Consider the following 57,671-nt stretch of genomic DNA (forward strand, 5'->3'; position numbering starts at 1 on the left):
TAGTGAAAGTTAGTGATCTAACTTCGTAACGTTTTTGGATTAAAGCCACAGCCTTCTGAAAAAACTCTGGTTTTACGTTCGAAAACGGAAAAATACTTTCGATATATTCTTTTTCAATTTTAAAGCCAAGTTGTTCAAAATGTGTTACATAATAAGGATGATTGTACCACGTAATCATGGTTCCAACTTGGTCGTAGCCTTCAGTCAATACTCCAACTTTATCTAAATTAGAAAATCCCATCGGGCCTTCTGCATGCTCTAGATTGTGTTTTCGGCCTAATTCGTAGACTTTTTCAAGCAATGCTTTGGTTACCTCAATATCATCAATTACATCAAACCAGCCAAAACGCACTTTTCTTTTATGCTGATTATTAACTTCGGCCCAATTGATAATAGCAGTAATACGGCCAACAGCTTTATTGTCTTTGTAAGCGATATAAAAATAAGCTTCGGCATTATCAAAAGCAGGATTTTTTGTCTTGTCAAAAGATTCCAATTCGTCAGCAATAATGGGAGGAACCCAGTACGGACTGTCCTTATAAAGTGAAAAAGGGAATTTTATATATTCAGTTAATTCTTTTTTAGTTTTGGCTTCTTTAATTGTAATCATTAAGTTGGAGTATAAGTTTCTCTTTTTTTGAAGAGACTTAGTTATAAAATTTATTCGTATTTAGATTTTCGTTTTCTTTCTTTTTCTTGATAATCAACCTCTTTCTTGTTATCAGAGTTTTTATCGGCCTTTTCTTTGTTTTTAACTTCGGTCAGTTTTTCTTTGTACCAGCCGTCATAACGCCAAGAAACACCAATGCCTCCGTATAATATTGAAGGTGTATTCTTGAAGTTCGTACTTATAGAAGCATCAACCTGCATATTTGTTGAAAGCAGATAAGCAGCACCACCACGAACAATTGCATCGCTATAAAAATCACTTTTGTAGCCTTGGTTTTCTATAAATCCAGACCATTTTTCGTTAAATCCGTGGGTCAAAGTTAAAACATATCCATAACTCGGATAATCTGTTCCGATATAATCTGCAATAATATTAGTAACAAAAACCCATTTTCCGCCTCCAAATAAATTTTGGGTAACCAAAGCTACTTTTGGAGAAATAGCACTTTCTGGAGAAAAATAATACGGATTGTCTGCGCCAACAAAATTTGCTCCTGCAAATATAGAAACTGCTGGGATTAATTCATGCCAGTTAAACGCGTGATTTGCTTTGTAACTATAAATATTGTTTTCTCGTTTGTAGTTTTTATAAGGATCGTAAATTAAATATTTAGCTCCTAAAACGGTTTGTCTGAAATTGTTTTTTTTGTAGCTAGTGTATGGAGTATCAAAATTTTCCATTTGATATTGTACATCAAGTACAAATTCCAATTGTTCCAGAAAAGCACCGTATCTAAGTGTAAAATCGGTTCCGAAACCGCTGGCATCATAATCTAACAAATCGTGTTTTTCTTTGATTCCGTAAATACCAAGTTCAGCCTGAATAACAGTTTTTCCAACTGCGTAAGCAGACATAGTTTCACCAGGACGATTTGAATTGATTACATCGGTATATTGTCCGAAAAAGAAGTGAGGCACAAAAAAAAGAGCTGTGATAAATAATTTTTTAACTTTTAACATAAATGTATTTTTGGATTAAAAAGTTATAACGCATTTCAAATGTACTATATTTTATTATTTATTTAAGATTGATATTTTAATTTTAAACAGCGGATTTACTAATTTTGGCAAAAATTATATAGTTATGCAAGAAGCATCTTTTACAAACTTGTTTAAAACGATAATGTGGATCATTGCGTTTTATTATATTTTTAAATTTTTAGCTCGAATCTTTTTACCAGTATTGGTAAAGAAAGCGGTTGAAAAAGCAGGTGAAAATTTTCAAAGACAACAGCAATACGGCCAGGATAATTCTTGGCAGAAAACTCAAAACAATAATAATGACGAAATAATCATTAACACTGCCAATGCTAAAAACCCGCGCGAAACCAAAAAAGTGGGTGATTATGTTGATTACGAAGAAATAGATTAAGTTTGTATCCTGATAAAATAGGATTCATCATTTAACCAAACCAGCCAAAATTGAAAATAGTAAATAAGTTCATTCCGCACGCCCTTGTAGTATTGGGTTTTATTCTCGTTTCATTAATTTATTTTTATCCGGTTCTGCAAGGAAAACAAATTTTCCAATCAGATATTGCACAGTATACCGGAATGGCTAAGGAGCAAAATGACTTCAGAGCTGCCGAGCATACTGAACCATACTGGACTAATTCTGCTTTTGGCGGAATGCCGACTTATCAGTTGGGTGCGAATTATCCAAATGATTTTGTTGGGAAAATTGATGATGTTTTACGTTTTTTACCAAGACCGGCTGATTACTTATTTCTATATTTCTTAGGTTTTTATGGATTGTTGCTAGTTTTAAAAACAGATCCGTTAAAAGCTTTCATTGGCGCAATCGCGTTTGGATTTTCTACCTATTTAATTATTATTCTTGGCGTTGGACACAATGCAAAAGCGCATGCCATTGCATATATGCCTCTTGTTATTGCCGGATTCATACTTGTTTTTCAGAAAAAATATGTCTGGGGAGGTTTGCTCACCATGTTTGCAGTTGCATTAGAAGTTAATGCCAACCACTTTCAAATGACCTATTATCTTTTGATTTTCCTATTGATTCTTTCAGGTTATTTTGCCTTCAATTTTATAAAAGATAAAGAATATAAACCGCTTTTAATTTCGATTGGAACTTTGACAGTAGCAGGAATTTTTGCTATTGGTGCCAATGCCGGAAATTTATTAGCAACAAGCGAATATGCAAAATACAGTATTCGTGATAAAAGCGAGTTGACTTTTAATCCTGACGGAACCAAAAATGAGACAACCGCAGCAATGACTACAGATTATATTACTGAATATAGTTATGGAATTGCAGAAAGTTTAAATTTAATTGCACCAAGAATTTTTGGAGGTTCAAGTCATGAAAATGTAGGTACAGACAGCCGTATGTATGCGTTTATGATGGAGCAAGGAGTTCCTTCTGATCAGGCTCAAGACTTTGTTTCTGGAATGCCGACGTATTGGGGAGACCAGCCAATTGTTTCTGCGCCAGCATATATTGGAGTAGTCGTTTTCTTTTTAGCTGTTTTAGCATTGTTTATTGATGAAAGAAAAATAAAATACGTCTTCCTTTCAGGAGCGTTATTTACTTTGGTGCTTTCTTGGGGAAAGAATTTCTCATTACTGACAGACTTTTTTATTGAATATGTTCCAATGTACGATAAGTTCAGAGCTGTTTCATCAATTCAGGTAATTCTGGAGTTATGTTTCCCTGTTCTAGCAGTTATGGGACTTCAGTCATTTTTTAAAGCTAAAGATGAACCTAAATTACAGCAAAAAGCATTAGTTCAAACAGGGGTTTTTGGGCTTGGTATTTTATTGATATTAGTGTGTGCAAAAAGTTTCTTCCATTTTACAGGAATGAACGATAAAAGTTATTTAGAAAGTTACGGTCCAGCTTTTGTTGATGCTTTAAAAGAAGATAGAATGTCACTTTATTCAGCTGATTTATTGCGTTCTGGATTCTTTATAGTGATAACTTTTGGAATTTTATGGTTGTTTATTAAAAACAAATTTTCGCAGACAACTACATTAATCATTGTTGGAATTTTAATGATTTTCGATTTGTTTTTTGTAGACAAAAAATATGTTTCAGCTAAAGATTTTGTGAGTCCGGTTCAAATTGCAGCTCCATTTCAAGAAACGCCAGCCGATACTAAAATTTTAGAGGATAAATCAATTTACCGTGTATTTGACTTACAAGGACAATTGCAAGGAAGATCGTCTTATTTCCATAAAACTATTGGTGGTTATAGTGCTGTTCGACCAAGAAGAATGCAGCAATTATACGATTACCAAATTGCAAAAAATAATCTAGAAATACTTAATATGCTAAATGTTAAGTATGTAATTCAGGTTGATAAAGAAGGAAATCAGATTCCGACTATAAATCCTGAAGCTAATGGAAATGCTTGGTTTGTAAGTGATTTAAAACTGGTAAATAGGCCAGATGATGTCATGAAAGCTTTAGATCATATTGATACTAAAAAAGTAGCTGTTTTTAACGTTCATGAGCACGAAGCGAAGTTTAAAAACGCTCGCATGAAAAAGCAATGGGACACAACTGGAACTATTAAAGTTGTAGAATACAAGCCAAATTATATTAAATATCAATCTGATAACAAAAATGATGGTTTAGCTGTTTTCTCTGAAATGTATTATAAAAATGGATGGAATGCATACGTTGACGGCAAGTTGACAGATCATTTTCCTGTTGATTATGTTTTAAGAGCAATGGAAATTCCAGGCGGAAAACATACAATTGAGTTTAAGTTTGAACCCCAGGTTATCAAAACTGGAGGAACAATTACTTTGATAAGTTCAATAGGAATGTTATTGCTGTTGGCAGGTGGTATTTATTTTGAGAACAGAAAACTTAATAGAAACAAAACTGAAGTTTAAACTTCTGAATGCGATTTTCTACGATTCTAAAAATAGTTCTCTTTACCATTATTGATTTATTCGTTTTTGTTTTTTGCGGAATTTACATGATGGGATATGATGACTTTTATAATGAAAGTCAAGGAGAATACTTTAGTTTTTCAAGTATGAAGACTGAGTATAAAATTGTCTGGGGATTTTATAATTTTTGGATAGTTTTAAATTGCTTGCTTTTATTTTATATCATTTATCGAGTATATAGAAAAATGACTCTAAGATAATTTTACCATAAACAATAAACGATTTTCATTGGAACAAAAAAAGCTCTTAATTATTACGTATTACTTTCCACCAGCAGGGGGACCGGGAGTACAGCGATGGTTGAAATTTGTAAAATATCTGCCAGATTTTGATGTTCAGCCGATTGTTTATGTTCCAGAAAATCCAACTTATCCAATTGTTGACGAAGGTTTAGTAAGCGAAATTTCAGATAAAGTTATTGTTCTTAAAAATAAAATTTGGGAACCATATCAGCTGGCTTCTGTGTTTTCTAAAAATAAAACCAAGAAAATCAGTTCTGGTATTTTTCCACATAAAAAAAAGCAGACATTTTTAGATAAAACTTTTCTTTGGATTCGAGGTAATCTTTTTATTCCAGATGCGCGTGTTTTCTGGGTAAAACCTTCAGTTGCTTATCTTGAAAAATATATCAAAGAAAATAATATAGATACCATTGTGACTTCGGGTCCGCCACACAGCTTGCATTTAATTGGTTTAGAATTAAAAGAAAAATTAAATGTAAAATGGTTTGCTGATTTCCGTGATCCTTGGACAACTATTGGTTATCATAAAGCATTGCGCTTATCATCTTATGCTGAAAAAAAACATAAAAGTTTAGAGCATAAAGTACTTAATACTGCAGATACTATCATTGTAACGAGTAAAACTACAAAAACCGAATTTCAGGCTATTACTAACAAGCCAATTTCTGTTATTACAAATGGTTACGATATTGAAAAGGTTGAAAAACAGCCTTTGGATACCAAATTTACGCTGGCACATATTGGTTCCTTTTTATCAGATAGAAATCCTAGATTTTTATGGGAATGTTTAGTTGAGCTTCTTAATGAAATTCCAGATTTTAAATCGCATTTAGAAATTAAGTTAATTGGCGCAGTCAGCCAAGAAGTTTTAGATGCTATTGAAGAATTTAAGTTGAATGATTATTTGAATCTTTTGGGATATGTATCGCACAATGAGGCAATTGCTCATCAAAAAAAATCACAGGTTTTACTTTTAATCGAAATTAATTCTGAAGACACTAAAAGTATTATTCCTGGGAAATTGTTTGAATATATGGTCTCAAACCGCCCAATTATAGCGATTGGACCTCAAGGTTCTGATTTTGCCGATATTATCATAGAAACCAATACAGGAGTATTTTTTGATTATTCTGAAAAAGCGAAGTTAAAAAGCGTAATTTTGGACTTTTATAATCAATTTTTAGAAGGAAAATTACAGTCTAATGGTGTTGGTTTACAGCAATATTCCCGAAAAAACTTGACAAAACAATTAGCACAATTGATTAGTGAATAGTCTAATTTTGCAAAAAATCTAAAATCTAAATTCAGAAATCCAAAAATGGGTATTGTCTTAAATCAATCTTTCAAAAATACTATTATTACCTATATAGGTTTCGCAATTGGAGCCATCAATACACTTTATTTGTATCCTGTTTTTCTTGGTGCAACTTACTATGCTTTAACGAATTACATTACTTCGGCAGCAAATGTTATTATGCCTTTGTTTGCTATCGGGATGCAGAATACTTTGGTAAAATTCTATTCACAATATAAAACAGAAGAGGAACGAGAGCAGTTTTTATCCTTCACGGCACTTTTTCCTATTTTAATGTGTATTCCGTTAGGGATAATCGGGCTTTTCTTTTTTGATGATATCACCGCTTTTGTTTCAAAAGAAAATCCAGTTGTAAAAGAGTTTATGCTCTTGATTCCGTTTATCGGAATTTGTATGGCTTATTTTGAGATTTTCTATGCGTGGGCTAGAGTGCATATGCATTCGGTTTTTGGAAATTTTATTAAAGAAGTTGGTTTGCGATTGCTTTCGACAGTTGCTTTGATTGGTTTGTACTTTAAATGGATTTCATTAGTTGAATTTGTATATGTAACTGCGGCGATTTATTTTTTGGCTTTTATGGTAACAATGTTTTATGCGTTTTACATCAAAAGGCCAAATTTCCAAATTACAATTCCAGAGAATGTGAAGGCAGTAATGGAATATACATTTTACATTATCCTATCAGGAAGTGTAGCTAATTTGCTTTTAGATGGCGATAAATTGATGCTGAATCAATATATGAAAATCGAAAACATTGCGTATTACTCAGTTGCGACATATATAGCTTTGGTAATCTCGGTTCCGAGCCGTGCAATGCATCAAATTGTGTATCCAATTACAGCAAAATTAATGCATGAAAACAAACACGATGAATTGAATTCACTTTACAAAAAGACCTCGATCAATTTGCAAATGGTGGGTGGATTTGTAATGCTTTGTATTTTTGTAAATATCAGTCAGCTTTATGAATTGGTTCCAAAGGAATACAGTGGTGGTATTGCTGTTGTATTTATGATTGGATTGTCGAAATATTTTGATTTGATATTAGGAAACAATAACGCAATCATTTTTAATACTAAATACTACCGAATGGTTTTATATTTAGGACTTATGCTGGTTGTTTTGACTATTGTTCTGAATATGATTTTTATCCCGATTTTCGGAATTTTTGGATCTGCATTTGCGACACTTCTTTCTATAACTTTATATAGTTTGGCAAAACTTCTTTTTGTGGTTAAAAAGCTTCATTTATATCCCTTTACAAAAGAAACTATTTACTCTGCATTGCTGACATTTGCATTGTTTTTAGTCTTTTATTTCTGGGAATTTCCATTTTTCCAATTAATCAGTATTGCTTTAAAATCTATTTTGGTGACTATTTTATATGTGTATCTGAATTATAAATTTAAAATCTCTCCAGATATTAATAAGGTAATTGATAGCTTATTGGGGAAAATAGGGATTAAAATTTAGTAAACATCTCTGACTTTTTTTTAATAATCATAAAAAAAATAGTGTTTCTTAAAAACACAAATATCTTATAGAGCTGTAGAGTTCTGTAAGGGTAATGCTAGACTAGATTTACTTAATGTTTAGAGTCAAGAATAAGGGTTAAGGTATTGATACTAAGTTGTTAACTTTGAAATTTTAACACTTTTTTTCTTTGCAGTTAATTTTATTAAAACTAACTTTAGCTAAGGATTAAGCAACGTTTTGCTGGCAATGATAAAAAATATCATTCATAAAGCAATAAAAGTTGAAATTCTAATGTTTTATTGAGATTGAAAATACTTTTCGGGAAGAGAAAAGTGTTAAGTAGTTGTAGTAGTATTTAGATTAATCTTTTAAATTAATTAATGATTATGAAAGGCAATCCACTTAGTCAAGAACAAAGCTTGCAAGTGTTTTCAAATATGATCTCAAACAAAGTTCATAATGGGTTTACACTAGAAGAAAGAAATGATGAATTACTTTTTGCCGTACTTTCAAAAGGCGGAAAAGTAGTAAATCATGGTTTGAATTTTATTATTTTTTGCTTGACGTTAGGATTGTGGTCGTTTGCATGGCTTTATCTTACTTTAGAGGCCTCAAAGCAGAAAAAAATATTAGTTGCCATCGATGAAGATGGTGTTCCTTTTGAAGAGAAATGTTTAGTCGCTTAAAAGGCTTTAAGCTCTACGCTTTAGGCTATAAGCAGAATCAAACCTAAAAACAAACAAAAAAACAGCCATTTTAATGGCTGTTTTTTTTAATATTCCTAAAAGCAAAAGCCTAAAGCGTATTGCCTAAGGCTTAAAGCACATTTAAAGTTTGTCTTTCAAATAAATCCCCGTAACAGATTCTTTTACTTTTACAATATCTTCTGGAGTTCCTGTGGCTAATAAATGCCCACCGTTTTCACCGCCTTCAGGACCAAGATCAAGAATCCAATCGGCACATTTGATTAAATCAAGATTGTGTTCAATTACAATTATTGAATGACCTTTTTCGATTAAAGCATCAAACGAAGCCAATAATTTCTTGATATCGTGAAAATGCAATCCAGTTGTAGGTTCGTCAAATACAAACAAAGCTTTGTCTTTTGTTGCACCTTTTACTAAAAACGAAGCCAATTTAATACGTTGTGCCTCACCGCCAGAAAGGGTAGATGAGGATTGTCCTAATTGAACATATCCTAAACCGACATCTTGCAGTGGCTGTAATTTTTGAGTGATCTTTGATTGTTTGTTTTTTTCGAAAAAAGCAATTGCATCATCAATAGTCATAGTCAGAATATCATTGATGTTTTTATCGTCAAAATTGATTTCTAGAATTTCTTTTTTAAATCGTTTTCCGCCACAAGTTTCACACGGCAGAGAAACATCGGCCATGAAAACCATTTCAATGTTTATTGAGCCTTCTCCTTTGCAGGTTTCGCAACGACCGCCATCAACGTTAAAAGAAAAATGTTTTGCTTGATAACCTCTTATTTTCGAAAGTTTTTCTTTGGCATATAAATCTCTAATATCATCATACGCTTTAATATAAGTCACCGGATTTGATCTCGAACTTCTTCCAATCGGATTTTGATCGACATATTCAATATGTTTAATCTGCGAAAAAGAACCTTTTATTTCACTAAACTGACCTGCTTTTTCGGCCGCATTTTCCAGTTTTTTCTGCATCGCAGGAAATAAGATCTTTTTTATCAAAGTACTTTTTCCGCTTCCAGAAACTCCTGTAACAACCGTTAACACATCAAGCGGAAATGTAACGTCAATATTTTTTAAATTGTTTTCTCTTGCGCCAATAATATCAATGTGATTTTTGAATTTTCGTCTTTTCTTCGGAACAGAAATTTCTAAATCGCCATTCAGGTATTTTGCCGTAAGCGAATCTGATTTTAAGATTTCTTCATAAGTTCCTTGAGCTACTAAATTTCCGCCAAAAGTTCCTGCTTCTGGACCAATATCAATAATCATATCGGCCGCTTTCATGATATCTTCGTCGTGTTCAACCACAATTACCGTGTTTCCTAAATCACGTAGAGAAAGCAAAACTTTTATAAGACGTTCCGAATCTTTTGGATGAAGACCAATACTTGGTTCATCTAAGATATACATCGAACCAACCAAACTACTTCCTAGCGAAGTCGCAAGATTAATACGCTGTGATTCTCCTCCAGAAAGGGTTGATGAATTTCTGTTTAATGTTAGGTAATCTAAACCAACTTCGGTCAAAAATGACAAGCGATTATTGATTTCAACCATCAAACGTTTAGCTATTTGGGCTTCATAAACATTTAAATCAATATTTTTGAAAAAAGTAACCAAATGTCTAATCGGCAAATCAACTAATTCTGAAACCGTTTTTCCATTGATTTTTACGTATGAAGCTTCTTCGCGCAATCGTTTTCCGCGACAGGCGTGGCATTTTGTTTTGCCTCGGTAACGCGATAACATTACTCGGTTTTGTATTTTATAATTTTTCTCTTCTAATTCTTTGAAAAAATCATTCAAGCCTTGAAAATACTGATTTCCTTTCCAAAGCAAATCTTTTTGTTCTTCGGATAACTGAAAATAAGGTTTATGAATAGGGAAATCAAATTTGTAAGCATGTTTTACTAATTCATCTTTATACCAGCTCATGCTTTCGCCTCGCCATGGATAAATTGCACTTTCAAAAACAGATAAAGAAGTATTTGGAACCACTAAATCGGCGTCAATACCAATAATATTTCCGTAGCCTTCACAAACTGGGCAAGCACCATAAGGATTATTGAAAGAGAACAAATGCACATTTGGTTCTAAAAACGTAATGCCGTCCAATTCAAAATTATTAGAATAAGAAAAACGTTTTTCTGTACCTAATTCCTGAAGAAAACAAATTCCTTTTCCTTCAAAAAAAGCAGTTTGCACAGCATCTGCCAAACGGTTGTAGAATTCTTCTTCCTCTTTAACAACAATACGGTCAATGATTAATAAAATATCTTTATTATCTAAAGTATGTAAATCGGAAGCTGTAAAATCATCTAGGCGCACCATTTCATTATCTACTAAAATACGAGCAAAACCTTGCTGTAAAAGCACTTTTAGTTTGTCTTCTAGCTGTCGTCCTTCTTCTAAATGAATTGGAGCCAAGAGAAGCCATTTACTATCAATTCCCAACGTTTTTACATCAGAAATAACATCGGTTACAGTATTTTTTTTGACTTCCTGTCCTGAAACGGGAGAAAAAGTACGGCCAATTCTGGCATATAAAAGTTTGATGTAGTCGTAAATTTCAGTCGAAGTACCAACAGTCGAACGGGCATTTGTCGTATTAACTTTCTGCTCAATTGCAATTGCTGGGGCAATACCTTTTATATATTCCACTTTTGGTTTGTCCAAGCGACCCAAAAACTGACGCGCATAAGATGATAAACTTTCTACATAACGGCGCTGTCCTTCGGCATATAAAGTATCAAATGCCAAACTGGATTTTCCTGATCCCGAAAGCCCTGTAATCACAACAAGTTTGTTTCGCGGAATTGCAACACTTACATCTTTTAAATTATGTACTTGTGCTCCTTTAATGATGATATTTTGCTTTGGGTCGAGTGTAGAAAGATCAATTTGCATAAAAAAAGTCAATTTTTACAAAAGTAATCAATTTTGAGTAGAGTTCTGTTAAGGATATTGTTCCAAATCTTAACAGAATTACCATGTTAGATCTTGGAAATTAGATATCGAAATAATGGTCTAAATTGATCATAATTTGTTTCCCGTGGTTGAAACCACGGGCTATATTTGAATATATTTGAGAAATGCTTTGAAAACATAGCCTGCGGTTTCAACTGCAGGAACGTAATAGATGATCGTAATTTTTAAAAAAGCATTGTTTCAAGAGTAAAATATCCTATTTTAGAACTGTTTTTATAATAAATTAATACCCCGATAGATTTGAAAACAAAACTTTCTGCCCTTTTTCTTTTGATGAGTCTTTTCTTGTTCTCACAGGAATTTCCGCCAATTATTAAATATTCCTCTGCTGTATATGGCGCTGGAAATCAAAGCTGGATGATTTCGCAAGACGATCAGAATTATTTGTATTTTGCTAATAATGACGGACTTTTAGAATATAACGGAACAAATTGGCAGTTATATCGCGCGCCAAATGAGACAATTCTGCGCTCTGTAAAAGTAATCGGAAATAAAATCTATACAGGAACTTACATGAATTTTGGCTACTGGACCAGAAAATCAGACGGCAGACTAAAATATACTTCACTTAGCAATACAATCAAAAGCAAAATTTTAGATGACGAGCAATTTTGGAACATACTAAAATATGATCAATGGGTTTTGTTTCAATCGCTGAATCGAATTTATATTTACGACACTAAGACAGGACAGTTTAAAATTATTGCACCAAAAAATGGCGTTATAAAATCATTTGCGCCTAAAAATGCGATCTATTTTCAAACGATGAAAGAAGGACTTTTTGAAATTGAAAGCGGAAAAGCAAAGTTGGTTTCGGATAATCCCATTTTGAAAAAATTTACAATTGCCAATATTTTTACAACTGATGAAGGTTTATTGATTCAGACACAGCTTGATGGAATGTATAAATTGGTCAAAAATACGCTGACTCGTTTTGTTACCGATGTAGATTCCGAATTAAAATCGAGTTTTGTTTACAGCAGTCAGCGTCTTCAAAATGGAAATTTTGCTTTAGGAACAGTTTCAAACGGAATTTTTGTTTTAACCGAAAACGGAAAATTGAAATACCATCTTTCGCAGAGCAAAGGATTAAGCAATAATACTGCTTTGTCGCTTTTTGAAGATAAAGATCAGAATTTATGGGCTGGACTTGATAACGGAATTAACTGTATCAATATGCAGTCGCCAGTGCACAGTTTTACTGATGATTCTGGAGTTTTAGGAACGGTTTATGCTTCAGCGGTTTATAAGGGACTCTTATACATTGGAACAAATCAAGGACTTTTTTGCAGACCGCTTGAAAGCAACAGCGATTTTAAATTTATAAATGGAACAAAAGGTCAGGTTTGGTCGCTTTTTGTTTATGATGATACACTTTTTTGCGGACATGATTCGGGAACTTTTGTGGTTACAAGTGATACTGCCAGAAGTATTTTTTCAGCATCGGGAACTTGGAAATTTGAGCCTGTCCCTCATGATAAAAAGCTGCTGCTTCAAGGAAATTACTACGGAATTTCTGTTTTAGAAAAAGTGAACAATCAATGGGTATTTCGAAATAAAATAAAAGGATTTGATTATTCGTCCCGATATTTCGAAATCTCAAATCATTTTGATGTTTATGTGAGCCATGAATATAAAGGGATTTTTAGATTAAAACTAGATAATTCGTTATCTAAAACAGCTGATTTTTATACGTATAAATCGCCTCAAAAAGGAATCCGCGCGAGTTTAACAAAGTTCAATAATTCGATTTATTATGCTTACAAAGGCGGAATTTTTAAATTAAATGCCACAACAAAACAATTTGAAAAAGACACTGTTTTAAGTTCGATTTTTGAAAATGATGAATATACATCAGGAAAATTGATTGTTGATAATTCGAATAAAATATGGCTTTTTTCTAAAAACTATATTCATTATTTCTCAGCAAGCAAGCTAAGTAATCAGTTGAAGGAAAATGTAATTCCGATTCCGGCATCTTTGACCAATTCAATGCTTGGATATGAAAACATCACCCAAATTTCTAAGTCAAATTATTTAATTGGCACAACAGATGGGTATTATACCTTAAATATTGATGATTTAAGTTTTAAAAACTACACCGTTTTTATAACAGATATCACAATGAACAAGCAAAATGAAACGCTGAAAAATGTTGCCATTCAAAACGAAGGCAGTTTTACTTCAACTGAAAATAATATCACACTAAACTATACAGTTCCAGAGTACAATAAATACATCAATACAGAATATCAATATCTGTTAGAAGGTTTTCAAAATGATTGGAGCGAATGGAGCACAAAAGCAACGGTGAATTTCAAAAATCTTTCGCCTGGAAAATACACGTTTAAAGTACGTGCAAAATATGCTAATACAATTCTTGAAAATACCGCTGTTTATACCTTTATCATTTCAAAACCTTGGTATTTGACTAATCTCGCGGTTTTCATTTATTTTCTGTTAATGTTGGCTATGGCTTATTTTATCAATAAAGCGTACCGAAATTATTATCAGAAACAAAAAGAGAAATTGATTGAAGAGAATAATCTTTTACTTGAAATAAAAGAGTTAGAAAATGAACAGCAATTAATGAAATTGAGAAACGAACAGCTTTCTCAAGATGTAGATACAAAAAGCAGAGAATTAGCTGTTTCGACAATGAGTTTAAACAGCAAAAACGAATTGTTGGCTTTTATTAAAGAAGATTTACAGAAAACAACTCCCGGTGAAAACAAAAACATTAAATCGGTTATTAGTACAATCAATAAAAATATTACTGAGGAAGATTCCTGGAATGTTTTTAAAGAAGCTTTCGATAATGCCGATAAAGATTTCTTGAAACGAATTAAACAGCTTCATCCTTTATTGACTCCAAATGATCTTCGTTTGTGTGCTTATCTTCGTTTGAATCTTTCTTCAAAAGAAATCGCACCGTTGTTCAATATTTCTGTTCGAAGTGTTGAGATTAAAAGATATCGTTTACGTAAAAAAATGGATTTACAGCACGAAATCGGTTTAGTTGAATATATTCTCGATGTATAGTAGCGAGAATAATTGGCCAAAAAAACTATACATTACCACAACATTATGACTTTGTTAGGCTTTTGTAATGAAAATGTTAAAGAAATTAACATTCGTAAATATTAGTTGTTTCAGGATTTTTTTTGCGAAATCTTAAAATTAGTAACATTTTTTTTGAGATGTATGTTTTTTGTTGAGGTTAAATTTAGCGGATTCCTAATTGGAACGAATAAATTTATCTTTCAATAAAAACTAACTAATTATGAAATCGAAATTGTTACTAATTGTACTATCGTTGTGTACATCATTTGCCTTTGCGCAATCCTATGATGTAAGCGGAACGGTAGTAGATGGGTCAGGATTATCACTGCCTGGCGTAAATGTAAAAGTTAAAAGTTCGTCTCAGAGTACAACCACAGACTTTGACGGATCTTTTAAGTTAACCGGAGTTCCAAAAGGAGCTTCAATTGTCTTTAGTTATATTGGTTACAGAACGCAAGAAATTGCAGTTTCTGGAACTAAAATGACTGTAAAAATGGCCGACGACGCAAAATCACTCGAAGAAGTCGTTGTTATTGGTTACGGAACTCAAAAGAAAAGAGAAATTACCGGAGCCGTTTCTGTTGTAGACAGTAAAACACTGGACATCTTGAAACCAACAAGAATTGAACAGGCTTTACAAGGAACCGTATCGGGTGTGAATGTAACCACGCAGTCTGGTGCGCCGGGAGCGGGATTGGATATTCGTATTCGTGGTATTGCCACAAACGGACAAAATTCACCAACTGCTATTATCGACGGTTATGTTGGAGATTTTAGTTTATTGAATCCAAATGATATCGAAACTATTACCGTTTTAAAAGATGCTCAGGCGGCTATTTATGGAACAATTGGTGCAAACGGAATCATTTTGGTAACAACCAAAATGGGTAAAAAGAACTCTAAAACTAAAGTTTCTTTTAATAGTTATGCCGGATTCCAGGAAACATCTCGAAAACTTCCAACTTTAAATGCAACAGAATATGCACTTTTATTAAATGAAAGTTATGCAAATGGAGGAAAACCGATTCCGTATCCAAATGTAAGCGGATTAGGAAAAGGTACAAACTGGCAAGATGAAGTTTTCCAGAAAGGTGCTCCTATTATTAATAATGATTTGACAATTTCTGGAGGATCAGATAATATTACCTATTCTATTAGTGGATCGCATTTAGATCAAGAAGGAATTGTTGGAGGTGACAAATCAGGTTATTTAAGAAATACGGCAAGAATTGGTTTAGGCGCTGATTTAAGCAGTAAAATTAAATTGAGAACAAATGTTATCTATACATATTTTACCAGAAGAACATTAAATGAAAATGGTCTAGGATCAGTATTATTCAACGCATTAAACGTTCCGGCAACTTTAAATCCATACAATGCAGATGGAAGTTTTACGCTAGTGCCAAACACTACGGGATTAGGAAATGAAATCATTAATCCACTAGCGCAAATTGCAAATACTTATAACGATTATAATTATAAAAAACTGAACGGAAACTTTGGATTAGATTATAAAATTTTCAAAGGATTTACCTTAGCAAGTGCTATCGGTTTTAATACTTCAAATAGTGAAGGAAAAGATTTTGCACAACAAATTAGCTACGGCGGAAAAGTTTTTGACGTGCAAAGAAGTTCAGTAACGCAAAGAGCTGTAAATGATAATAATTATTCATTTGACCTTTATGGAACTTATACAACCAAAATTGCAGAAGCTCATAATATTACGGGAACTGTTGGTACAACAATCTTTAAAGAATGGGGTAACGGACTTACAGCAACTGGTTTTGATGTTCCAAATAATTCTTGGCAATTTGCTGATATTTCATTGACTAAAGGAATTTCAGAAACACTTACAAATAGTTCTTATAATTATGACCAAAGAAGATTGTCATATTATGCAAGACTTCAGTACGATTATAAAGAGAAGTATTTACTGTCTGGAATGACGCGCCGTGATGCTTCGACTAAATTTGGGACAGGAAATAAAATTGGGTATTTTTCATCTGTTACGGGTGGTTGGATAATTTCTAAAGAAGAATTTTTTGGAGAGCCTAAGTTTATAAACTTCTTAAAGTTAAGAGCTAGTTACGGAACGTTAGGAAATGACCAAATTCCAAATTATGGTTATTTAGGACTTTTGAACGGTGAAGCAACTTACGTTTTTGACGGTGTAATTGTAAACGGAAGTTCTACAGGTCAGGTTCCAAATCCAAATTTAAAATGGGAAGAAGCTGAGAAATTTGACGTTGGTTTGGATATGAAAATCTTAAACGACAAAGTTTACATCGTTGCCGATTATTTCAGCGATATCAGAAAAGATTTATTAGTGCCAAATATTCCGGTTTCTGGAATTAATGGGACAGGAGCTCCGGGCGCAAGTGCTCCAACTTTAAACGCGGGATCGGTTAAAAATTCAGGATTTGAATTTGCAATTGATTATAAAGATAAATTCTCAGATAATTTTAATTTCAGCGTAGGCTATAATGTTACTTTCCTTAAAAATGTTGTACAAGAAGTAAATAATGGTACAGGATTTATTGAAGGAGGCGCTTTTGGTGTTGGACAGCCTGCACCTTCGCGCATGGAAATAGGAAAACCAATGGGTTATTTCTACGGATATAAAACCGATGGAGTTTTCCAAAATCAAGCAGAAATCGACGCTCATCCATCACAAATTGCTTTAGGCGCAAATGCTGCTCCTGGTGATCTTCGTTATGTGGATGTAAATGGCGATGGAAAAATCGATACAAATGATAAAACCAATATTGGTGATCCAATTGCCGATGCAACAATGGGTTTCAACATACAAATGAATTATAAAAATGTAGATTTTGCAATGTTCACATTTGCATCTGTAGGAAATGATATGGTTCGCAATTATGAAAGAACACTTTCTGACGCTAATCGTTTAAATTATGTTTTAGACAGATGGACAGGCGAGGGCTCAACAAATTCAACTCCAAGAGTTACAACGGGAGCAACGGCAAATAATGTTTTTTCTAATTATTTTGTTGAAGATGCTTCTTATTTCAGAATCCAAAATATTCAATTAGGATATTCTCTTAGTCCAAATGTGGCTCAAAAAGCTGGACTTACAAAATTAAGACTTTACGTAGGAGTAAATAATTTATACACATTTACTAAGTATAAAGGTTTTGATCCAGGCGCTTCATTTGGTCCTCAAAATCGTGACAATGTTTCTCAGTCGCCTATTGGTGCTGGAATCGATTACGGTTTTTATCCAATTCCGAGAACCTATTTAATGGGACTTAACCTTAATTTTTAATTTCAATTAAAATGAAAAAATATTTATATACAACCGTTATAACACTTACTCTATTTTCGACTTTATGTATTTCTTGTTCGGATGAGTACGTTGATCCTACACCAGAATATTCTATCGATTCTGAAAACTATTTTAACTCAAAAGCAGATTATGATCAAGCATTAATTGCCGCTTACGATTTGCTTCAGGCTTCTTATGTAAATGTTTTATTGGGCGAAATTGCCTCAGATAATACATTATGTGGAGGAGAAAGTCCGACTGACGTTATTGGTTTTCAACAGATAGACGACATGATTCATACGCCAGTAAACAGCAATTTAAGAGATGTCTGGAACTGGATGTTTGCAGGTGTACAAAGAGCCAATTATATTCTTGAATTTCAAGATAAGACAGATTTTCAAGGAAAAAATCAAATTATAGCCGAAGCACGTTTTCTTAGAGCATACTATCAGTTTGAGTTAGTAAAATGGTTTGGTGGTATACCAATGAAAGGAGATGCTAGGTTTAAAATTGGAGATGAAAAAACAGTACCGCGTTCTAGTAAAGAAGAAGTTTACGCTTCTATTGAAGCCGATTTGACTTTTGCGGCGGCTAATTTATCTCCAATTGCTTCTCAAAAAGGGCGTGCTACAAAAGGTGCAGCTTTGGCACTTTTAGGAAAAGCGTATTTATATGAAGGTAAATTTGCTCAAGCTGCATCTGCTCTTGATGGCGTAATAACGTCAGGGAAATATTCTTTGGTAGCAGACTATAATTCCATTTTTGAAATGGACGGAGAAAATGGCGCTGAATCTGTTTTTGAAGTGCAGTACACAGATGTTGAAGGAGCAGGTTTTGGATGTCTACAATGTAGTGAGGGTAACGTAGCGGTTGGTTTCAGCGGTGTCAGAAATTTTTCAGGTCCACTTTTTTCTTCAGGATTCAGTTTTAATGTTCCAACGAAAGAAGGTGCCGATTCGTTTGAAGCTGGCGACAAACGAAAAGATGTTGCGATTTTAGATATCGCTGCTTTTGCTGCTGCAAATTCTAATTATGATGGCGGAAAAGGCGTGAGCTACGGAAAAGGAAATGAAGACACTGGATATTTCAACAGAAAATATCTTCCAAGAAAAAGAAGTTCAGCAGCAGCTGGAGATTTGAATTTAACAAATCCAAACAACTACAGAGCGATTCGTTATGCAGATGTTTTATTGATGGCTGCCGAAGCGTATAGTCGTGCAGGAAACAATGATGCAAAAGCAAGAGACTATTTAAATCAGGTAAGAAGACGCGCTTTTGGAGACAATAATCACGATATCACAGCTTCAGGACAAGCTTTGACTGATTTTATTTATGCCGAAAGAAGAGTAGAACTTTTTGGTGAAGGACACCGTTTCTTTGATTTGGTAAGAACTGGAAAAGCTGTTGGGAAAATTCCTGGTTTTACAGCTAATAAGAACGAATTATTTCCACTTCCAATTGAAGAAATTCAATTCGCAAATGGAAACTGGCAACAAAATCCTGGATACTAAAAAATACAATTATGAAAAAGATATATTTAATACTAAATCTATTCGTTTTAGCAACGCTGATTGCTTGCGCAAACGATGATGCTCTTGATGTTGATTTAGACAGTGCCGCTGCACCTTCTAATATTTCGGCATTGACAACTGTTACTCAGGATAATACTGGAAAAGTTACTTTTATACCTACGGGAGAAGGAGCAACGCAGTACAAAATTAATTTTGGAGATGGAACTCCAGAGTCAGCTTATATTCCTTCTGGCGGTACTTTAACCCATACTTATAAGGAAGGAACTTATAAGTCGAAAATTACTGCAATGAATGTGAATGGAAAAACGACTGAAGTGACAAAGGATGTTGTCGTTTCATTTAGAGCTCCAGAAAAATTGGTTGTTGAAATCACAAATGATTTATCAGTATCCAAAAAAATAACCGTAAAAGCAACTGCAGATTTTGCTTTGTTTTATGATGTTTATTTTGGAGAGGCAGGAAAACCAGATCCAATTTCGGCAAATAATGGCGAATCAGTTTCTTATACGTATAAAGAAGCTGGAGTTTATACCGTTCGTGTAGTTTCTAAAAGCGCGGCAATCAAAACAACAGAATATACGGCACAAGTTACTGCAAAATTGGTTGTGGCGCCTTCAGCATCGGCACCAACGCCACCAAATAGACAGCCGGCAGATGTTATTTCGATTTACGGTACAAAATATACCAATGTTGCAGGAACAAATTATTTCCCAGATTGGGGTCAGGCAGGACAAGGAAGCAGCTGGGCAGAGTTTGATTTGAACGGAGATAAAATGCTGAATTATATTAAATTAAGTTACCAAGGAATCGCATTGGCAGACAATGTTACGATAGATGTTTCGAAAATGGAATATTTACACATGGATGTTTGGACAGCAGATGCACAAAAAATTGAAACTTCATTGATTCAGACTGGACCTTCAGAAAAACCTGTAGTAAAAGATCTTATAGCTAATCAATGGACAAGTATTGATATTCCAATTTCGGCATGGACAAGCCAAGGATTAACAGTAGATAAAATTTTCCAATTGAAACTTGTTGGGACGCCTTGGGCTGGAGGAACTGTATTTATAGATAATATTTATTTCTACAAAGCACCAGCAGAATCAATCGCATTGCCTATTGATTTTGAATCTACAAACTTAACTTATGCTTGGGGAGGTTTTGGAAATGTTATTGCTTCAATGACAACAAATCCAGATAAAACTGGAGCAAATGTATCTGACAAAGTAGTGAAATTGGAGAAAAAGCCAGGCGCAGAAACTTGGGCAGGAGCAAGCTTAAATCTTGATGCTTCACCAGATTTTTCAAAAGGAACTAAAGTAAAAGTGGCGGTTTGGTCTCCAAAAGTAGGCGCTGATATTTTATACAAAATGGAGCTTTCGACTTCTCCAAAAGATGGAAACGGAAATCCAAGCGTTAATTTTGAGGTGCATGCATCAACAACTGTTGCAAATGCTTGGCAAATATTAACTTTTGATTTGACAAGCGCAGCAAGCTTTGATGCTACTGTAAAATACGACAGAGTAATTTTATTTCCAGATTTTGGACAAACAGGAACTGGAGCGACTTATTATTTTGACGACATAAAACAATCCAATTAAAACAAGAAATCATGAGCAAAAATATAATTATAAAGATAGTATCCATATTTACGATTCTCTTGATGACGGGTTGTCAAAAAGATGATTTTACTTTTGGATCAATAGATTCACCAACAAATCTTAAAGTTACTTCCGAGGTTATTGGTAAAACTGCTACAGCTCCAAACGGAGATGGATCAGGAACTGTAAAATTTACAGCTAAGGCTGACGGCGCAATCTCATACAAATACGTCTACAGTGACGGAACATCAGACAATGCACCTAACGGAGTAGTAACAAAACGTTTTACAAAAACCGGCGTTAATACCTATACGGTAACAGTAATTGCTTCTGGAAAAGGAGGCGTTAGCAGCACAACTACAACTGATGTTACAGTTAAAAGTGACTTTAGTGATCCTGAAGCGGTACAGTTTTTAACAGGTGGTACTTCTAAAAAATGGTATTGGTCGGCTTCAGAAGCTGGGCATTTAGGTGTTGGTCAAAATGACGGCGATGCAACTAAAAATTATTTTGGAAACTATTATCAGGCTGGAGCTTGGGAAAAAGCAGGTTCGCCAACAAGCAGCTGTTTATACGGAAACGAGTTGACATTCTCTCTTGAAGGTGATCAGCTTAAATTTCAATTAAACAATGGTGGCGCAACTTTCTTTAATGCAGCTTTTGAAAGTGTAGGAGGAGGAAGCTCAGGTTCTGATGCTTGTTTGCCGTATGATACTTCAGGGAAAAAATCGGTGTCATTAAGTCCTTCAGAATCTGTTGTAATGCAAAATCCAAATCATGCAACGCAAACCAGAGGAACTATGATGAATTTCTCTGATAACGGATTTATGGGTTATTATATAGGTCAGAGTTCTTATGAGATTTTATCGATCACAGCAAATAGAATGGTGGTTAGAGCCGTTATGGGCGGAAATGCATCATTGGCTTGGTATCATATTTTTACGACTACAAAACCAACTCAGAATCCAACAACTCCAGATAAAGATTATACTAATTTAGTATGGTCTGATGAGTTTAATACCGATGGAGCACCAGATGCTTCAAAATGGGTTTATGATTTAGGACGCGGCGATAATGGATGGGGAAATAATGAAAAACAGAATTATACGAATTCGTCAACAAACGTAATTGTTCAAGGAGGTAATTTAAAAATTACGGCTAAAAAAGAAGCTTCTGGCGGTGCTGATTATTCTTCAGCCAGATTGAAATCTGAAGGGAAATATAAATTTACGTATGGAAAAGTTGAGGTTCGTGCGAAACTTCCAATCGGTGGCGGAACCTGGCCAGCAATCTGGATGCTCGGAGCAAATTATGCAACAAATGCATGGCCAGCTTGTGGAGAATTAGACATTATGGAACACGTAGGAAACAGCCAAAATGTAATTCATGGCACGCTTCATTATCCTGGACATTTCGGCGGAACTGCTAATACAGGTTCTAAAACAATCGCAAATGTGTCAACAGAATTCCATATTTATAAAACAATCTGGAGTCCTGAGGCTGTAAAAATATATGTAGATAATGAGTTAATTCATTCAGTTGCTAATGATGCGAGTTTGCCTTTCAACAAAGACTTTTTCTTAATTTTGAATGTTGCAATGGGAGGTAATTTTGGTGGTAATATTGATGCAGCTTTCACGCAGTCTTCAATGGAGATTGATTACGTAAGAGTATATCAATAGATTAAATTAATTAGTAAGAATGAAGGAGAAGGTCAGTTTCGGCTGGCCTTCTCAATTTTTATAATTTTAAAATAAAACTATGAAAAAGGTGTTTTTGCTGCTGCTAGTCAGTAGTGCTTGCTTTGCTCAGGAAGTAAAAAGAAAGCTTGTCTGGGAAGAGAATTTCAATAAAAAAGAGTTAAATGAAAAAGAATGGAATTTCGAACTTGGCGACGGTTGTCCTAATCTGTGCGGATTTGGAAACAATGAAAGACAGATTTATACCAAAACAAATCACTCATTTGAAGATGGAAATCTAGTTATTGAAGCCAGAAAAGAAGGTTCTAAATACACTTCGACTAAAATTACTACCAAAGGGAAAAAGGATTTTAAATACGGTCGTATTGAAGCAAGAGCAAAACTGCCTGTTGGTCAAGGAATTTGGCCAGCATTCTGGATGTTAGGAGCTAATATTGATCAAATTCATTGGCCAAAAGCAGGCGAAATTGATATTTTAGAATACATTGGGCGCGATCCTGGAATGGTCTACACCACTTTACACACACAAGACAGCCACGGAAATACAATCAATACCAAAAGAACGCCATATCCTAATATTGAAGAAGGGTATCATGTGTTTGCAATTGAATGGACTAAAGATAAAATGGACTTTTTTGTAGACAAAACATTGGTTTATACTTTTAATCCTACGGTAAAAAATGAAGATACTTGGCCTTTTGACAAACCTTTCTATATAATTGTCAATGTAGCTGTTGGAGGAAATTTTGGTGGACCAGAAGTTGATGATAAAATTTTTCCTCAAAAGTACTATGTAGACTATATACGTGTGTACCAATAAAATAATCTAAAAAGAAGATGTGAATAGCTTGTAAATATTTAATTGTAAGTTATTTACGTCTTTTTTTAACGGTTTTTTCCATGCATAAAATTTAATGTTTTAACGGACTTTCCTAATAAAATTTAACTTATGTGTATGTTTTTTAAGTTTTTATTGTTAATTATTCTGTGTTTTATTTGCTTTTTAAAATAATAATTTGTTAAATTTGATCACTTAATTAACACAACTAAAAAAAGAGACGCCTATACAATAAAATTACTTTTTAGAAAATTACTCCAAATTAAAAAAACTAAAAAAGTAGTATTATGGCTCATCTGCATATTCCAGACGCTCTGTTAGTGAAAAATTATATCGATGGCAATGAAGTTGCACTGTCGACATTAATTAAAAGGCACGAATCTAAAATATATGGTTTCATATATTCTAAGATTGCTGATAGAGATATTTCAAACGATATTTTTCAAGACACTTTTATTAAGGTAATCAAAACCTTAAAAAGCAATTCCTATAACGAAGAAGGTAAATTTTTGCCTTGGGTAATGCGCATATCTCACAATTTAATTGTAGATCACTTTCGTAAAACCAAAAAAATGCCAATGTACAGAGAAACCGAAGAATTTTCAATTTTCTCTGTAATGTCTGATGATTCGCTGACAATTGAAGGCAAAATGATCCTTGACCAAGTCGAAATTGACTTAAAAAAACTAATCGAAGAACTTCCGGACGATCAAAAAGAAGTATTGGTAATGCGCATGTATCAAGACATGAGTTTCAAGGAAATCTCTGAATTGACAGACGTTAGCATCAATACAGCATTAGGAAGAATGCGTTATGCATTAATGAATTTGAGAAAAATAATTGACAAACATCAAATTATTTTAACCAACTAATACTATTTTGAGTATTAACCCGTTATACTGTATATAAACATTTTTATAGTATGGCAAAAATTTACTCTAAGAAAGCATTAGCTTCTAAAAATTTAAAACCTAAAAAAGAAGTTGTTTCTTTTTTATTAAGTTATTCACAAGCATTAACAGTTGTGAAAATCGAAGATAAAACTTTTGATATTATAGCAAATTAAGCAATCGGTAATTTATGCCGAAAGTTTATTGTTAACGAAAAAACCAAATGGTCGTTTTGGTTTAAAGCTCACTTTTAGTATGTAAAATACTGACAGTGAGTTTTTTTTGCTTTTTATTAAAAATTCAAAAAATATTATAAATTAGCCGTTTTAAGAAAATGTTGTGATTTAGATAAAAAAATATTAACATTTTATTGTGTATTCGTTTTTTAATTCTATTTTAGATAAAAATATGTAATGTTTATATAAAATATCTCTAAACAATGATATTTATAGTGTAAATATTGTTAAAAAATGAATTATTATAAATAATAGCCAAATACGTTTAATCTTTTAAAAATACCAAATATGATAAAAAACTACTCTAGCTAACTTTTAAGTTTGATTACTTTTGAATCCTTTTCCGGAGATCAAAAGTGCAATTTTGCCTCTATTTGAGGATCAACCAACAAAATTGTTGAGAGAAGAACCCAATCTATTTTAACTATCAAACTTGATCTACAATGAAAATGAAACTAATTATTTTATCAACACTATTGATAAATGTTGGGATGTATGCCCAAAAATCACAAATAAAAGATGCACAGGCAATTTTTGATAAAGGTAATTCGCAAGAAGCAATTGCGATTTTAAATAAAACAGAATATCTTATCATAAATGCGCCAGATGAAGACAAATCTGATTTTTATTTTTTAAAAGGAAATGTTCTAAAAGATTTAGCGAGCAAAAATATTGATGCAGCAAACAACTTCAGCCTTGCGTCTCAAGCTTATCAGGATGTATTTTTATTCGAAAATGAATCTGGAAAATTCAAATATACTGTAAAAGCAGGTATGGCTTTAAAAGACATGAAGTCTGACTTGGTGAATGGCGCTATGGCCGATTTTAAAGCGGGAAAATTCAAAGAAAGTGCCGACAAAAGCTACAAAGTATATTTGTTTGACAAAAAAGATACACTTAATTTATTCAACGCGGCCTCGTCATCTATTAATGGTAAAGACTACACTTCGGCAATTAAATATTATGAAGAGTTAAAGAAAAAGAATTACTCTGGAAGCGGTGTTATTTATTATGCTACAAATAAAAAAACGAAAGAGGAAGACGCATTTATTTCGCCAAAAGCAAGACAATCAGGAATCGATCAAGGTCTTTATGAGAAACCAAGAACAGAGTCGGTTCCTTCAAAAAGATTAGACGTAATTAATAATTTAGCTTATTCTTACATGGAAAGTAAAGATTACGCTAAGGCAGAAGCGACTTATAATTACCTTTTAGAGGTAAATCCAAATTATATTGATGCTTATATTAATCTCGCCTATTTGAAATTAGAGCAAAAAAAGGCTTTGGCTGATGAAATTGCTAATTTAGGAACTACTCCAAAAGAAATGCAGCAGTATGATAAGTTAAACGCCAAAAAAGATGATATCGCAAGAAGCGCAATTCCGTTTCTTAAAAAGGCACTAACTATAGAACCTAAAAATCCAGATGTGACAAAAACCCTTTTGGGAGTTTACAGATCTCTGGATATGACAACTGAATATAATGCTTTAAAAGCGGGAATGTAGTTTTTTAAGTTTCAAAGTAACAAAGATACAGAGGCACAAAGGTTTAAACTTTGTGCCTTATTTTTTTGAAGTTGCAAGAGTCTTTTCCATCTCTTCAATAATCGATTTTTTTCCGACAGTTCTCGTGATAATATCTTTTTCAAGGCTCCAGCCTCTTGCAGGCGAATATTCGCGGCCGTACCAAATAATCTGAAGATGTAGATCATTCCAGATTTCTCTCGGAAATAACCTTTTGGCGTCTTTTTCAGTTTGCGCCACATTCTTTCCATTCGAAAGATTCCATCTGTACATCAATCTATGGATATGTGTATCAACCGGAAAAGCTGGAACGCCAAAAGCCTGAGACATTACCACACTTGCCGTTTTATGCCCAACCGCTGGCAATTCTTCAAGTGCTTCAAAACTTTGAGGTACTTGGCCATTATGTTTTTCAATTAAAATTTCAGATAAACCATGAATTCCTTTTGATTTCATTGGCGATAACCCACATGGACGAATAATTTCCTTAATTTCTTCAACCGACATTTTAACCATATCATATGGATTATCAGCTTTCGCAAACAATAAAGGCGTAATCTGGTTCACACGCACATCTGTACATTGTGCCGACAATAAAACCGCAATCAATAAGGTATAAGGATCTTTGTGATCAAGTGGGACAGGTATAGTAGGGTAGAGTTCTTTTAACGTATCGATGACAAATTGTACGCGAGCTTCTTTATTCATTTCCGTATTTTTAGAGTCGTAAAAATAGTGTATTTTTGATGATGTGCCTAATCCAGCTTTCCGTTTCAACTCCTCATTGAGTCAGTAACATTTTTAAGTATTTAAAAGAGCTTCCTTCGGTCGCTTTTTAAATACAAAAAATGTAAACTGCCACAATTCCGGGGTTTTCACTTCAATCTGGGGCATGAAAAAAAAACATCAATTGTTAATTATTAATAAAATATAATAGTAAAACTGATAATCTAAGTTAGTCTAAGAAGTCTAATAATCTAAAATTCTAAAAATAAATCACAGATAAATGGTAAGATTTTTAAAACAATATTTTATGGAAATATTGCTTATTGTACTTATAATTTTTGTTATCTACATTCAAAGAGATTGGCTTTGTAAGGAATATAATCGTGAGGTAGATTTAAATGTTATGCGCTTGATGAAAGACAAAAATGCAACATCTAATATTAAACTATTTGCTGAAGATTCAAAGGAGCAATTTGCATATCAATTAGATCGTTTGATAGCTTTTACTTTTGGAGGATTTAGTTTAATAATAATTAGACGGCTTAATCCAAAGAATAAAATAAAGACGAATTAGATTTATAATATCAGTTTTTTTTTAATAAAACAAAAGATTTAAAATCTAAGAAGTCTAACAACCTAATAATCTAAAAAAAAAATGACAACATTAAAAGCAGGCGATAAAGCGCCAAATTTTTCTGGAACAGATCAAGAAGGAAAAACACACAAACTAGCTGATTACGCTGGAAAAAAATTAGTGGTTTTCTTTTATCCAAAAGCAAGTACTCCAGGCTGTACTGCCGAAGCTTGTGATTTAAGAGATAATTTTCATCGTTTTCAGGCAAATAACTACGAGCTTCTTGGTGTAAGTGCTGACAATCAGAAAGCACAAACCAAATTTAAAGAAAAATACGAATTGCCATTTCCTTTACTCGCCGATGAAGATAAATCGGTTATCAATGCTTTTGGAGTTTGGGGACCAAAGAAATTCATGGGAAGAGAATACGACGGAATTCACAGAACAACTTTCGTAATCAACGAAAAAGGAATTATCGATGAGGTAATCGAAAAAGTAAAAACAAAAGAACACGCAGAGCAGATTTTGAAATAGTTTTCAGTCATAGTTTTCAGTTGTCACCCTGAGCGAAGTCGAAGGGCGCTCCAATTGGAACGTAAGCTTCGACTTCGCTCAGCCTGACAAAACGCGACTGAAAACTTAAAAAAAAAGTCCCAATAAAGGGACTTTTTTTTATTAAGTATTTTGTTCTAACTCTTTCTGCGGATGATACCCAAAAAGATGGTGTTCTTTTATAATTTCTGCAACTCCAGAAGGAAGCATTGGTTCCCAGCCTGTTTTTCCTTGGCCAATCATTTTCAATACTTCTCGAGAGAATACATTTAAAATATCTGGATTGTAATCTTTAATATCAACCACTTTTCCGTTGAATTTAAAGAATTTGTATAATTCTTTCATTCTTGGATGAACTTTCAAATTATCAGAAGTAATAATTTCGCCATTATCGCCTAACATTGGATACAAGAAAACTTTCATATCGCGGTAGAATAATTTACCGAAAGCTTCCAAAATTCCTCCACTTAAATGACGGTAATATTTCTCATCAAAAATATCAACTAAGTTGTTTACACCCATTGCCAATCCCATTCTGGCTTTAGTATAATTAGAGAAATATTCCACAACTTTATAGTATTCTTGGAAATTCGAAATCATTACGGTTTGACCAAGAGAGCAAAGTAATTCCGCTCTATCCATGAAATCACGTTCGTCAATTTCACCATCAGAACGTAAATTCGAAAGCGTAATTTCAAAAACTACTAAAGTATTGTCTTTGTCAACTTTGTTTTCATGTAGAAACATCTTTAATGATTTTTCATACATATCAAGATTTACATTCGTTACAGGACGGAAACTTCCTCTAAAAGCAAGAAGGTTCTTTTTGTATAAAACTGCTGCTGGCAAAACGTTTTTTCCTTCAGGATTAAACATTACGGCATCCGTCATTCCGTTTTTAACTAACTGCAAACTCATTAAACGATTATCAACATCAGCAAAACGAGGTCCTGAGAAGTTAATAGTATCAATTTCAAGCTGATCTTTGTCTAAGTGATCGTATAAATAACGCAATAAACGTTTCGGGTCGTTATATTTATAGAAAGCACCGTAAATTAGGTTTACACCTAAAACTCCAAGAGTTTCCTGTTGTAATCTGGCATCAGTTTCTTTAAAACGAATGTGAAGTATAATTTCGTTGTAAGCTTCGTCTGGTTCAATTTGGTATCTGATTCCTACCCAGCCGTGGCCTTTAAATTGTTTGGCAAAATCTATCGTTGCTACCGTATTTGCGTAGCTGAAGAAAAGTTTGTTTGGGTGTTTTTCACGACTTAGACGTTCTTCGATCAATTCACCTTCAAACGTAAGCATTTTTTTAAGTCGGTTTTCAGTCACATAACGGCCGTCACCTTCAATACCGTAAACGGCGTCACTAAAATCTTTGTCATAGGCAGACATCGCTTTTGCAATTGTTCCCGATGAACCTCCGGATCTGAAAAAGTGCCTAACGGTCTCTTGTCCAGCACCAATTTCGGCAAATGTTCCGTAAATATTCTCGTTTAAATTAATGCGTAACGCTTTGTCTTTTATAGAAGGAATCTGTTCGATGACCTTGTCACCTTTGAGTTTTATTTCTGTACCCATTTTATTTTAAATAGATTTGTTACAAAGTTAGTAAATTAGGCTTCTAATGAAAGAGAAATAATCCTATTTTTGTAAAAAAATTAAGTTCAATTGAAGGTCTATTTTTTAGGTACTGGTACTTCTCAAGGTATCCCGATTATTGGGGTTGATCATCCCGTTTGCAAAAGCACTGATGCTAAGGATAAAAGGCTTCGCGTATCCATATGGATTTCGTGGGACGAGCATTCGTATGTAATCGACTGCGGTCCTGATTTCAGACAGCAGATGCTTTCCTGCGGATGCCGAAAACTCGATGCTATCTTGTTCACGCACGAGCATGCAGATCATACTGCAGGTTTGGACGACATACGTCCGTTTAATTTCAGACAGGGAGAAATTCCGGTTTATGCGCATGAGCGTGTAATTACTAATTTGGAACGCCGATTTGAATATATTTTTGAAACCGTAAACAAATATCCCGGTGCACCAAGCATTAAAACAATTGAAGTTTTAAATAATAAACCATTTGCTGTTGGTGATAAAATGGCTATTCCGGTAAATGTTATGCACGGTGATCTGCAGGTTTTTGGTTATCGTATTGACGACTTTGCTTATTTAACCGATGTAAAAACGATTGAACCGGCCGAAATCGAAAAATTAAAAAACTTAAAAGTTTTAGTTGTAAATGCATTGCGTGTTGAACCGCACGATACACATTTTAACTTGCAGGAAGCACTTGATTTTATTGAACTTGTTAAGCCTGAAAAAGCTTATTTAACCCATATCAGCCATGTTTTAGGTTTTCACGAAGAAGTACAAAAAACGCTTCCGGAAAACGTTTTTCTGGCTTATGATAATTTAGAAATTACAATTTAATTATATTATACAATGAAAAAATCCTTAATGCTTTATCTTTTTATCCTCGCGATATTAATGAACCTTTTTACTTATTCGTTTTACAGTGGCGAATTAAAGTTTCAGCAGGAAAGATATGATAAAACAACTAAGAAACTTAGAGATAGCATAAATTTAGTGTCAGCTAAATTGGCGGATGCGGATTATTTTTCTTTAGAACACAATGAAAATGCGCAAAACTACTTTGATAACAGTGCATCTGGAGGAAAAGTAATTTTATACGAAAAATTGATTCCGGTTGTAACGGAGAAATTATTAGATTTCAACACTAATCCAAAAGGAAATCCATATACAGGTCAAGATAGTATTGGCGGAAAGAAATTTATCATCAATAAAATCAAAATTTTAAACCACAGATGGATTATTGCAGATTATAGCAATGGCGAATTATGGGGAGAAGTCTTGTTAAAATATTTTGTTGATAACGATGATAATATTACCTTTGAAGTAAATCAGACTTGGTTATATCAAAAATAGGATTTTTTAATCCTATTTTTTTTTGTCTAATTCTAAAAATAGGAACTATGAAAAAAGCTATTTTATTTTCGATTATTATAGTTCTTTCTTTCTCTTGCGCTAAAAAAGTTTCAGAAGAAAAGAAAGAAGTAAAACCTGAAACAACAAAACCTGAGCCAAAACCAGCTGTTGTAGTTGGCGGCGATTCAGATGCGCACGGTTGTAAAGCCTCAGCTGGATATACTTGGTCAACATTAAAAAAAGAATGTATCCGAATTTTCGAGGGAACAAAATTGTCTCACTATGATGACGGAAAAACCTATACAACAGCTTCGTATGTAATTTTCGACGGAGACAAAGCAGAACTTTTCCTTGATACTCAAAAAGAATCTATCATTCTAGAAAGAAAGTCGGAAGGTGATTCTTGGAAAAAAGATGATTTAGAATTAATTCCCTGGAAAGGTTATGTTTTGAAAAAAGCTGGGAAGATTCTTTATACGGGGGAATAGTTTTAGTAATCAGTGTTCAGTTTTTTAGTTTTCAGCCGCGGTTTACAGTTTAGAACTTTGTCAAAGTTTTAAACTTTGACAAAGTTTTTTGATCAATTTACTGTTCAAAACTGAATACTAAAAAAGTGAACACTGAACACTAGCTAACAAGCCAATCCTTAAAATCAAAGAAATTCTGTGGTGCAACACCATGGCCAACAGGATATTCTTTGTAAGTAATTGGAATATTTAATTTCTCTAAAATTGCAGGCGTTTTTCTAGCCCATTCAATCGGAATGACTTGATCTACAGTTCCATGTGAAGCGAATATTTTTAAGTTTTTAAAGTCATTATTTTCGAAGCCTTCTTTTATGATTTCGTCATTAAAATAACCACTCATCGCCACAACTCTCTGGATTTTTTCAGGATACGAAAGTGCAGTAGCATAACTTAAAATCGAACCTTGACTGAATCCAATTAATGTTACATTATTGGCGTCAATTGGATAATTGGCAACTAATTCATCAATGAAATTTGCAATTGCATCGCGAGAAGTTTTAGCTTGCTCATTGTCTGAAAATTTATTCTGATCAGCATCAAAATTGATTGCGTACCAAGCATAAGCTCCATATTGCAAATCATAAGGCGCTCTTGCTGAAATGATGTAATAATTATCTGGAAGTTCAGAAGCAAATGAGAATAAATCGGCTTCGTTACTGCCGTATCCGTGCAATAAAAGCAATAACGGATTTTTATCTAAAATTACTTTTGGCTCTTTTATTTTATATTCTAAAGATAGATTCATTTTTTAATTGTCAATTGTAAATGGTGAATTGTGAATTTTTCACTTTGTCAAAGTTTCAAACTTTGACAAAGTTCTAGGAATTTGGAATTTATTTTTTGGATTTGATTATCCTATCGATTTAAACCATTTTTGAAACAATTCGCCAACTAAGGGAATTGGTTTCATTTGGCCCTGAATAGCAGTAAAGATTCCGTATGTCCAAAGAATTGAAATACAAATCCACATTGGAAAAGTGATGAAAAAGCTGTCAAAATTGCTGATGATTGCTCCGAAAGAAATAAAAGTCAGCGATAAACCTAAAGCCTGACGGATATGAAAAGAAGCAAAACTATTTTTGTTTTCAGAATTCATGCTCATAGCTATCAAAACACCAATAATTAAAATATAACTGGTAATAGCGATTGATTTTCCTTCTTCGATTGTATTGTTCATTGTATTATTTTGTAACAAGTTGATTTTGATTTAAAACTCCGTAAACAGAACCTTTAAGTTCGGTTCCTAAGAAAGCAGAATTTTTAGATTTTGAAAGAATGTTTACCTTTTCAAAAGTTGATTTTCCTTCTGGAGTAAAGAAAGTGAAGTTTGCTTTTGCACCTTCTTCGATTGTGTTGTTTTCTAAGCCAAAAATTGTTCTTCCAGATGTAAGTTTTGCAACCACAGTTTCTAATGGTAAAACCGTTAATAAAGCTCCAAAAGCGCTTTCTAAACCAATTGTTCCGTTTTTAGCTGTGTCAAATTCCATTTTTTTGAATTCAATATCAATTGGGTTGTGATCTGATGTAATGGTATCGATTGTTCCGTCAGCAATTCCGTTTAATAACGCTTGTCTGTCAACTTCTGTACGTAATGGTGGTGTTACTTTAAAACGTGTGTCAAATCCGTCCAGTTTTTCATCGGTTAAAACCAAATGATGCACAGAAACACTTGTCGTTACGTTTAATCCTTTTGCTTTAGCTTCTCTAATCAATTGAACTGATTTTGCTGTAGAAATGGTCGGAATATGAAGTTTTCCGCCTGTATATTCTAATAAAAACAAGTTTCTTGAAATCTGCAGTTCTTCAGCTAAATTCGGAATTCCTTTCAAACCTAATCTTGTTGAAACAATTCCTTCATTGACAACTCCGTTTCCTTTAATGTTTGGATCTTGCGAATAAGCAATTACCAAACCATCAAAATCCTGAACATATTGTAATGCGATTTTAAGCAAATTGGGATTCTCAATACTTTTGTTATAATCTCCAAAAGCAATTGCTCCAGAATTTTTCATGTCATAAAGCTCTGCCATATCTTTTCCTTCGCTGGCTTTTGTTAAAGCACCAATTGGCAAAATTTCTGTAGCAAAACCGTTTGCTTTATTTTTTACAAAATTTACTTGAGATTGATTATCAATAATCGGGAAGGAGTTAGGCTGTAAGGCAATCGCAGTAAAACCACTTTTTGCGGCAACGTTTAATCCGTTTGCAATGGTTTCTCTGTCTTCATAACCAGGTTCTCCTAATGAAACACTGCTGTCAAACCATCCTTGCGAAACATGAAGATTGTCGAATCGTACTACTTCGGCATCGTCATTTGGAAGTGAAACTCCTATTTTTTCAATTAAACCATCTGCAATTAAAAGATCAACGGTCTGATTATGAAACGGACTTTTTGAGTCGATAATTTTGGCGCTTTTGATGATTATTTTCATATGTAGAGATATTTATTTTATTCAAACATTAAATGTCTTATGTTTTTAACCATTAAGAAATTAAGCTAATAAAGGGAGGAACTTAATTTTCTAAACATTAAAAAAGTAAGTTCATAAAGTAAAAACTTAATAATATTAATGTCTTAATGGTAAAAAATCATTTTACAAATTTTATAATTGCCATTTCTAATGCTAAAAATAACAGTGCAAAGATAACAAACCATTTCCAAATTTGGCTGTCAGTTCGTTCAGTTTGTAGCGTATTAAAAATGGTTGAAATAGTATCGGCAGTTTTAAAATCAGAAACTACGTTTGTATTTACCTGACTTAAATCACTTTCGGTTCTTTTGTAATTAAAGCTCAAATTTTCAACCCATTCTTTCTTATCAAAAATGCTATAATTTCCTGCGGTTTCAGGGAAATCATTGAATGTTAATTTGACTTTGTTATTCAAAATTTGCTGAATCGGAATAAAAGAATCTTCAGTTCCTTTTACTTCTAAAATGGCATCTTTTGTCAACAAAACATCAACAAAATATGGTTGATTATTTCCAATTGTTAATGCATTTACACCCGTTTTTTGATTGTTCTGTGCCATTTTATAAAACAATGGAACAATTAAAGGCGATTGCTGAAAGTTAGAATTTGCCGAATTTATTGGTGCCGAAAAAACGGTAATACCAGAAGTCGAATTTTGAATTGCAGTTACAAATGCGCTCTGATCTTCATAAGATAAAACGGCCGGATAAGGACTAGAAATAGCAAATGAAGTGCTTGTTTTTGGATATTGAAAATTCGTGATTTTATTCTCAAAAACACCAGAAAACAAAGGATGATCAAAATTGATTTTCGTGATTAATTTACTTTCGGTTTTAAGATTGTTAAACTGAACTTTTCCAAAATTCCCTAAAAATGAATTTAGATTTGAAATCGAACTTTTTTCAGATGGAATAACAACAATATTTCCGCCTTTAGAAACAAACGCTTTTAAAGTCGTCTGCAAAGCCTGCGGAATTTCAACTAATTCGTTTAAAATTATCGTATTCTGTTTTTCTAAACTATTGTAATCTAAAGTGCTGATAGAATAATTATTATAATTGAACTCAGCAGAAGTGTAAATTCTCGAGAGAAAACTACTTTTTTCAGGTTCACCAATACTGATTACGTTTGTTTTTTTATTTTTAGAAATGCTGAAAAACAATTTGTTATCATAAGTCAATCCATTGTCTTCAATCGAAACGAAGCCGTGAAAAGCTTCTTTTGGAATCGTGAAGTTGATTTTCTTTTTCTTTGTATCAAAATTGATAATCGTTTTGGCAATCAGTTTATTTTGATTGTATAAAGCGGTCGAAATTGGTTTGAAATCTTCGCCATAACCCGATAAATTCACGCTTATTTCGTAGAAATTCTCTAAAGTCTGATTAATGTACACGCTGTCAATTGAAACGTTGTTTTTCTGCTCCGCTTCAGGAATTATAAAATAAGGTTTATCTTCAGAATCAATGTTTTTAATGTCATTTTCGGACAAACCTACAGCATCAGAAATAATAACAATATCTTTTTTATGTGCCGATTTATGCGCTTTTACTTTTGCCATAATCGACGAAAGTTCAAATGGCGTTGCGCTATAATTCAAATTCTGTAACGAACTTTTAACCGACTTAATATCTGTGTTCCAATAATTTTCGGTATTTGTCAATAATGAAAATTGAGCAGTTTCAGGCGTATTTTCTAATAATTCCTGAACGGCACGTTTTAGCAATTCTCCTTTTTTTCCTTTCGCCTGCATGCTGAATGAATTATCTAAAATGATATACATTTCGTTTGAGGCATTTTTGCTGTCTTTGGCTTCAAAAAATGGCTGTGCAAAAGCGATAATCGCGCATGTAAGCAACAATAGACGAGTAGCAAGCAATAATCGTTTCTTGATTTTTGAACTTTTACGAGTCTGAATCGCCAGTTCTTTTAAGAAACGGACATTGGTAAAATAAGAAGTTTTAAAACGTCGTAATTGAAATAAATGAACCAAAATTGGAACAATCAATAAAAACAGAAAGTATAGAATTTCGGGATGTTTAAAATGCATTCTGGCTTCGATTTACTTCGTTACGTTTTGTTTTTCGCGAAGATGCTGGTCAAAAATACAAATTAAAATTATTAAACCATATAAGTTCATAGAAGAGATTATAAGTTAAAATGTTTAAGTATCCTAAAATGAACTTACATAACTTATATAGTGGAAATCCTTTTTAAAAATGTAACTTTTATGGTTTTATTTGTAATGATGAAAAAGATATTATTGCGTATTTTAGCGTATTCAAAAAATAATAGAATATGAAAAAATTATATGTGATCTTATTTTCGGCTTTTGCTGTGACAGCGACAAATGCTCAAAATAAATTCAACTTATTAGTTGGGACTTATACGAATAAGTGCCAAAGCAACGGAATTTACGTGTATGAATTTAATGCCAATTCTGGAGAATTTAAATTGAAAAACTCTTCAGAAAATGTAATTAGCCCAAGTTATTTATCAGTTTCGGCGAATAATAAATTTGTGTATGCTGTAAATGAAAACGGAACTCAAAGTGCAGTTAGCGCGTTTGGATTTGATGCGGTTTCAGGAAAGCTTAAATTTTTGAACACAAATGATGCTTTAGGTGCAGATCCTTGTCACTTGATTAATGATGATAAAAATGTAATTGTTGCAAATTATTCTGGAGGAAGCATTGTTGTTTTTAAGAAAAATGTTGATGGAAGCATTACAACAGTACAACAGTTGATTCAGCATGAAGGAAAAGGTCCAAATGTGGCACGTCAGGAAAAAGCGCATGTACATCAAGTTGTTTTTTCACCAGACAAAAAGTTTGTTTTGTCTAATGATTTAGGATTGGATAAAGTATTTATCTACAAATATAATCCTGATGCTAAAAATGAAATTTTAACTTTAAAAGGTTCTGTTGATGTAAAAGCAGGAAGCGGACCAAGGCATTTGACTTTTGGTAAAGATGGAAAATTTGTTTATTTAGTTCAGGAATTGGATGGCACGTTAACAACTTTAAGTTATGATAAAACTGGAAATCTGAAAATAGTTGCAGAAACAAGCATTCTTCCAAAAGGATTTACAGGTGGAACTGGTGCTGCGGCAATAAAAATTTCACCTGACGGACAATTTTTATATTTAACTGACCGTGTAGACGCAAATGCAATTTCGGTTTATAAAATTCTGAAAAATGGAAGTTTAGAATTGGTCGAACAGCAAAGTACATTAGGAAAAGGACCAAGAGATTTCGCTATTGATCCATCTGGAAATTTTCTTTTAATTGGACATCAATATACAAACGATATTATCATTTTCAAAAGAGACAAAACGACCGGAAAGCTTACAGATACTGGAAAACGAATTGAACTATGTTCTCCGGTTGGTTTAGTTTTTACGAAGATTTAATTTTCTAATAGGTTCAGAGTAACAAAGGGACAAAGCATAAAAAAGGCACAAAAGAAAAATCTAAATTTTTCTTTTGTGCCTTTTTTAGTTCAAACCTTTGTCTCTTTGTTACTCTGAACCTTTGTCCCTTTACAAAAAAAACTATTTATCCTTATCTTTTCTCTTCTTATCTCTCGTTTTAAGCATATTTCGATTGACAGAACCGTGTGTTTTCTTTTTAGTTTTAGAAGGTCCACCTAAGTTGACTTTCTTGTTCTTTTTCGATTTTTCATGAAAAGCGCCTTCACCTTCAAGTTTTACTTTTTTCATTAAAAACTTAATTGGCTGTCTGTCTTTTTCAGGTTCAATTAATTTAGTTGAAATTTCGACTTCTTCAGGAAAATCAGAGATTTCAAGTTCCTGATTCATTAAAAGCTCCGTTTCGATTTTGAATTCCTCTTCTCTTGGTGTTACAAAACTAATTGCAGTTCCAGTTGCATCAGCACGACCTGTACGACCAATTCTGTGCATGTATAATTCAGGTTCTTCTGGAAGTTCAAAGTTTATTACGTGCGTGATATCAGAAATATCCAAACCTCTCGCCATAATGTCTGTTGTAATCAAACCTCGAAGATTTCCTTCCTGAAACTCAGCCATTGTACTCAAACGATAATTTTGAGATTTATTAGAGTGAATTACACCAAATTGTCCCTCAAAATGCTCTTCAATACGTGTATGAAGCATATCAGAAATCTTTTTATTGTTTACGAAAACCAAAACACGATGCATGCTTTCGTTTGTTTCCAATAAATGTTTCAGCAAATTTACTTTTGTATTGAAATTTGGAACATTGTATGTAATTTGAGTAATTTTTTCAAGAGGTGTTCCAGATGCTGCAAGTGTAACTTCTTCTGGAAAATCAAAATAATCGTTCAAGATATCATCAACTTCGTCAGTCATAGTTGCTGAGAACAAAATATTTTGACGTTTTGTTTTCATCATAGCCAAAAGTGAAGTCAGCTGTGGTCTGAAACCTAAATTCAGCATTTCGTCAAATTCGTCGATAACTAGTTTTTGAGTTTCGTCAAAACGAACAACAGCGTCCAGAGCCAAATCCATTGTACGTCCAGGGGTTCCAACTAAAATATCAACTCCTTCGTAAACGGCTTTTTTCTGCGTATTAATGTTTACACCTCCATAAATACCTAAAGTTTTAACCGACATGTATTTAGTCAGTTTTTCAACTTCTTCAACAACTTGAACTACTAATTCACGAGTTGGTACCAAAACAACAATTTTTGGTGTATTGGTATTTGTGAATTTGTAAAGTTTTAAAAGAGGCAGTAAATAAGCAAATGTTTTACCGGTTCCGGTTTGCGCAATTCCCATCATATCACGACCAGACATGATTACAGAGAAAGATTTTTCCTGAATAGGAGTAGGCGTAACAAAGCCTAATTCGTCAACAGCTTTTTGTAATGATTTTGGAAGATTGAATTTTTCGAAAGTGCTCATTTGCATTAAATTTTGTGCAAATATAGCTATAAATAGCTGAAAAATTGGTATTTCTTAGAAATTACAAAAACTTAAGCGATTCATATTTCTTAAAAATAGAGTTTGAATTACTGCAAAAATCGTTTTATTCGCAATAAAAGTTCATTTGGATTAAAAGGTTTTGCAATAAAATCATCAACGCCCAATCTAAAAGCTTCTTCTACAGTGTCTTCTTCTTCTCCAAGGGACGAAAGCGCCACTACACGTATGTGCGCGTAATTTTTTTTAATGTGATTGATAATTTCCAATCCTGATTTTAACGGAATAATAATCGTAGTAATCACTAAATCAGGTGCAATAGTTTCAATTCGTTCAAGCGCGCTGATTCCGTCTTTAGCAACACTAATTTGATAACCTTCCCGATTTAAAATAAATTTTAGAATTTCGATAGTCATGTCGTCACTATCAATAATCATAATTTTTTTGTCACTGCTGTTCATTTTGGCTTTTATTTTTTATAAAGTTCGATTTCATCAATCATAACCATTGGCTTTTTATTTTTTCTTTCCCTCCAAGTTGGCAATATTGTTTGATTTTCAACAAGCACTTTAATCTTCACAAAACTATTAAAGCTTTGATTTTCAGATTCCCAAGATTTCGTTGAAATTTCAAATTCTTCTGTTAAATTATCACAAATTTTCTCCTCTATAAGTTTCCATTTCTGATTTGCAAAACCATAAACTTTGATCTTTTTTGGAGTAAAAATCCAATGACGCTGATCGTTTAAAAAATTCAATTTTAGGATATTAAAATTCAATCTATTTGTTTCAATTTCAAAAGATGGACTTGTTCCGTACCATCCAATCCAGTTGATATTAAAGTCTTTATAGCCTCGGTTTCCATCCACTAAGCCATAACTTCCTTTACCCTTAAAATCTTCTGATGGTGGTGTTAGATAATTGATTTTTAAATCTTCACCCAAATGCGTTGTTTTGTTTTTACAAATTTCAAGCCATTCTTTATAATAATTATCGGGTGAAAGGCCATCTTCGCTTAATTCATAAATTCCCAAATCATTGCAGGATTTAGTAAATTGTAAAACTCTTTCAGTCAAACCGTTTTTTACTTCTTTTTCTCCTTTATCATTTACGACAAACATTCCGTGTTGGTTTTTGCCATAAAATTTGGACTGTTCAAAATAGGCAAATTCTAAGGCTAGTCTTAGTTTTTGAACTCTGGTTTTTAAAACAGCATCATCGGCAACTGCATCGGCTGCTTTATCCAACAATTGATCATATTGATCCATATTTGCCGGCGTCAAGAAAGAATTTCGGGCTTGAACCGGACCCGAATAAATATCTAAATAAGCATTGCTTTTGGTTTGATTTTCGGTTAAAACTTTTAAATAATTGCCAACAAACGGCGCTGCTTTTCCATAAAAACCTCTTAAAAAGTCGGCTGTTGTAGCTTGTATATTAATATCAGTATCCCATAATAATTTTGCCAGAAGATATTGTCTTAATTCTGAAAAATCTCCCGGAACATCGGCATATCCCTGAACAAATAAACCTTTTACTTTATTCTTTTTAAAGAGTTTGTAATTACTCTGAAAAGGCTCAAAATTTGGAAACGGCGACATATAATTTGAAAATTGAACTGTATAATCCCATAAAAATAAATGGGGAGAAATGCTACTCCAGTTTTCCAATGTTTTTATAAAAGTAGGTTCATTTTGAGCTGTAATTGTTTTTCCCCGATTTAATTCAATCGGACAGAAAATAGTGTAGATATTTGGCGCGATTTTTAAATTTACAGGCGGTTTAAAAGTGTGCAAATAGGCGAGTGTCGTAATTTTTGTACTAGGAAAATGAGAAGCAATTTTATTTAAAAAATAATATAAAGATCCTTGGGGTCCGCCATATTTTTCATTCATTTTTCGGCATTCTGCGCATTCGCAGTATACTACGTCATCATTTTGGCTAACGGAATAGAATTGTGCATTTGGTTTTTCTTCAATAATTTTTGTCATTTTCTTCTCAATTAAACTAACGACAGTATCATTGGTCATGCATAAAGATTCTCCGTTTCTTTTTCCTTGGTACAAGGCAAAAAGTTTTGGATTGCTTTTAAAATATTCATTTGGCGACACAAGAACATTAAAAGAATGTCCCCAAATTCCAAAATCATTTAAGTGCCAGTCAAGTTTATGCCAGTCTCTAAAAGCTTCGTCATAACAATCAGGAAAGAAAAGTGCTCTGTAATCAAATGAAGGCTGATAGCGTTTTAGTGTGTTTTTAGCAAACGTAAATTGATCGACTTTTGGAATATAGGTTTCAATAGCAGAAAATTTCCTGAATTCCCAAACTTCCAGCAATGTATACACAGCATAACGCATTGCTCGTGCGTTTTCAGCAATCAGATAAATAGATTTTGAATCACTTTTAATGATAAAATCATTTGGTTTTAGTTTTTCCTGATCTGAAATTTCTAAAATTATTTCTGATTGATCACCATCTTTTTTTTCACCTGAAATATTATCAAATTCTTTAGCAAAAGCTTTATCGATATATCTTTTTAATACCACAGCAGCGTCACGAGCATCATCTGATTTTGAGAGAATGCTATTTTTATTAGTTATAATAATTTCAGATTGTGACATCATATTAAAATTGAATAGGAAGAAAAAGAGGAGCTGTAAATATATCTGATGCTTTTTTTTCATGATTTCTAAAATTTATATTGCAATAAAAAGGCAAAATCAAGCTCAGTTTGGTATTTATTTGGCGAGTATTCCTGCTCGTTTGTAGTGATTAAAATTCCAGCTATATAATGACTTTTTATAAGTTTGTTAAAACCCGCACTGATTCTGAAAGATTTTAAAGTCATTCCTGCTTCATATTCAGCAGCGCGTGTTCTGTCATCTGGGGAAGTTCCGTAACCGGCAATCAAAGTTACGTAATCAAATTTTGTTTTATAATAATATCTTGAGGTAAAAGTAAAAGATGGTCCTTCACTCTGAATAAAAGACCTAAGATTTAGCCAATAAGAGCCAAAATACTTGCCAAGACCTACATTAAGAGATTTAATATCATTATTGTCCTGCGCTTTAATATATCGGAAACCTAAATCAGCTTCCCAACCCTTATCGAAATTATGATAATAAGAATATCCTAATCTCCATTCAGGAAATGCGTCGTCTTTGCTGTACGCAACATCTAAGTAGGAATAATTATTTTTTTTCGCATAAAGATAGGATTCAATTTCAAATTGAAGTCCGCTCGCCATTACTTGGTTAGATGAATACCTTTTAGCATAACTTACTCGGCCAATTAAGCTTCCCCATACACGCTGTCTCAAATAATCGGCACTCGCCAAATTCCATGGGCCCGCTTCGTCACGACTAATAGTCGTGTAGTTATAATACACACCAACGCGATCCATATTTACAGTCGAATATAATTCATAGAGCTGTTGCTGAATTTCAGGATCGTTTGGAAATTTGGCTTTAATCGATTTTAAATATTTAGCTTCGTTTTTGGTGTCATTCTGTAAGGAATAAAAAGCAATTCGTTTTAAGCGAAATGTTTTATCATCAGGATATATTTCGATTGCACGATTCGCTATTTTCACACCTTCAACATAGTTTTTTTCTTCCAAATCTAAATTAATGAGGTACAAAAAAGCTTCCTGATATTTATTGCTTCTTTGAATAATATAATTATAATAAAATCTGGCGCTGTCTTTTTCGTTTACAAAATCATAATTTCGCCCTAAAACCAAATGAAAATCCAAGTAATCTGGAGCTAGTTTTTTACCAAGTGAAGCACGCTGAATGTTACGTTTATAATCAGGATGACTGTTTTTCATATCTTTGATGATAACAGTCAGCAGACTATCTGTATCGATTTTCTGTGCTTTTAAATTTTGGCTAAAAAACAAAAACAAGCAGAGGAATAATTGAATAATATGTATCGTTTTAATGCTCTTCATCATTAAATTATTTTACAGGTGATTTTTCAAAACCTTTACGAACCATGACGCCCCATTTTTGCTCTTTGTTTGTAAAAAAGTACCAATATCCTTTTAACGATGCATAAACGTTTATAGGGTGATAAACAAAAGGCTCGATGGTGACCATTGCAACAAGGATTATTAATTCCTTGTAATTTGCATAACTTCGGTACAGTATTTCATCTATTAAAATTGAAATAATAGTAATGGATAAATAAAAAAGATATACTAAAGCGCTTATAATCAATAAATATTGATAATCGATTATACCAAAAATTAGACTGGAAATCAAAGTAATAACTCCAATGAATTCTATTATTGGCACTAAAAATTCAAAACTGAAAAAGAAAGGCAAAACAAGAAATGCCGTTCGTCCATATTTTGGATTTAAAAACATATTTCTATGCAAATAAAGCGTTTGTACCAATCCTCGTGCCCAGCGGATTCTCTGTCTCAAAAAAACTTCTCTGGTACTAGGAACTTCTGTCCAGCAGAGTGATTCTGGAATGTATTTAATCAAAAATTGCTGCTTTGTGTCGTGCATATATTTGCGCATGCGCGTTACGAGCTCCATATCTTCACCGAGAGATTTATGCCAATAACCGCCTGCTTTGATTACAATATCTTTATCAAACATTCCGAGTCCGCCAGAAACCAGTAATAAGCCGTTTATCTGGCTCCAGGCCATTCGTCCAAATAAAAAAGAGCGAACATATTCCAGTTCCTGAAACATCGGATACCATTCTTTTGGGTAATGAACTCTAAATAAAAAGCCTTCTTTTACATCGCATGAATTTGAAATTCTGATGCCGGCACCTGTAGCAATTACACGAGTCTGACTTTCCATAAAAGGTTTTGCCAGTTTTAGAATTGTATCTTGTTTTAAAATACAATCAACATCTGTGCATAAAAATAATGGATATTGTGATGAATTAATACCTGCATTTGATGCGTCTGCTTTGCTTTTCCCGTTTACTTTATCTACAACAAGAAGTTTAGAATAAACAGGATTTTTTGATTTATAATGCCCTCTTACAGGCTGTGTCACAATTTTTTCCTGATAATAAAAGTCAATTTTAACCAAATCAAATTCGGTTATCAGTTTTTGCAAAGTGTCATCGGAGCTTCCGTCGTTTACAATTATGATTTCAAATTTTGGATAGGTTAAAGACAATAATGATTTTACATTGTAAACAATATTTAAGCCTTCGTTAAAGGCCGGAGCGACTACTGAAACACCTAGAATATGATTAGAACGCAACAAAACTTCTTCTTCAAGATATTTTTGATATTTTAAGTGCTTTATAATTGCCCAATAGGATAATATGGATAAAAACACATAAAATAAGATATACCCAATAGAAAAAAAGGCTACAAAAATATCATAACCGCGTATCAGATGAGTCAGAAAATCGTGAATCATATTTGTACTTGTCTAATGTGATTAATCATTTTTTGAGTGTCAGCATCTCTATTTCCTAATATTTCCAGACTTTTGGGATCGATGCAATTGTAACAATAAACCATTTTAAGTTTAAGATCTTTTAACTCTTGTTTTTCAATTTCGATTTCTAAAAAATCTAATGTTTTCTGTGAGCCGATAATAGAGAGCGTTTTTAGCATTTGAAATTGAATTTCAAGTTTTTCCGCTGGATATAAAGATAAAATTACATCTTCGGCTTCATACAAATAAAGGTCTCTGATTGCTATGATAACATCGGTTTTTAGACCAAGATGTTTATGATGCAATAAATTGATAATTTCAGCCGATTTGTTTCTGTAATTGTAAAATACCATTACCATTATGGCTAGTTTTAAGACTGCCTTTTTTTTAGAATATATCCATTGATCCACTTCTTGAGGCATAGGAATTTTTTCTGAGTGAAGTACATCCATAACTTTTATCGTGGTAATAATCGTTACTTTAAGAGGCAATTTTTCGACAGCCTGCCAATCGCCTTTTGACAATGCTAAATAGGCAATATTAGCATTGGACCGAATAATTTTATTAGAACTAAATAAATATTTTTTTATAAGGGAAATTCCTGGAATGTAGCCTAATAATTGAAAATGATGTATTCCTTCGTATTTTTTATATTTTCTGAAATCTCTAATTAAGCTTGCTGAATAATTGTTTAAACCTAAACGTTTGTATATAAGAAGAATGTTTTTTGCGGCCGGACCTTTTAAGTTGCTTTTCATTCGGATCAAATCCTCAATAAGCATGTTTTTGCACCAAGTTTTATGGATTGGAATTTCTGATTTGAATTTCGCAATTCTATACTTTAAAGTATTCTTGTCAGGTTTTGATAAGGTGATTTCAGTCAGAAATATTTCTGACTTTCGAATAATCATGTGTTTATAAGGAAGGCTGTATTGGTAGAAAACCCTTTTCAGAATTAAAAGAGCAGCTAAAGAAAGCGTTAAAACTATAAAGAATGGAAGTACAAAATATTTGATATAACCTATAAGATGTTCCATAATACAAGGCTTTTACACTTGTAATATTACGAAAAAAAAATGCAATATCAAAATAATATCATTAAATTTTGTAGTTAAAATCCTTCAAAAACTCCAAGCCCAAAAAGTGCAAAGTCATATTTTACAGGATCTTGTGAATCCATCTCTCTGAGTTTGGTGTCCAATTCGGCTAATGCTTTTCCGTCGTTTTGTTTTCGTGTAAGCAAACCTAGTTTTCTAGCTACATTTCCAGAATGTACATCTAGCGGACAAGATAAAGAAGCCGGAGAAATAGTTTTCCAAATTCCTAAATCAACTCCTTTTGTGTCTTGTCGAACCATCCATCGCAAATACATGTTGATGCGTTTTGCAGCCGAATTGTTCAATGGATCAGAAATGTGTTTTTGAGTTCTTGGCAAATGATCAATTTCAAAAAATATCTTTTTGAATTCATGTATGCTTTTCTGCAGACTATTTTCTTCTTGATTTTTGGCAAAAACAGCTTCAAGTCCATCGTGATTTTTATAAATATGTTGTAGACCCTTTATAAATCCACCAAAATCTTTTCCGTTGAAAGTGCGGTGAACAAAGGTTTCTAAATCTGCTAGATTTTCATCAGAATGTGACATGACAAAATCATAAGGCGTATTGCCCATTAATTCCATCATTTTATGAGAATTCTTGATGATCATTTTACGGTTTCCCCAAGCAATTGAAGCGCTTAAAAAACCTGCAATTTCAATATCTTCTTTTTGAGAAAATAAATGCGGAATCTGCACAGGATCGCTTTCAATAAAATCTTGATTGTTGTATTGAATGACTTTTTCGTCTAGAAATTCCTTAAGTTCAGCTTTATTCATTTTTTGAAAGTTTTTTGGCGTAAAATCCGTCTTTTAAATCATTGGTGCGCATCTGTGGCACGATGTGAAAATATTTTATAAAATAATCAATCTGCACTTTGTCTACACAAGGAAGTTCTCCGTCTCCATTTGCCCAGAAAAAATCATTTTTTACAGGAGAATTATATTTTAAGTTTCCTGACTGAATTATTCTGAAAGCTGAATTGCTTTTTGAGTTTTGATAAGGATGAATAATATTTTCGGTTGAAAAATTACTGATTTCCAACATAAATTTATGATTTGAAAATCGATTTAGATTTATTGGAACAAGTAAAACTATCATTGTGGGAAGCAATGATAATAGTAATGTTGTATAGATTGTTTTTTTGTTTTGAATAATTGAGACAAAACAGAATATCGAAAAGAATAAAATAAAATTCATGAAAAATCGATATTGTGGCGACGTTATAAAAAACAGAAAAAGTTGCAGTATCATTACAAAATAAAGTGCCCAAAGCGCTCTTTTTTTTTGGAATTTGTAAATAAAAAATGGAACTATAATAATCAAAAGAACTGCTATTTTATTAAACAAACCATTTAATTTTGGCATTGATAGCCAAGTAAAAAACAAATCAGTAACCGACATTGCATTGTACTCTTCTCCAGTAATAAAAAAACCAAAGTATTTAATTTGATCATAATAAAAGCCTTGGATCGATGGTGGAATCGCGTAATCCATCGTAACGGATTTAAAAAGTTTTGATGGATAAATTGGGGATCCGCAGATGATCATGTTTTTCATGACAAAAATGGAAAAGACCACAATGGCAATTAAAGCGGGCCGTACAAGTTTATTTGAAAGTAACTTATAATGAAGCAAAAATAAAATTACAGGAATTAACGCAAAAGTCAGCGTAGTGTTTTTGATGTACAGTAAAAACAAAACCAGAATTACAATTAAGCTGAATGCCTGAGAAGTTATATTTTTGAAATTTTCCAAAAAGTAAAAAAAGACAATAAATGAAATTACATAAACTGGAATATCTGGAGAAGGTGCGCTTATAAACTGAAAAAAGAAGATATTAAACAGCGGAAACAATCCAATAATCAAATAATTTTTATTGCCGTTTTTGTAATATTCATTAAGTTTTTCAATCGAGAAAATGTTGCCTAGCAAAAGGCAGAATCCGCTTAAATCATTGAAATTTTTATACAGAAAAGAGAAACTGAAAGCACTTTGAGTAATATGCCAGCCACTCATTTGCCCTAAAAATAAGTGCAAATTTACAAGCCCTTTTACAAAACCATATTCGTTCAGCCATTTTACGGTTTGTATGTAATACGATTCATTGTCAATCACAAATGGTATCGACGCGCATTGTGCTATTATTAAAAATGGAATGACAATTAAATATGTTTTTAAAACAATGTCTAGCTGACGAAACTCGGTAATAAAAGTTTTATAAATCTCAAAAATCGAGGTTTTGAATTTTATAAATAGAATGAAATTCAAAAATCCTAAAAAAAGATGAAACTCGATGTTGATTCTACCAAAAATTGCCCAAATACTACCAAAAATTGTCGTAAAGAACAACCCGAGCACGGCAGTAATAACAAAGTTTTTAATTTTTAAACTGATAATTTTATTTAAAGTATAGCCTAAATTAATAGTTGTAAATAAAATATAGATCCAGCTTATGAAAATTAAAATCATTATGAAAGAATTTGTCCGTCAGACATTACCAGTTTTCTATCGGCCATATTTGCCAATTCTTCGTTGTGGGTTACGATAACAAATGTCTGTCCAAATTCATCTCTTAATTGAAAAAACAATTGATGAAGGTTTTCTGCAGAATGGGTATCTAAATTTCCTGAAGGTTCATCGGCAAAAATAACATCTGGCTTGTTTATTAAAGCTCTCGCAACAGCAACGCGCTGTTGTTCTCCGCCTGAAAGCTCGTTTGGTTTATGATCTATTCGATGAGACAATCCGAGAAATTCAAGGAGTTTTTTAGCTTCAGCTTCAGTTTCTGCAACTTTTTTACCAGCAATGTACGCTGGAATGCAAACATTTTCTAGTGCTGTAAATTCTGGTAGTAATTGATGAAACTGAAAAATAAACCCCAAATTCAGGTTTCTAAAATTAGATAATGCTTTATCATTCAGCTTTAGAATGTTTTCGCCGTTTATGGTTAATGAAGTATCTGTAGTACCGTTTGATGGTTTGTCTAATGTTCCTAGAATATGCAGTAAAGTTGTTTTTCCGGCACCCGAAGCACCAACAATTGAAACAATTTCTCCTTTTTTAATATGTAAATCAACACCTTTTAAAACTTCAAGCTGATCGTAGAATTTATGTATATTTTTTGCGTGTATCATTTTTTGAAACTGTTTCTACAAAGAAACGAAGATTATAATCAATATTCAAATTCCAAATTCCAAATTCCAAATGATATTACTATCAATCCAAATCTAAAATCTAAAGACTGCAATCTAAAATCTAATATTCCTAAATCGGTACATTTATTGTATATGGGAATTTAGAAATTAAATTCACGAAAGAAATAAATAAAATTTCTAGTATATTTTTTAATTTCGGATAAACTAAATAAAGATACGATGCAAGATTTAAAAGCAACAAATGAAGATGATAGAACCAATAAACTTTTGATTGGTCTGCTGTTGGATGCTATTGGAATGATTTCTTTTAGTATTCCTTTAATCGGAGAATTTTCAGATGTAATTTGGGCTCCAATTGCAGCTTTTATTATGACACGAATGTACAAAGGCAGAGTAGGAAAAGTGGCTAGTGTATTAACTTTTTTAGAGGAAATAATTCCTTTTACAGATGTAATTCCGTCATTTACGCTAACTTGGATTTATACTTATTATTTTCAGAAGAGAAATAATGAGGATTAATCTTTAAACAAAAAGCCTAATCCCATATTTTTAAGCATTTTCTTTTCGAAGTTCCAAAAGAATTTGAATTGTCCAAAGATAGTTCCAATGACAACTAGTAAAACCTGATAAATTGGAAAAATTATTAGCAGACGAATTAAAGTAAACCAGCCACCAAAATCTTCTTTTGTAATGCCCAGCCAAACGCAAAATGGTTTAGACAGCCACGCAGATGCCGATCCGGTGATGGCAAAAACGATTAGAATGATTATGGCTTGTAAGTTTGAGGTAATTCCCCAGCGTTTCTTTAATTTATTCATTGCTATTTGTAATGATTACAAATATAATAACATTATCTAGATGGAACGTAACCCCAAAGCTTTTGTTTATAAGTATTTTGAAAATAAATCATGTAGTTGTAAATAAGATAATTCACCTCGTAGCCATAATGAATCTCAGGGCGATAATCAATGAGCATTTCGTATAAATTTGGATTATAAACCTGTGGCTGACGCACGCGATTATTCCACTCTGTTACATACAGATAATTTTTGTTTTCAAGATAAGCTAGAGAGTAATAATGACGTGGTTGCGCCATTGATACCAGCCAAGTCGAAAAGCCATTGTCAATAATAATTACTTCGTATTCTAATGAATCATTTACAATTTTCACGGTATCACTTACAGCTTTATTTACTTTAGGCGAATTGGAAGCTATTGCATCATTTTTTGAAGCAGTCGAGCACGCAATTATCGTAATTAAAATAGCTAATATGTAAATGAATTTCTTCATGACAGTTGTTTTGAACAATTAAAGTTACGGATTTTTTTGTTGAAAAGGTTCAAAGTAACAAAGTAACAAAGTGACAAAGTGACAAAATAACAAAGTAACATAGGAGTAGCGCTATTATTTATAAAAGAAAAAACTGATTACAATTTTGTAATCAGTTTTTAACCTTTGTCACTATGAACCTTTGTTACTTTGTTACTTGTATCTACTTGCTTCCAAAAAGTTTCCCTATAAATCCAGAAATACCGCCTTTGCTTTTTGTAACAACAAGAACATCTGCAACATCGACTTTTCCATCGTTGTTTTGGTCAAGGCCAAATTGCATTCCGTATTTCGAAATGGTGTCCATAATTCCAGACGCTTGTCCACTGTTTCCTGAAATCGAATTGATGATATCTGAAATCTGAAAACTGCTATCATTTGGATCTTTTGCTTTATTTACCAATGAACCTAAAATCTGTGGAATCAAATTAGAAGCAACGCCACTAGAATCGGCACTGCTCAATCCAAATTTTTCACCAAGGTTTCCGCTTAATTGCTGTTGAATTTGTTGCACTACAGGATTTGAACTGTCGATAGCTGAATTTCCATTAAATAATCCCGCAATTTGTTCTGTACCGCCTTCAGAAACAATTTTTTGTAATCCTGCAAAAATTGAATTACTAGTTTCGCTTAATACAGCTTCGTTATGCTCATTCGGGACAGCAGAATTGTTTACAACGGCATCTCCGCCGTATTGCTGTACTAATTGTGTTAATTGTTCAAACATGATTTTACGAGTTTTAGATTATACACCAAAATTAACAAAAAGAAAGGGATTTACTACAAAATTGTAATAAATCCCTTTAAAGTTAATCTATTTTTTGATTGCTTAGCTCAACAAAGTAATAATTTGTGAAGCTAATTCTGTTCCAATTCTGTCTTGTGCTTCTCCAGTTGCAGCTCCAATGTGTGGAGTCAATGAAATTTTAGAGTGCATTAAGATTGCCATTTCTGGTTTTGGTTCGCTTTCGAAAACGTCTAAACCAGCAAAAGCAACTTTCCCTGAATCTAAAGCTTTTACTAAAGCTACTTCATCAATAACACCACCACGAGCACAGTTTACGATACCAACTCCGTTTTTCAAAATTTCAAATTCTTTTTCTCCAATGATGTAACCATCTTGAGCAGGAACGTGTAATGTGATAAAATCAGCTTCTTTAAATAAAGATTCCAAAGATTGAGAAACGATTTTAGTTGCGATAGATTGTCCGTCGAAAAATTCAACTTTAACATCTACTTCAGGAATAAAGCTGTCAGCAGCGATAACTTTCATACCTAAACCAAGCGCCATTTTTGCAGTAGCTTGCCCGATACGACCAATACCAACGATACCTAAAGTTTTTCCTCTTAATTCAGTTCCGTTAGCGTATGCTTTTTTCAAACCATCAAAGTTTGAATCTCCTTCAAGAGGCATATTTCTGTTAGAATCATGTAAAAAACGAACACCAGAAAATAAGTGTCCAAATACTAACTCAGCAACAGATTCTGATGATGAAGCAGGAGTATTGATTACATGAATTCCTTTGCTTTTAGCATAATCAACATCGATATTATCCATACCAACACCGCCACGACCAATTATTTTGATACCAGGACAAGCATCGATAATATCTTTACGAACTTTAGTTGCGCTACGCACTAAAATTACGTCTACATTATTTTCATTAATAAAGTTAGCTACTTGTTCTTGAGCTACTTTTGTAGTTATAACTTCAAATCCACCTTTTTCTAAGGCTAGAATTCCACTTTTAGAAATTCCATCATTTGCTAATACTTTCATTGTGTGTTTATTGTTTATTTGGTTAATCGTTTAATTGTTTAATCGATAAACCAGCTATTTGATTTTTCTTTTTGATATTTTTCAGCTGAAAACTGAGACGGAGACCGAGAACTAAACTTTAGCTTCCAATGCTTTCATTACATCCACTAAAACCTGAACACTTTCGATAGGCATAGCGTTGTAAATAGAAGCTCTGTAACCACCAACAGAACGGTGTCCTGGCAATCCAGAAATTCCTGCAGCTTTCCATAAAGCGTCAAAAGTTTCTGTATGATCAGCGTTGTTCAATAAGAAAGTAACGTTCATTTTAGAACGATCTTCTACTGCTGCAGCACCTTTAAATAATGGATTTCTGTCGATTTCAGCATAAAGTAAATCAGCTTTTGCGTTGTTTAATTTTTCAACAGCAGCAATTCCGCCTTTTTCTTTAATCCATTGTAATGTCAATAACGAAACATAAACAGCAAAAACAGGAGGAGTATTGTACATACTTTCTGCTTTAATGTGTTTAGCGTAGTCTAACATACTTGGGATTGTTCTACCGCTTTTTTCTAAAATTTCTTCTTTAACAACAACAAGAGTTGTTCCTGCAGGTCCCATATTTTTTTGAGCTCCAGCATAGATTAAATCAAATTTTGAGAAATCCAATTCACGTGAGAAAATATCAGAACTCATATCGCACACAACTGGAACGTTTGTCGATGGGAATTCTTTCATTTGAGTTCCAAAAATGGTATTGTTGCTTGTACAGTGAAAATAATCTGCATCACTTGGTATTGCGTATCCTTTTGGAATATGGTTGTAATTTTCTTCTTTTGAAGAAGCTACAACAACAGTTTCGCCAAAATACTTAGCTTCTTTAATTGCAGCTGTTGCCCAAGTTCCTGAATCTAAATAAGCCGCTTTTCCGTTTTCTTTCATTAAATTATAAGGAGCCATCAAGAATGCAGTACTTGCACCACCTTGTAAAAACAAAGCCTGATATCCTTTTCCTTGAAGTCCTAATAATTCTAAAGCAAGGGAGCGAGCTTCATCCATAACAGCAACGAAATCTTTGCTTCGGTGCGAAATTTCAAGGATAGATAATCCTGAATCATTAAAATTTAAAACTGCTTTTGATGCTTTTTCAAAAACTTCCTGAGGTAAAATACTTGGTCCTGCGCTGTAGTTGTGTTTTTTCATGGTTGTTGTTAATAGTCGAAAAAATTTGTCGAAAAATTTAAAGACGCAAATTTCGGTAATAGGAGCTGAAAAAGCGATAAATTATTCGAAATAATTAAACATATTTTTACTTTGTTGTTAACAAAAACGTTATAGTATCTACGTTATCTGCGTAATCCCACAATTGCGGATTTTGCGTTTGGCCAAATTGAATGCTGTTTTGAATTAAATCACTGCTTACGATGCACTGAATTTGTTCAGAATCAGCTTCAAGTCGCGCTTTTAAATCGTCAATATTTTCATAAAACTCATAAAAAACACTCGAAATAGGAGAGGCGTAACTCGAATCTTCCTTAATAGTCAAAAATCCGTTGTCAAGTAATTTGAAATTACTCATTAAAAATACGGCCTTATTATAGTCGTAATTATTAGCGTATTTTTCATAATGAATAACATCCTGATATTTGAACATCGCTTCAAAAAAGCGATCAAAAACATATCCTTTTGGAACAAAAAGTTTAGAAACATTTCGGCATCCTAACCCAAAATAACGGAAAATATCTTCACCTAAATTTTCTAATTCTTCTTTAGATTCTTTTCCGTTTAAAACAGCAACCGAATTTCTGTTTTTTCTGATGATTGACGGCTTGTCTTTAAAATAATATTCAAAATAACGAGAAGTATTATTGCTTCCCGTTGCTATTACAGCGTCAAAATTTTCTAATTTACCTTCAACGAAAGTGATTTTATCTTTAAGATTTTCATCAACAGCAATTAAATATTTTGCCAAAAAAGGCAATAAATGCTGATCGTTTGATGAAGTTTTTATCAAAGCTTTATTGCCAGTTATCAAAACTGATAAGAAATCATGGAATCCAACCAACGGAATATTTCCAGCTAAAATTAAAGCGACTGTTTTTTCTTTTCCGTCATTTTGAGCAAAGTCAGCTTTGTATTGAGAAAGCCATTTTTCAATGTTTTCAGCAGTCAAAGCCTCGGCCCAAGAATGTATTGCAAAGTAAACCTGTTCAGGGGTATACCAGCCATTATGAGATTGTGATAAATGAATTAGGGTTTCAAAATCATCAAAAAAAATATCGTTATATAATACGTCCGATTTTTTAACGGATTCCTTTTCAGAAAACTGACTTAAAAAATTTCCTAATTCAACAAAAACACTTTTTTTTGTTTCTAATGTCATAATGTTTGTTTATGAATTGTTTTGATTGTAATTTTGCACAAAAATAAGGATAAATAAGTCGAAAGACAAAAGTCCAAAGTCGAAAGACAAAAGTCCAAAGTCGAAAGTCGAAAGTTGAAAAGACTTTAATGCTTTTACTTTAATACTTTCAAACTTTATGACAGACTTTATGACTTTAGACTTTATGACTTTTAAACTTTAAGACTAAAAAAGATGGCAATTATTATAACTGACGAATGCATTAATTGTGGGGCCTGCGAACCAGAATGCCCAAATACAGCAATATATGAAGGTGCAGATGATTGGAGATATAAAGATGGAACAAGTCTTTCTGGAAAAGTAATTTTACCTGACGGAACTGAAGTTGATGCTGAAGATGCTCAAACTCCAATTTCTGACGAAATCTATTACATTGTTCCAGGAAAGTGTACAGAATGTAAAGGTTTTCATGATGAACCTCAATGTGCGGCTGTTTGTCCTGTTGATTGCTGTGTACCAGATGATAATCATGTAGAAGATGAAGAAACCTTGTTAAACAGACAGGCGTTTTTGCACGGAGAATAATTTCTCTTAACTAAGATATTGAAATCCTGAGTATTGCACTCAGGATTTTTTTTGCCTAATTTTAAGGAGTTAACCTACGTATTGTGTTGTTTTTTAATGTTTTGATGAACAAATGTTAATTTATACTTAATAATTTAATACATTAGTTGAAAATTTAATAACAGCCTATGAGGAGACTGGTACTTTTATTTGTTTTATTTATTAATGTTGTAGCCTTTGCCCAAAATGCAGAGTATTCAATTGTAGTTAAAGATATTGAAACACAATTGCCGATAGAAAATGCAACGGTTTTCATCATGAAAACGAAGCAAACGTTAATAAGTAATAAAGATGGAAAGGTAACTTTTATGTTAAATGGAGCTTCAAGTCTTCAAGTTTCTGAGACTGATTACGAAAAAGTAACACTTCGTTGGGGACCATTAAAGCCGGATCTATTTGTAGTTTACCTTAAAAGCAACAATACTAAATTAGATGAGATTGTAGTCTCAAAAGAAAATCCTCAAAAAATTCTTCAAAGAATTGTTGCAAATTCACGACAAAAATTAGCTTCCTCTTACAGATTAAAAGTCTTTGTGAGAGAGTTTTTTATGCTTAACAATAAATATTCATATTATAACGACGGATTAGTGAATTTTCAGTTTGCAGGAAGTCAAAAAAAATCAACAACAACATTATTAGTAGAGCAAAATCGTTCTTATGGGCTTCTTGATACTGATGTAAGTGCTGATTTAAAAGGCTATAATCTGAATAATATCATGGAAAATTATTGTAATCTGAAGTATTTTGATCCGCTTTTAGATTCAAAAACCAGAAAAGAATATGATTTTATCACCAGAGGGCATCCAAATAATAAAGACTATTACATAATGGCAATTACGCCTCGGGATAAATCAAAAAAAGCTTTAGATACTTTTGAAGTTATATACGATCCTGTAAAAAAGTTGATAGTTGAATTTAGCATCATAATTACACCGCAAAATTTGCTTCAAGTGGAAGAACAAACAAAAGTTGGCTCAAAAAATGTTACCAGATCAATTGTTAGAGTAAATTATAGAATCAATGGCGAAGAATATTATTTGTTGAGTTCGAATGAAGAAATTGGCTATGATTTGATTTTGAAAGAGGAGATAAAAAATATTCAGGTTCGCAATAGTTTTGTTACTACACATTTTAATAGACAAAATTTTACTTATAAAGAAAGCGATGTTTTTAAGGAAAAATCACTTTTTAATAAAAAGAACAAAGTGTTGACAAATTATTGGGAAATATCTGGATTTACAGCCACTGACGAAGAAAAAGCAATTGTAGATTCATTAGAATTTAAACTATAGTTTTGTAGAAAATCATAAAAAAATCCTGAACTTCTTGTTCAGGATTTTTTTTGTTGTTTATATGTCAGGCTGAGCGAAGTCGAATCCTTTTTTTATTAAAAATTAAACCCAAGTCTTGCATAGTAGTAAGCACCGCTGAATCCCATTTGTACGGCATCCCAATAACCTCCGGCTTCTGTGTTTCCTTGCTCATCTTGTTTCGTTGGATAAACATTGAATAAGTTATTGCTTCCAATGCTTATTTTTAAACTTTTGCTTAATTGGTACCCTAAAGTCAAATCAGTTACTAATCTTGGGTTGTAAACATCTTCTTCATCAGCATAATCGACTAAAACTACTTTGCTGAATCGAGTGAAAGCTAATCCTGCATCAAATTTGTTTTTTGCATAAGTAAGATTTAAACCAAATTTACTGTCTGGTGCAGAAGCCAATAAAAAGGCTTTTTCACGATTTCCAAAAAAAGTATCAGCATCTAGGGAACCGTTTTTCACATTATCAATTTTCATGTCGTTAATGTTTCCAACTAAAGTAGCTCCGATATGCCCAAAATCATATGTTTTTTTCCAAGAAAATACTAAATCCAAACCATGAGTACTTGTATCAACTCCATTAGCAAAAAACTGAGCTTCAGAAACGCCAAGACCTAAAGAACTTGCGTCAAAATATCCTGTAAGAACGATACGATCTTTTACTTTAATATAATATCCGTCAACAGTTGCTGTAAAATCGCCGTAAGTTGCTGTGAAACCTAAAGAAGCATTTACCGCTTTTTCTTCATTTAATTTTTCAATTCCGAAAGCTCTAGTCACAGGGCTGTCATTTGGTGCTAAAAGAACCTCAGTTGCACCGCTTGCATTGAAGTTTGTAAAACGTAAATTATAATAAATTTGTGCCAAAGATGGAGCGCGGAAACCCGTACTTACAGAACCTCTTAAATTAATATGATCGTTAATTTTAAGTCTAGAAGCTAATTTTCCGTTTACTGTACTTCCAAAATCGCTGTAATTTTCAAAACGAACGGCTCCACTTACCATAAAAGCTTCAGTAACATCTAATTCGGCATCAGTATATAATGAAAAGTTAGTACGGCTTTCATTTACTTCATTTGCAGGGCTGTAACCTGGGAAACCTTGTGAGCTTCCAGGTCGAGGATTTCCTGAGATTGGATCAATAGGCGCGCTTTGAGTTGTTGGGTCAGTAATAGGTTTTCCATTTGTGTCGTAAGTCGTGTAGGAACCTTCTTCGCCAGCAAAAATTTCGAATTTCTCTACTCTAAATTCTGTTCCAAAAGCGATATTAAAACCACTCATAACATCATCATAGTTTTTAGAAATATCAAAATTAGTAGTGTTTTGAAGCAAACTGTGTCCTCCCGCGTTAAATGCAGTTGGAGAATTTTCTTCAAGCGAAGCGTTTAAAGTTCCTTTAATGTCATATTCAAATTTGTTCTTTCCAAATGTATTGCTCAAATCCATTTTCCATCCGCCGCCAGTTGTCGTTCTAATTCCGGCCGCTAATGAATTATCTCTAATATTCGAAGTAATTCTTGGAGTATAACCGCCAGGATAAATTGCTTCTACAACTCTTTCGCCGTCATTTCTTGTAAAGGCATAGGCATCAGTATTTCTGAAATTACTGCCTCCAAAAGCATAAAGTTCTGTTCTATCTGATAATGGAAGTGAAAAATTTCCGAAGAAATTTATTCCGTTCATTTGTGCATCGCCAAAACCTTTTCTAAAATCATAAGCAGGTCTTAACGTTTTGTCTTTATTGATGAATTCACCAGTAAAATTGGCATATCCGCCTTTGCTTCCAACAGAAAAACCATAATTTGCTGCAACTTTCAGAGAGCCTCCGTCAAAAGATTTATCTTTTCCGTAAGAGTTTCCATTTCCTTTTTGATCAA

General features: G+C 33.0%; 48 protein-coding genes (2 of these 48 running past the window's edge). 23 read left to right on the plus strand and 25 right to left on the minus strand.

Going from position 1 to position 57,671, the window contains the following annotated elements:
* Both RB619_RS01720 and RB619_RS01725 read right to left on the minus strand, forming a co-directional pair.
* Positions 1-610, minus strand: partial view of a GNAT family N-acetyltransferase gene (locus RB619_RS01720; protein ID WP_308093363.1) — the 5' portion only. It extends 509 nt beyond the left edge of the window; 610 of the gene's 1,119 nt are visible here — the first part of the coding sequence; the start codon lies at positions 608-610; the stop codon falls past the left edge of the window.
* A gap of 50 nt (positions 611-660) precedes the next feature.
* Positions 661-1,629, minus strand: coding sequence for a transporter (locus RB619_RS01725; protein ID WP_308093366.1), 969 nt, complete (start codon positions 1,627-1,629; stop codon positions 661-663).
* A gap of 124 nt (positions 1,630-1,753) precedes the next feature.
* Here RB619_RS01725 and RB619_RS01730 point away from each other — a divergent pair, with 124 nt between their 5' ends.
* From RB619_RS01730 to RB619_RS01750, 5 genes are all read left to right on the plus strand, one after another.
* Positions 1,754-2,041, plus strand: a complete 288-nt coding sequence (locus RB619_RS01730) for a DUF4834 family protein (RefSeq protein WP_308093368.1) — start codon at positions 1,754-1,756, stop codon at positions 2,039-2,041.
* Between the two features lie 50 nt (positions 2,042-2,091).
* Positions 2,092-4,533, plus strand: coding sequence for a YfhO family protein (locus RB619_RS01735; RefSeq protein WP_308093370.1), 2,442 nt, complete (start codon positions 2,092-2,094; stop codon positions 4,531-4,533).
* A 288-nt stretch (positions 4,534-4,821) separates the two neighbouring features.
* Positions 4,822-6,108, plus strand: a complete 1,287-nt coding sequence (locus RB619_RS01740; RefSeq protein WP_308093372.1) for a glycosyltransferase family 4 protein — start codon at positions 4,822-4,824, stop codon at positions 6,106-6,108.
* Between the two features lie 45 nt (positions 6,109-6,153).
* Positions 6,154-7,623, plus strand: coding sequence for a polysaccharide biosynthesis C-terminal domain-containing protein (locus RB619_RS01745; protein WP_308093374.1), 1,470 nt, complete (start codon positions 6,154-6,156; stop codon positions 7,621-7,623).
* 389 nt (positions 7,624-8,012) lie between these two features.
* Entirely contained in the window at positions 8,013-8,312 is a 300-nt protein-coding gene (locus tag RB619_RS01750) for a hypothetical protein (protein WP_144337265.1), read from the plus strand.
* 141 nt (positions 8,313-8,453) lie between these two features.
* On the opposite strand, the gene uvrA is transcribed toward RB619_RS01750, so the two are convergent.
* On the minus strand, positions 8,454-11,249 hold the full coding sequence (gene uvrA, locus RB619_RS01755) for an excinuclease ABC subunit UvrA (RefSeq protein ID WP_308093377.1): 2,796 nt from the start codon (positions 11,247-11,249) through the stop codon (positions 8,454-8,456).
* Between the two features lie 321 nt (positions 11,250-11,570).
* On the opposite strand from uvrA, the gene RB619_RS01760 reads away from it, so the two are divergent.
* The 9 genes from RB619_RS01760 to RB619_RS01800 all read left to right on the plus strand — a co-directional run bounded on the left by RB619_RS01760 (position 11,571) and on the right by RB619_RS01800 (position 25,984).
* On the plus strand, positions 11,571-14,372 hold the full coding sequence (locus RB619_RS01760) for a triple tyrosine motif-containing protein (protein ID WP_308093380.1): 2,802 nt from the start codon (positions 11,571-11,573) through the stop codon (positions 14,370-14,372).
* Between the two features lie 241 nt (positions 14,373-14,613).
* Complete coding sequence (locus RB619_RS01765) at positions 14,614-17,679, plus strand: TonB-dependent receptor (protein WP_308093382.1); 3,066 nt, start codon at positions 14,614-14,616, stop codon at positions 17,677-17,679.
* An 11-nt stretch (positions 17,680-17,690) separates the two neighbouring features.
* Positions 17,691-19,190 carry a RagB/SusD family nutrient uptake outer membrane protein gene (locus RB619_RS01770; RefSeq protein WP_308093384.1) on the plus strand — a complete coding sequence of 500 codons (1,500 nt, stop codon included), beginning with the start codon at positions 17,691-17,693 and terminating at the stop codon, positions 19,188-19,190.
* Positions 19,191-19,201: 11 nt separating this feature from the next.
* Positions 19,202-20,815 (plus strand): PKD domain-containing protein, encoded by a 1,614-nt coding sequence (locus RB619_RS01775; protein ID WP_308093387.1) that lies wholly within the window; start codon positions 19,202-19,204, stop codon positions 20,813-20,815.
* An 11-nt stretch (positions 20,816-20,826) separates the two neighbouring features.
* The gene (locus tag RB619_RS01780; RefSeq protein ID WP_308093389.1) at positions 20,827-22,497 is read left to right on the plus strand and encodes a glycoside hydrolase family 16 protein; all 1,671 of its coding nucleotides are present in this window, start codon (positions 20,827-20,829) and stop codon (positions 22,495-22,497) included.
* 79 nt (positions 22,498-22,576) lie between these two features.
* Complete coding sequence (locus RB619_RS01785) at positions 22,577-23,335, plus strand: glycoside hydrolase family 16 protein (RefSeq protein ID WP_308093390.1); 759 nt, start codon at positions 22,577-22,579, stop codon at positions 23,333-23,335.
* A 305-nt stretch (positions 23,336-23,640) separates the two neighbouring features.
* Entirely contained in the window at positions 23,641-24,225 is a 585-nt protein-coding gene (locus RB619_RS01790) for an RNA polymerase sigma factor (RefSeq protein ID WP_035648741.1), read from the plus strand.
* A gap of 50 nt (positions 24,226-24,275) precedes the next feature.
* Positions 24,276-24,419: a hypothetical protein gene (locus RB619_RS01795; protein ID WP_166638431.1), complete on the plus strand. Its 144-nt coding sequence runs from the start codon at positions 24,276-24,278 to the stop codon at positions 24,417-24,419.
* 503 nt (positions 24,420-24,922) lie between these two features.
* Positions 24,923-25,984, plus strand: coding sequence for a hypothetical protein (locus RB619_RS01800; RefSeq protein ID WP_308093398.1), 1,062 nt, complete (start codon positions 24,923-24,925; stop codon positions 25,982-25,984).
* Between the two features lie 57 nt (positions 25,985-26,041).
* On the opposite strand, the gene nth is transcribed toward RB619_RS01800, so the two are convergent.
* Positions 26,042-26,710: an endonuclease III gene (gene nth, locus RB619_RS01805; protein WP_308093401.1), complete on the minus strand. Its 669-nt coding sequence runs from the start codon at positions 26,708-26,710 to the stop codon at positions 26,042-26,044.
* 325 nt (positions 26,711-27,035) lie between these two features.
* Between nth and RB619_RS01810 the strand changes: the two genes are divergently transcribed.
* Positions 27,036-27,302, plus strand: coding sequence for a hypothetical protein (locus RB619_RS01810; RefSeq protein ID WP_308093404.1), 267 nt, complete (start codon positions 27,036-27,038; stop codon positions 27,300-27,302).
* Between the two features lie 81 nt (positions 27,303-27,383).
* On the plus strand, positions 27,384-27,836 hold the full coding sequence (gene bcp, locus RB619_RS01815) for a thioredoxin-dependent thiol peroxidase (protein WP_308093407.1): 453 nt from the start codon (positions 27,384-27,386) through the stop codon (positions 27,834-27,836).
* A 141-nt stretch (positions 27,837-27,977) separates the two neighbouring features.
* Here bcp and RB619_RS01820 read toward each other — a convergent pair whose 3' ends face one another.
* Positions 27,978-29,438 (minus strand): TonB-dependent receptor, encoded by a 1,461-nt coding sequence (locus RB619_RS01820; protein WP_308093410.1) that lies wholly within the window; start codon positions 29,436-29,438, stop codon positions 27,978-27,980.
* Positions 29,439-29,528: 90 nt separating this feature from the next.
* Here RB619_RS01820 and RB619_RS01825 point away from each other — a divergent pair, with 90 nt between their 5' ends.
* The 3 genes from RB619_RS01825 to RB619_RS01835 are packed head-to-tail and all read left to right on the plus strand — an operon-like array spanning position 29,529 to position 31,297.
* Positions 29,529-30,293, plus strand: a complete 765-nt coding sequence (locus tag RB619_RS01825; RefSeq protein ID WP_308093413.1) for an MBL fold metallo-hydrolase — start codon at positions 29,529-29,531, stop codon at positions 30,291-30,293.
* Positions 30,294-30,305: 12 nt separating this feature from the next.
* Entirely contained in the window at positions 30,306-30,809 is a 504-nt protein-coding gene (locus RB619_RS01830) for a hypothetical protein (RefSeq protein ID WP_308093416.1), read from the plus strand.
* Positions 30,810-30,856: 47 nt separating this feature from the next.
* A complete protein-coding gene (locus RB619_RS01835; protein WP_308093419.1) occupies positions 30,857-31,297 on the plus strand; it encodes a hypothetical protein in 441 nt (146 codons plus the stop codon).
* Between the two features lie 139 nt (positions 31,298-31,436).
* Here the strand turns inward: RB619_RS01835 and RB619_RS01840 are convergent, their stop codons facing one another.
* The 4 genes from RB619_RS01840 to RB619_RS01855 form a co-directional block, all read right to left on the minus strand.
* Positions 31,437-32,081 (minus strand): alpha/beta fold hydrolase, encoded by a 645-nt coding sequence (locus RB619_RS01840; RefSeq protein WP_308093420.1) that lies wholly within the window; start codon positions 32,079-32,081, stop codon positions 31,437-31,439.
* A gap of 105 nt (positions 32,082-32,186) precedes the next feature.
* Positions 32,187-32,513 carry a hypothetical protein gene (locus RB619_RS01845; RefSeq protein ID WP_308093421.1) on the minus strand — a complete coding sequence of 109 codons (327 nt, stop codon included), beginning with the start codon at positions 32,511-32,513 and terminating at the stop codon, positions 32,187-32,189.
* Positions 32,514-32,517: 4 nt separating this feature from the next.
* Positions 32,518-33,768: a dihydroorotase gene (locus tag RB619_RS01850; RefSeq protein WP_308093422.1), complete on the minus strand. Its 1,251-nt coding sequence runs from the start codon at positions 33,766-33,768 to the stop codon at positions 32,518-32,520.
* A gap of 157 nt (positions 33,769-33,925) precedes the next feature.
* Entirely contained in the window at positions 33,926-35,854 is a 1,929-nt protein-coding gene (locus RB619_RS01855) for a BatA and WFA domain-containing protein (RefSeq protein WP_308093425.1), read from the minus strand.
* A 248-nt stretch (positions 35,855-36,102) separates the two neighbouring features.
* Here RB619_RS01855 and RB619_RS01860 point away from each other — a divergent pair, with 248 nt between their 5' ends.
* Positions 36,103-37,215, plus strand: a complete 1,113-nt coding sequence (locus tag RB619_RS01860; protein WP_308093428.1) for a lactonase family protein — start codon at positions 36,103-36,105, stop codon at positions 37,213-37,215.
* Between the two features lie 141 nt (positions 37,216-37,356).
* Here RB619_RS01860 and RB619_RS01865 read toward each other — a convergent pair whose 3' ends face one another.
* From RB619_RS01865 to RB619_RS01905, 9 genes are all read right to left on the minus strand, one after another.
* Positions 37,357-38,709, minus strand: a complete 1,353-nt coding sequence (locus tag RB619_RS01865; RefSeq protein ID WP_308093432.1) for a DEAD/DEAH box helicase — start codon at positions 38,707-38,709, stop codon at positions 37,357-37,359.
* Between the two features lie 107 nt (positions 38,710-38,816).
* On the minus strand, positions 38,817-39,188 hold the full coding sequence (locus RB619_RS01870) for a response regulator (protein WP_308093435.1): 372 nt from the start codon (positions 39,186-39,188) through the stop codon (positions 38,817-38,819).
* An 8-nt stretch (positions 39,189-39,196) separates the two neighbouring features.
* On the minus strand, positions 39,197-41,410 hold the full coding sequence (locus RB619_RS01875) for a DUF4838 domain-containing protein (RefSeq protein ID WP_308093438.1): 2,214 nt from the start codon (positions 41,408-41,410) through the stop codon (positions 39,197-39,199).
* A 5-nt stretch (positions 41,411-41,415) separates the two neighbouring features.
* Positions 41,416-42,681 carry a YaiO family outer membrane beta-barrel protein gene (locus tag RB619_RS01880; protein WP_308093440.1) on the minus strand — a complete coding sequence of 422 codons (1,266 nt, stop codon included), beginning with the start codon at positions 42,679-42,681 and terminating at the stop codon, positions 41,416-41,418.
* A gap of 4 nt (positions 42,682-42,685) precedes the next feature.
* The gene (locus tag RB619_RS01885; RefSeq protein WP_308093443.1) at positions 42,686-44,122 is read right to left on the minus strand and encodes a glycosyltransferase; all 1,437 of its coding nucleotides are present in this window, start codon (positions 44,120-44,122) and stop codon (positions 42,686-42,688) included.
* A complete protein-coding gene (locus RB619_RS01890; RefSeq protein ID WP_308093445.1) occupies positions 44,119-45,180 on the minus strand; it encodes a hypothetical protein in 1,062 nt (353 codons plus the stop codon). Before RB619_RS01890 ends, RB619_RS01885 begins: the two co-directional genes overlap by 4 nt.
* Before the next feature lie 74 nt (positions 45,181-45,254).
* Complete coding sequence (locus RB619_RS01895) at positions 45,255-46,019, minus strand: TIGR02757 family protein (RefSeq protein WP_308093448.1); 765 nt, start codon at positions 46,017-46,019, stop codon at positions 45,255-45,257.
* Entirely contained in the window at positions 46,012-47,712 is a 1,701-nt protein-coding gene (locus RB619_RS01900; protein WP_308093450.1) for a hypothetical protein, read from the minus strand. The genes RB619_RS01895 and RB619_RS01900 overlap by 8 nt, the downstream gene beginning before the upstream one ends.
* Positions 47,712-48,377: an ABC transporter ATP-binding protein gene (locus RB619_RS01905; protein WP_308093452.1), complete on the minus strand. Its 666-nt coding sequence runs from the start codon at positions 48,375-48,377 to the stop codon at positions 47,712-47,714. Before RB619_RS01905 ends, RB619_RS01900 begins: the two co-directional genes overlap by 1 nt.
* Positions 48,378-48,617: 240 nt before the next feature.
* Here RB619_RS01905 and RB619_RS01910 point away from each other — a divergent pair, with 240 nt between their 5' ends.
* Complete coding sequence (locus tag RB619_RS01910) at positions 48,618-48,917, plus strand: hypothetical protein (protein ID WP_308093454.1); 300 nt, start codon at positions 48,618-48,620, stop codon at positions 48,915-48,917.
* Here RB619_RS01910 and RB619_RS01915 read toward each other — a convergent pair.
* The 6 genes from RB619_RS01915 to RB619_RS01940 form a co-directional block, all read right to left on the minus strand.
* Positions 48,914-49,216, minus strand: coding sequence for a DUF6787 family protein (locus tag RB619_RS01915; protein WP_308093456.1), 303 nt, complete (start codon positions 49,214-49,216; stop codon positions 48,914-48,916). The two genes, RB619_RS01910 and RB619_RS01915, sit on opposite strands and share 4 nt — an antisense overlap.
* A 32-nt stretch (positions 49,217-49,248) precedes the next feature.
* Positions 49,249-49,689: a DUF6146 family protein gene (locus RB619_RS01920; RefSeq protein ID WP_308093458.1), complete on the minus strand. Its 441-nt coding sequence runs from the start codon at positions 49,687-49,689 to the stop codon at positions 49,249-49,251.
* Between the two features lie 202 nt (positions 49,690-49,891).
* Positions 49,892-50,455 (minus strand): DUF937 domain-containing protein, encoded by a 564-nt coding sequence (locus tag RB619_RS01925; RefSeq protein WP_308093460.1) that lies wholly within the window; start codon positions 50,453-50,455, stop codon positions 49,892-49,894.
* 102 nt (positions 50,456-50,557) lie between these two features.
* The gene (locus RB619_RS01930) at positions 50,558-51,508 is read right to left on the minus strand and encodes a D-2-hydroxyacid dehydrogenase (RefSeq protein WP_308093462.1); all 951 of its coding nucleotides are present in this window, start codon (positions 51,506-51,508) and stop codon (positions 50,558-50,560) included.
* A gap of 111 nt (positions 51,509-51,619) precedes the next feature.
* Positions 51,620-52,690, minus strand: coding sequence for a 3-phosphoserine/phosphohydroxythreonine transaminase (gene serC, locus RB619_RS01935; RefSeq protein ID WP_308093465.1), 1,071 nt, complete (start codon positions 52,688-52,690; stop codon positions 51,620-51,622).
* A gap of 106 nt (positions 52,691-52,796) precedes the next feature.
* On the minus strand, positions 52,797-53,870 hold the full coding sequence (locus tag RB619_RS01940) for an acyl-CoA reductase (protein ID WP_308093467.1): 1,074 nt from the start codon (positions 53,868-53,870) through the stop codon (positions 52,797-52,799).
* Between the two features lie 213 nt (positions 53,871-54,083).
* Here RB619_RS01940 and RB619_RS01945 point away from each other — a divergent pair, with 213 nt between their 5' ends.
* Together RB619_RS01945 and RB619_RS01950 are read left to right on the plus strand one after the other, a co-directional pair.
* On the plus strand, positions 54,084-54,434 hold the full coding sequence (locus RB619_RS01945) for a 4Fe-4S dicluster domain-containing protein (protein ID WP_133524920.1): 351 nt from the start codon (positions 54,084-54,086) through the stop codon (positions 54,432-54,434).
* A 167-nt stretch (positions 54,435-54,601) separates the two neighbouring features.
* A complete protein-coding gene (locus RB619_RS01950; protein ID WP_308093470.1) occupies positions 54,602-55,765 on the plus strand; it encodes a hypothetical protein in 1,164 nt (387 codons plus the stop codon).
* 95 nt (positions 55,766-55,860) lie between these two features.
* Here the strand turns inward: RB619_RS01950 and RB619_RS01955 are convergent, their stop codons facing one another.
* On the minus strand, positions 55,861-57,671 hold the 3' portion of the coding sequence (locus tag RB619_RS01955; RefSeq protein WP_308093472.1) for a TonB-dependent receptor. Its footprint extends 820 nt past the window's final position; only the last 1,811 of its 2,631 coding nucleotides appear in the window; its start codon lies beyond the right edge, outside the window — the gene reads right to left on this strand; the stop codon is at positions 55,861-55,863.

The sequence above is a fragment of the Flavobacterium sp. LHD-80 genome, from assembly GCF_030929605.1.
Classification (GTDB): Bacteria; Bacteroidota; Bacteroidia; order Flavobacteriales; family Flavobacteriaceae; genus Flavobacterium.

What these genes read in the sequence shown, in the direction of transcription:
- RB619_RS01845 (WP_308093421.1), bottom strand. Translation starts at nt 32,513, where the DNA reads ATGAACAATACAATCGAAGAAGGAAAATCAATCGCTATTACCAGTTAT.
- RB619_RS01765 (WP_308093382.1), top strand. Translation starts at nt 14,614, where the DNA reads ATGAAATCGAAATTGTTACTAATTGTACTATCGTTGTGTACATCATTT.
- RB619_RS01905 (WP_308093452.1), bottom strand. Translation starts at nt 48,377, where the DNA reads ATGATACACGCAAAAAATATACATAAATTCTACGATCAGCTTGAAGTT.
- RB619_RS01885 (WP_308093443.1), bottom strand. Translation starts at nt 44,122, where the DNA reads ATGATTCACGATTTTCTGACTCATCTGATACGCGGTTATGATATTTTT.
- RB619_RS01820 (WP_308093410.1), bottom strand. Translation starts at nt 29,438, where the DNA reads ATGGGTACAGAAATAAAACTCAAAGGTGACAAGGTCATCGAACAGATT.
- RB619_RS01945 (WP_133524920.1), top strand. Translation starts at nt 54,084, where the DNA reads ATGGCAATTATTATAACTGACGAATGCATTAATTGTGGGGCCTGCGAA.
- RB619_RS01830 (WP_308093416.1), top strand. Translation starts at nt 30,306, where the DNA reads ATGAAAAAATCCTTAATGCTTTATCTTTTTATCCTCGCGATATTAATG.
- RB619_RS01855 (WP_308093425.1), bottom strand. Translation starts at nt 35,854, where the DNA reads ATGCATTTTAAACATCCCGAAATTCTATACTTTCTGTTTTTATTGATT.
- RB619_RS01850 (WP_308093422.1), bottom strand. Translation starts at nt 33,768, where the DNA reads ATGAAAATAATCATCAAAAGCGCCAAAATTATCGACTCAAAAAGTCCG.
- RB619_RS01780 (WP_308093389.1), top strand. Translation starts at nt 20,827, where the DNA reads ATGAGCAAAAATATAATTATAAAGATAGTATCCATATTTACGATTCTC.
- RB619_RS01940 (WP_308093467.1), bottom strand. Translation starts at nt 53,870, where the DNA reads ATGACATTAGAAACAAAAAAAAGTGTTTTTGTTGAATTAGGAAATTTT.
- RB619_RS01775 (WP_308093387.1), top strand. Translation starts at nt 19,202, where the DNA reads ATGAAAAAGATATATTTAATACTAAATCTATTCGTTTTAGCAACGCTG.
- RB619_RS01790 (WP_035648741.1), top strand. Translation starts at nt 23,641, where the DNA reads ATGGCTCATCTGCATATTCCAGACGCTCTGTTAGTGAAAAATTATATC.
- serC (WP_308093465.1), bottom strand. Translation starts at nt 52,690, where the DNA reads ATGAAAAAACACAACTACAGCGCAGGACCAAGTATTTTACCTCAGGAA.
- RB619_RS01795 (WP_166638431.1), top strand. Translation starts at nt 24,276, where the DNA reads ATGGCAAAAATTTACTCTAAGAAAGCATTAGCTTCTAAAAATTTAAAA.
- RB619_RS01910 (WP_308093454.1), top strand. Translation starts at nt 48,618, where the DNA reads ATGCAAGATTTAAAAGCAACAAATGAAGATGATAGAACCAATAAACTT.
- RB619_RS01865 (WP_308093432.1), bottom strand. Translation starts at nt 38,709, where the DNA reads ATGAGCACTTTCGAAAAATTCAATCTTCCAAAATCATTACAAAAAGCT.
- RB619_RS01725 (WP_308093366.1), bottom strand. Translation starts at nt 1,629, where the DNA reads ATGTTAAAAGTTAAAAAATTATTTATCACAGCTCTTTTTTTTGTGCCT.
- RB619_RS01920 (WP_308093458.1), bottom strand. Translation starts at nt 49,689, where the DNA reads ATGAAGAAATTCATTTACATATTAGCTATTTTAATTACGATAATTGCG.
- nth (WP_308093401.1), bottom strand. Translation starts at nt 26,710, where the DNA reads ATGAATAAAGAAGCTCGCGTACAATTTGTCATCGATACGTTAAAAGAA.
- RB619_RS01925 (WP_308093460.1), bottom strand. Translation starts at nt 50,455, where the DNA reads ATGTTTGAACAATTAACACAATTAGTACAGCAATACGGCGGAGATGCC.
- RB619_RS01770 (WP_308093384.1), top strand. Translation starts at nt 17,691, where the DNA reads ATGAAAAAATATTTATATACAACCGTTATAACACTTACTCTATTTTCG.
- RB619_RS01880 (WP_308093440.1), bottom strand. Translation starts at nt 42,681, where the DNA reads ATGATGAAGAGCATTAAAACGATACATATTATTCAATTATTCCTCTGC.
- RB619_RS01810 (WP_308093404.1), top strand. Translation starts at nt 27,036, where the DNA reads ATGGAAATATTGCTTATTGTACTTATAATTTTTGTTATCTACATTCAA.
- RB619_RS01860 (WP_308093428.1), top strand. Translation starts at nt 36,103, where the DNA reads ATGAAAAAATTATATGTGATCTTATTTTCGGCTTTTGCTGTGACAGCG.
- RB619_RS01895 (WP_308093448.1), bottom strand. Translation starts at nt 46,019, where the DNA reads ATGAATAAAGCTGAACTTAAGGAATTTCTAGACGAAAAAGTCATTCAA.
- RB619_RS01840 (WP_308093420.1), bottom strand. Translation starts at nt 32,081, where the DNA reads ATGAATCTATCTTTAGAATATAAAATAAAAGAGCCAAAAGTAATTTTA.
- RB619_RS01890 (WP_308093445.1), bottom strand. Translation starts at nt 45,180, where the DNA reads ATGGAACATCTTATAGGTTATATCAAATATTTTGTACTTCCATTCTTT.
- RB619_RS01950 (WP_308093470.1), top strand. Translation starts at nt 54,602, where the DNA reads ATGAGGAGACTGGTACTTTTATTTGTTTTATTTATTAATGTTGTAGCC.
- RB619_RS01800 (WP_308093398.1), top strand. Translation starts at nt 24,923, where the DNA reads ATGAAAATGAAACTAATTATTTTATCAACACTATTGATAAATGTTGGG.
- RB619_RS01730 (WP_308093368.1), top strand. Translation starts at nt 1,754, where the DNA reads ATGCAAGAAGCATCTTTTACAAACTTGTTTAAAACGATAATGTGGATC.
- RB619_RS01835 (WP_308093419.1), top strand. Translation starts at nt 30,857, where the DNA reads ATGAAAAAAGCTATTTTATTTTCGATTATTATAGTTCTTTCTTTCTCT.
- RB619_RS01900 (WP_308093450.1), bottom strand. Translation starts at nt 47,712, where the DNA reads ATGATTTTAATTTTCATAAGCTGGATCTATATTTTATTTACAACTATT.
- RB619_RS01750 (WP_144337265.1), top strand. Translation starts at nt 8,013, where the DNA reads ATGAAAGGCAATCCACTTAGTCAAGAACAAAGCTTGCAAGTGTTTTCA.
- bcp (WP_308093407.1), top strand. Translation starts at nt 27,384, where the DNA reads ATGACAACATTAAAAGCAGGCGATAAAGCGCCAAATTTTTCTGGAACA.
- RB619_RS01745 (WP_308093374.1), top strand. Translation starts at nt 6,154, where the DNA reads ATGGGTATTGTCTTAAATCAATCTTTCAAAAATACTATTATTACCTAT.
- RB619_RS01870 (WP_308093435.1), bottom strand. Translation starts at nt 39,188, where the DNA reads ATGAACAGCAGTGACAAAAAAATTATGATTATTGATAGTGACGACATG.
- RB619_RS01875 (WP_308093438.1), bottom strand. Translation starts at nt 41,410, where the DNA reads ATGAAAAAAAAGCATCAGATATATTTACAGCTCCTCTTTTTCTTCCTA.
- RB619_RS01930 (WP_308093462.1), bottom strand. Translation starts at nt 51,508, where the DNA reads ATGAAAGTATTAGCAAATGATGGAATTTCTAAAAGTGGAATTCTAGCC.
- uvrA (WP_308093377.1), bottom strand. Translation starts at nt 11,249, where the DNA reads ATGCAAATTGATCTTTCTACACTCGACCCAAAGCAAAATATCATCATT.
- RB619_RS01785 (WP_308093390.1), top strand. Translation starts at nt 22,577, where the DNA reads ATGAAAAAGGTGTTTTTGCTGCTGCTAGTCAGTAGTGCTTGCTTTGCT.
- RB619_RS01915 (WP_308093456.1), bottom strand. Translation starts at nt 49,216, where the DNA reads ATGAATAAATTAAAGAAACGCTGGGGAATTACCTCAAACTTACAAGCC.